42 protein-coding genes and 1 pseudogene (1 of these 43 running past the window's edge) are annotated in these 57,671 nt (G+C 59.2%); 22 read left to right on the forward strand and 21 right to left on the reverse strand.

All coding sequences use genetic code 11. The features are described 5' to 3' along the window. A partial coding sequence (locus ACMX25_RS32080) for a transposase domain-containing protein (RefSeq protein ID WP_414953931.1) occupies positions 1 to 195 on the reverse strand: 195 nt, incomplete at its 3' end. A gap of 625 nt (positions 196 to 820) precedes the next feature. Between ACMX25_RS32080 and ACMX25_RS32085 the strand changes: the two genes are divergently transcribed. The 5 genes from ACMX25_RS32085 to ACMX25_RS32105 are packed head-to-tail and all read left to right on the forward strand — an operon-like array spanning position 821 to position 5,168. Further along, a complete protein-coding gene (locus tag ACMX25_RS32085; RefSeq protein WP_414953969.1) occupies positions 821 to 1,693 on the forward strand; it encodes an STAS domain-containing protein in 873 nt (290 codons plus the stop codon). Positions 1,694 to 1,695: 2 nt separating this feature from the next. Further along, entirely contained in the window at positions 1,696 to 2,082 is a 387-nt protein-coding gene (locus tag ACMX25_RS32090) for an STAS domain-containing protein (protein ID WP_414953932.1), read from the forward strand. A 26-nt stretch (positions 2,083 to 2,108) separates the two neighbouring features. After that, the gene (locus ACMX25_RS32095) at positions 2,109 to 2,489 is read left to right on the forward strand and encodes an anti-sigma regulatory factor (protein ID WP_414953970.1); all 381 of its coding nucleotides are present in this window, start codon (positions 2,109 to 2,111) and stop codon (positions 2,487 to 2,489) included. Continuing rightward, entirely contained in the window at positions 2,474 to 3,472 is a 999-nt protein-coding gene (locus ACMX25_RS32100; RefSeq protein WP_414953933.1) for a SpoIIE family protein phosphatase, read from the forward strand. Before ACMX25_RS32095 ends, ACMX25_RS32100 begins: the two co-directional genes overlap by 16 nt. 1 nt (position 3,473) lies before the next feature. Continuing rightward, positions 3,474 to 5,168 (forward strand): ATP-binding response regulator, encoded by a 1,695-nt coding sequence (locus ACMX25_RS32105; protein ID WP_414953934.1) that lies wholly within the window; start codon positions 3,474 to 3,476, stop codon positions 5,166 to 5,168. Positions 5,169 to 5,555: 387 nt separating this feature from the next. Here ACMX25_RS32105 and ACMX25_RS32110 read toward each other — a convergent pair whose 3' ends face one another. Further along, a complete protein-coding gene (locus tag ACMX25_RS32110; RefSeq protein WP_414953935.1) occupies positions 5,556 to 6,929 on the reverse strand; it encodes a hypothetical protein in 1,374 nt (457 codons plus the stop codon). A gap of 1,745 nt (positions 6,930 to 8,674) precedes the next feature. Beyond that, complete coding sequence (locus ACMX25_RS32115; RefSeq protein ID WP_414953936.1) at positions 8,675 to 10,015, reverse strand: alpha/beta hydrolase; 1,341 nt, start codon at positions 10,013 to 10,015, stop codon at positions 8,675 to 8,677. A 500-nt stretch (positions 10,016 to 10,515) separates the two neighbouring features. On the opposite strand from ACMX25_RS32115, the gene ACMX25_RS32120 reads away from it, so the two are divergent. The 7 genes from ACMX25_RS32120 to ACMX25_RS32150 all read left to right on the forward strand — a co-directional run bounded on the left by ACMX25_RS32120 (position 10,516) and on the right by ACMX25_RS32150 (position 18,360). Beyond that, entirely contained in the window at positions 10,516 to 10,755 is a 240-nt protein-coding gene (locus tag ACMX25_RS32120; RefSeq protein ID WP_414953937.1) for an acyl carrier protein, read from the forward strand. Positions 10,756 to 10,838: 83 nt separating this feature from the next. Beyond that, a complete protein-coding gene (locus ACMX25_RS32125) occupies positions 10,839 to 12,809 on the forward strand; it encodes an HAD-IIIC family phosphatase (RefSeq protein WP_414953938.1) in 1,971 nt (656 codons plus the stop codon). A gap of 9 nt (positions 12,810 to 12,818) precedes the next feature. After that, on the forward strand, positions 12,819 to 13,985 hold the full coding sequence (locus ACMX25_RS32130; protein WP_414953939.1) for an alginate O-acetyltransferase AlgX-related protein: 1,167 nt from the start codon (positions 12,819 to 12,821) through the stop codon (positions 13,983 to 13,985). Next, positions 13,982 to 15,418, forward strand: coding sequence for an MBOAT family O-acyltransferase (locus ACMX25_RS32135; RefSeq protein WP_414953940.1), 1,437 nt, complete (start codon positions 13,982 to 13,984; stop codon positions 15,416 to 15,418). Before ACMX25_RS32130 ends, ACMX25_RS32135 begins: the two co-directional genes overlap by 4 nt. Positions 15,419 to 15,867: 449 nt before the next feature. Continuing rightward, positions 15,868 to 16,380 (forward strand): DUF6622 family protein, encoded by a 513-nt coding sequence (locus tag ACMX25_RS32140; protein WP_414953941.1) that lies wholly within the window; start codon positions 15,868 to 15,870, stop codon positions 16,378 to 16,380. A gap of 3 nt (positions 16,381 to 16,383) precedes the next feature. Then, a complete protein-coding gene (locus tag ACMX25_RS32145; protein ID WP_414953942.1) occupies positions 16,384 to 17,502 on the forward strand; it encodes a sensor histidine kinase in 1,119 nt (372 codons plus the stop codon). Positions 17,503 to 17,532: 30 nt separating this feature from the next. After that, positions 17,533 to 18,360 carry a LytR/AlgR family response regulator transcription factor gene (locus ACMX25_RS32150; RefSeq protein WP_414953943.1) on the forward strand — a complete coding sequence of 276 codons (828 nt, stop codon included), beginning with the start codon at positions 17,533 to 17,535 and terminating at the stop codon, positions 18,358 to 18,360. Here the strand turns inward: ACMX25_RS32150 and serC are convergent. From serC to ACMX25_RS32165, 3 genes are all read right to left on the reverse strand, one after another. Continuing rightward, a complete protein-coding gene (serC, locus tag ACMX25_RS32155) occupies positions 18,357 to 19,451 on the reverse strand; it encodes a 3-phosphoserine/phosphohydroxythreonine transaminase (protein ID WP_414953971.1) in 1,095 nt (364 codons plus the stop codon). The two genes, ACMX25_RS32150 and serC, sit on opposite strands and share 4 nt — an antisense overlap. Further along, the gene (locus ACMX25_RS32160; protein WP_414953944.1) at positions 19,448 to 20,824 is read right to left on the reverse strand and encodes an ATP-grasp domain-containing protein; all 1,377 of its coding nucleotides are present in this window, start codon (positions 20,822 to 20,824) and stop codon (positions 19,448 to 19,450) included. Before ACMX25_RS32160 ends, serC begins: the two co-directional genes overlap by 4 nt. A gap of 132 nt (positions 20,825 to 20,956) precedes the next feature. Continuing rightward, positions 20,957 to 22,777 carry a DUF3857 domain-containing transglutaminase family protein gene (locus ACMX25_RS32165; protein ID WP_414953945.1) on the reverse strand — a complete coding sequence of 607 codons (1,821 nt, stop codon included), beginning with the start codon at positions 22,775 to 22,777 and terminating at the stop codon, positions 20,957 to 20,959. Positions 22,778 to 23,118: 341 nt separating this feature from the next. On the opposite strand from ACMX25_RS32165, the gene ACMX25_RS32170 reads away from it, so the two are divergent. Together ACMX25_RS32170 and ACMX25_RS32175 are read left to right on the forward strand one after the other, a co-directional pair. Next, positions 23,119 to 24,627 carry an ATPase domain-containing protein gene (locus ACMX25_RS32170; protein ID WP_414953946.1) on the forward strand — a complete coding sequence of 503 codons (1,509 nt, stop codon included), beginning with the start codon at positions 23,119 to 23,121 and terminating at the stop codon, positions 24,625 to 24,627. A gap of 3 nt (positions 24,628 to 24,630) precedes the next feature. Next, positions 24,631 to 26,688: an ATP-binding protein gene (locus ACMX25_RS32175; RefSeq protein ID WP_414953947.1), complete on the forward strand. Its 2,058-nt coding sequence runs from the start codon at positions 24,631 to 24,633 to the stop codon at positions 26,686 to 26,688. Positions 26,689 to 26,713: 25 nt separating this feature from the next. Here ACMX25_RS32175 and ACMX25_RS32180 read toward each other — a convergent pair whose 3' ends face one another. Together ACMX25_RS32180 and mdtD are read right to left on the reverse strand one after the other, a co-directional pair. After that, entirely contained in the window at positions 26,714 to 27,988 is a 1,275-nt protein-coding gene (locus ACMX25_RS32180) for an EAL domain-containing protein (protein ID WP_414953948.1), read from the reverse strand. 287 nt (positions 27,989 to 28,275) lie between these two features. Beyond that, complete coding sequence (gene mdtD, locus ACMX25_RS32185; RefSeq protein ID WP_414953949.1) at positions 28,276 to 29,724, reverse strand: multidrug transporter subunit MdtD; 1,449 nt, start codon at positions 29,722 to 29,724, stop codon at positions 28,276 to 28,278. A 193-nt stretch (positions 29,725 to 29,917) separates the two neighbouring features. Here mdtD and ACMX25_RS32190 point away from each other — a divergent pair, with 193 nt between their 5' ends. Then, positions 29,918 to 31,300: a CoA transferase gene (locus ACMX25_RS32190; protein WP_414953950.1), complete on the forward strand. Its 1,383-nt coding sequence runs from the start codon at positions 29,918 to 29,920 to the stop codon at positions 31,298 to 31,300. 10 nt (positions 31,301 to 31,310) lie between these two features. Here ACMX25_RS32190 and ACMX25_RS32195 read toward each other — a convergent pair whose 3' ends face one another. The 6 genes from ACMX25_RS32195 to ACMX25_RS32220 form a co-directional block, all read right to left on the reverse strand. Then, positions 31,311 to 32,057 (reverse strand): GntR family transcriptional regulator, encoded by a 747-nt coding sequence (locus ACMX25_RS32195; RefSeq protein ID WP_089166381.1) that lies wholly within the window; start codon positions 32,055 to 32,057, stop codon positions 31,311 to 31,313. A gap of 105 nt (positions 32,058 to 32,162) precedes the next feature. Next, positions 32,163 to 32,744, reverse strand: a complete 582-nt coding sequence (locus tag ACMX25_RS32200; RefSeq protein WP_414953951.1) for a DinB family protein — start codon at positions 32,742 to 32,744, stop codon at positions 32,163 to 32,165. A gap of 185 nt (positions 32,745 to 32,929) precedes the next feature. After that, positions 32,930 to 34,144 (reverse strand): MFS transporter, encoded by a 1,215-nt coding sequence (locus tag ACMX25_RS32205; RefSeq protein ID WP_414953952.1) that lies wholly within the window; start codon positions 34,142 to 34,144, stop codon positions 32,930 to 32,932. A gap of 205 nt (positions 34,145 to 34,349) precedes the next feature. Beyond that, positions 34,350 to 35,336, reverse strand: coding sequence for a LysR family transcriptional regulator (locus ACMX25_RS32210; RefSeq protein WP_414953953.1), 987 nt, complete (start codon positions 35,334 to 35,336; stop codon positions 34,350 to 34,352). Positions 35,337 to 35,602: 266 nt separating this feature from the next. Continuing rightward, entirely contained in the window at positions 35,603 to 36,253 is a 651-nt protein-coding gene (locus ACMX25_RS32215; RefSeq protein ID WP_414953954.1) for a 2-hydroxychromene-2-carboxylate isomerase, read from the reverse strand. A gap of 71 nt (positions 36,254 to 36,324) precedes the next feature. Then, on the reverse strand, positions 36,325 to 37,758 hold the full coding sequence (locus tag ACMX25_RS32220) for a TAXI family TRAP transporter solute-binding subunit (protein WP_414953955.1): 1,434 nt from the start codon (positions 37,756 to 37,758) through the stop codon (positions 36,325 to 36,327). A gap of 744 nt (positions 37,759 to 38,502) precedes the next feature. Here ACMX25_RS32220 and ACMX25_RS32225 point away from each other — a divergent pair. Both ACMX25_RS32225 and ACMX25_RS32230 read left to right on the forward strand, forming a co-directional pair. Further along, positions 38,503 to 38,862 (forward strand): BON domain-containing protein, encoded by a 360-nt coding sequence (locus tag ACMX25_RS32225; protein ID WP_414953956.1) that lies wholly within the window; start codon positions 38,503 to 38,505, stop codon positions 38,860 to 38,862. 277 nt (positions 38,863 to 39,139) lie between these two features. After that, positions 39,140 to 41,209, forward strand: coding sequence for a D-(-)-3-hydroxybutyrate oligomer hydrolase (locus ACMX25_RS32230; RefSeq protein WP_414953972.1), 2,070 nt, complete (start codon positions 39,140 to 39,142; stop codon positions 41,207 to 41,209). Positions 41,210 to 41,253: 44 nt separating this feature from the next. Here the strand turns inward: ACMX25_RS32230 and ACMX25_RS32235 are convergent, their stop codons facing one another. The 3 genes from ACMX25_RS32235 to ACMX25_RS32245 form a co-directional block, all read right to left on the reverse strand. Continuing rightward, on the reverse strand, positions 41,254 to 42,066 hold the full coding sequence (locus tag ACMX25_RS32235) for a DUF2242 domain-containing protein (protein ID WP_414953957.1): 813 nt from the start codon (positions 42,064 to 42,066) through the stop codon (positions 41,254 to 41,256). Between the two features lie 889 nt (positions 42,067 to 42,955). Continuing rightward, positions 42,956 to 43,318, reverse strand: a complete 363-nt coding sequence (locus ACMX25_RS32240; RefSeq protein ID WP_414953958.1) for a hypothetical protein — start codon at positions 43,316 to 43,318, stop codon at positions 42,956 to 42,958. A gap of 452 nt (positions 43,319 to 43,770) precedes the next feature. Continuing rightward, a complete protein-coding gene (locus ACMX25_RS32245; RefSeq protein WP_414953959.1) occupies positions 43,771 to 44,643 on the reverse strand; it encodes a hypothetical protein in 873 nt (290 codons plus the stop codon). On the opposite strand from ACMX25_RS32245, the gene ACMX25_RS32250 reads away from it, so the two are divergent. Continuing rightward, complete coding sequence (locus ACMX25_RS32250; protein ID WP_414953960.1) at positions 44,606 to 46,396, forward strand: hypothetical protein; 1,791 nt, start codon at positions 44,606 to 44,608, stop codon at positions 46,394 to 46,396. The genes ACMX25_RS32245 and ACMX25_RS32250 overlap by 38 nt on opposite strands. A gap of 2,018 nt (positions 46,397 to 48,414) precedes the next feature. Here ACMX25_RS32250 and ACMX25_RS32255 read toward each other — a convergent pair. Next, positions 48,415 to 49,098: pseudogene (locus tag ACMX25_RS32255) on the reverse strand (sugar transferase); the annotation flags it as partial. 1,166 nt (positions 49,099 to 50,264) lie between these two features. Between ACMX25_RS32255 and ACMX25_RS32260 the strand changes: the two are divergent. Beyond that, on the forward strand, positions 50,265 to 51,392 hold the full coding sequence (locus ACMX25_RS32260) for a glycosyltransferase family 2 protein (protein WP_414953962.1): 1,128 nt from the start codon (positions 50,265 to 50,267) through the stop codon (positions 51,390 to 51,392). A 95-nt stretch (positions 51,393 to 51,487) separates the two neighbouring features. On the opposite strand, the gene ACMX25_RS32265 is transcribed toward ACMX25_RS32260, so the two are convergent. Both ACMX25_RS32265 and ACMX25_RS32270 read right to left on the reverse strand, forming a co-directional pair. After that, a complete protein-coding gene (locus ACMX25_RS32265) occupies positions 51,488 to 52,579 on the reverse strand; it encodes a glycosyltransferase (protein WP_414953963.1) in 1,092 nt (363 codons plus the stop codon). Between the two features lie 971 nt (positions 52,580 to 53,550). Beyond that, complete coding sequence (locus ACMX25_RS32270) at positions 53,551 to 53,808, reverse strand: DDE-type integrase/transposase/recombinase (protein WP_414953964.1); 258 nt, start codon at positions 53,806 to 53,808, stop codon at positions 53,551 to 53,553. A 421-nt stretch (positions 53,809 to 54,229) separates the two neighbouring features. Here ACMX25_RS32270 and ACMX25_RS32275 point away from each other — a divergent pair, with 421 nt between their 5' ends. The 3 genes from ACMX25_RS32275 to ACMX25_RS32285 all read left to right on the forward strand — a co-directional run bounded on the left by ACMX25_RS32275 (position 54,230) and on the right by ACMX25_RS32285 (position 56,858). Continuing rightward, positions 54,230 to 54,481, forward strand: a complete 252-nt coding sequence (locus tag ACMX25_RS32275; protein ID WP_414953965.1) for a hypothetical protein — start codon at positions 54,230 to 54,232, stop codon at positions 54,479 to 54,481. Beyond that, positions 54,474 to 55,481, forward strand: a complete 1,008-nt coding sequence (locus ACMX25_RS32280) for a hypothetical protein (RefSeq protein WP_414953966.1) — start codon at positions 54,474 to 54,476, stop codon at positions 55,479 to 55,481. The genes ACMX25_RS32275 and ACMX25_RS32280 overlap by 8 nt, the downstream gene beginning before the upstream one ends. 81 nt (positions 55,482 to 55,562) lie before the next feature. Next, on the forward strand, positions 55,563 to 56,858 hold the full coding sequence (locus ACMX25_RS32285; protein ID WP_414953967.1) for a lipopolysaccharide biosynthesis protein: 1,296 nt from the start codon (positions 55,563 to 55,565) through the stop codon (positions 56,856 to 56,858). A gap of 669 nt (positions 56,859 to 57,527) precedes the next feature. Here ACMX25_RS32285 and ACMX25_RS32290 read toward each other — a convergent pair. Continuing rightward, positions 57,528 to 57,671, reverse strand: the final stretch of a protein-coding gene (locus tag ACMX25_RS32290) for a glycosyl hydrolase (protein WP_414953968.1). The gene runs 1,089 nt beyond the window's last position; only the last 144 of its 1,233 coding nucleotides appear in the window; its start codon lies beyond the right edge, outside the window; its stop codon occupies positions 57,528 to 57,530.

Below are 57,671 nucleotides of genomic sequence, written 5' to 3' on the forward strand. Positions count from 1 at the left end.
GTGCCGGTACATCGCCAGCGCGATTACCAGCCACACCACTTGTTTCGCGGGCAGGCGGCGGCGCCGGATGCTCACTGTGCCCGTTGCCTGGACCGCCCGTTCGATCCATTCATAAGGCAGATGCTCAGCCAGCCGGCTCAGCTCGGCTAGCGGCTCTTGCGCTTCGATCAGATAGGTAAGGTGGGCTGAGAGCATCGCGCTGAAAAGTTAACATCTCGACGCGTTGTTTACAACCTCTTCCTGCTTCAAAAATGAAAATGCCGCTCAGCTCTTAACTGAACGGCATTACTCCCCGTGAGGGCTTTTTTTTCGGTCCATTACCCGCGCCGAAGGCGCTTGTCGGGCCATGGAGAGATTCGACAGCGCGGCTCACGTCGGCACCATCTCGAGCGTGACGCCATGCCTTTCATGGTCGACGTGATTGCGTCGGGCACACGCATCTCATCTCGTTGCAAACTTCATCGCAGGCCTGTCGAGTTATCGAACCTGCGAGTTACATACTTTGATCACGTCATCCGCTCACCGCTCAACGGATGCAGGCTTTCATATTTAAGGATTAGGTAACAACGTTTTCGGTACAGGCCAAAACGTCATTGCAGGTGCAAAGACTCGACGAGTTTGCTCGCTGGATCCATGAGCTATGTCGAGTGGCGGCGTGCTAGTTGCACACGAAAGCACCCTGAAAGCCCTACGCCTTTGCGAGGACCTTAAGACGCTTCTCCCTGCCGCTCGAAGTCAGGATACTGTTCCAAGACGATACGTACCCCCTTGAATGTCACCTATAATCGTCCCTGCGAAAATCCTGATTAGAGACTTGGAGATTGAATTGAGCAAACGCGCTGGCTTGGCCGACATTTTAGTAAAAGACGAAGCGGAAATTCTTGCAAGCTGGATCAGCGAGCAGCTTTCAGAGGGGACAAAACAGAGCGGATTGTCCGATTCCGAAATCAAGGAATCTTCGCGTGCCTTCCTGTCGGTGTTTGCGACGGCCGTTAAGAATGACTACACCGAGCAAATCGCTGGTGCTGAGTGGGATGAGGTCCGCGCGCACCTCGCGAAACTTTCGCGCGAACGCGTAGTTCAAGGGTTTTCTTCAGAAGACACTGCAACCTTTGTTTTCTCGCTGAAAAAGCCCTTATTTGACAGTTTGCGCAAATCCGCCGAAGACACTGATCGTCTACACGAGGAATTTTGGAAGCTGACGCAAATACTGGACAAGCTTGGACTCGTCACGGTCTCCGAGTATCAAAAAAGCCGGCAGCAGATTATCGAGCGGCAACAGCAGGAGTTGCTGGATCTGACAACGCCGGTAGTCAAATTGTGGGATTCGATCGTTGCACTGCCGCTGATCGGCACCCTCGACAGCGAACGAACCCAGGTCGTGATGGAAAGCCTGCTCGACTCGATCGTGGAAAACGAAGCAGCCATCGCGATCATCGATATTACGGGTGTACCCACCGTCGATACGCTGGTTGCCCAGCACTTGCTCAAGACTGTGGCGGCCGCACGCTTGATGGGCGCCGAGTGCATCATCAGCGGCATTCGCCCGCAAATTGCGCAAACCATCGTTCATTTGGGCGTGGATCTGGGCGATGTCGTGACCAAGGCCACGCTAGCGGAGGCGCTGAAGATCGCGCTGCGCCGTGTTGGTTTGACAGTAGGCAAGCTGGGTAGCGTGAAAGCAGGCGACTAGGCATGGAACAAATTCCGGTTCTCAAGCTGGGTGACTTTCTGTTGGTCTCTATCCAAGTCGAGCTTCACGATGAGTTGGTATTGAATCTCCAGGACGACCTGACATCGCGTATCGAGAAGACTCATGCACGGGGTGTGCTGATCGACATTTCCGCGCTGGAAATCGTCGACTCGTTCATTGGGCGCACGCTAGGGCACATTGCCGCCATGGCGCGAGTGCTCGATGCCACCACGGTGCTTGTCGGGATGCGCCCCGCTGTGGCGATTACACTGGTCGAACTCGGGATGTCGCTGAAAGGGATACGCACGGCGCTTGACATCGACAAAGGCATGGCTTTGTTGCGTCAATCGCGTGATGACGCCGCGGACGAAACCGGAGAATCCTCATAGTCACTCTGAGCCCCGCCGTCCTGGAAATACGCACGTCTGATCAGGTCAACGGCGCGCGTAAAGCTATACAGGAACTCGCGACAAGAATGGCTTTCGGGACGCTCGAACGGACCAAGTTCGTCACGGCCGCGAGCGAACTCGCGCGTAATACGCTTGTACACGGCAAGGGGGGTACGGTCACGATCATCGAGGTCGAGCATAACGGACGTGTCGGCATCAAACTCGTATTCGCGGACCAGGGCCCGGGCATTCCGGACATCGAGCGAGCGCTGCAAGACGGTTACAGCACCGCCAAAAGTATGGGACTGGGACTGGGCGGCGCACGTCGTCTTGTGAGCGAATTCGACATTACATCAACGGTCAATGTCGGGACTACAGTGAGCATTACCCAATGGAAGCGGCGCTAAGCCTGACGGACCAAAGCGGCATAGCCGAAGCGCGGCGAGCGACAATAAAGCTCGCACAAAGTCTTGGTTTTTCCGAGCGATACCAGGCCGACGCCGCGTTGGTCGCGAGTGAAGCCGCCACCAATATCATCAAGTACGCAGGGCGCGGGGAAATCCTGCTCCGCCAATACACGAGCGGAGAGGTTCCCGGGATTGAATTGCTCGCGCTCGACCGCGGGCCGGGAATCGCCGATCTCGAGGCCGCCCAACGCGATGGTTTTTCAACGGGCGGAAGTCTGGGCGCGGGGTTGGGCACCATGTCGCGCCAGTCGCATCTGTTCGACATCTACTCTGTTCCGGGCGCGGGCACGGCGCTGCTTGCACGCATCCAGAACGCGAGGTCGCATGTGGCCGACGTGTCGCGCTACGCCGTGGGGGCGCGCTCGACGCCCAAGGCGAACCAGGAAGTGTGCGGCGACGGCTGGGGAATCGAGGAACGCAACGGCCAGATGCGTACCGTTCTGCTCGATGGCCTGGGCCACGGCCCGCTCGCGTCCGACGCGTCGCGGCGCGCGGTGGAGATTTTCCTCAAGTCCAATTCCTCCGATACGCCCGCCAGCATTCTCCGACGCGCGCACGAAGGGCTCAAGGGTACCCGAGGCGCCGTGATGGCGGTCGCGCAAATCGATACCGAAGCCGGTTCGATGACGTTCGCCGGGGTGGGCAATATCGTCGGGATCGTGGTGTCGGGCGAAGCGAGCCAGCATCTCCTTTCCACCGACGGCACGGTCGGCTACAACATGCGCCTGATCCGCGAAGTCTCGGCTGAATGGAATGCCCGCAGCGCGATGGTGCTCACCACCGACGGTTTGTCGACGCGTTGGAACCTCAATCGGCATCCGGGCCTGATGCAACATCATCCGAGCTTGATCGCTGCTGTGTTGCACCGCGACTTTGCGCGCGATTCTGACGATGCAACCGTTGTTGTCGTCAAGGCGGCTTGACATGCTTCATCGAATTCTCTCCACGCCGATCAGCAGCAATCTGAGTCTTGTCGCAATCCGCGACCGGTCGCGCCAGGTGGGTGAATTATTTGGACTCGACAATCTGCAGCGCACGCGTTTCATCACGGCTATTTCGGAAATCGCCCGCAATGCCGTGCAATTTGCCGGCGGAGGCACGCTGACTTTCCTCGTCGGCGACGCGAGCGAAGCGATCGACATGCAATGTGTGGTCGCGCAGATCACGGACAAAGGCCCGGGCATTGATGACCTCGACACGCTGCTCGCGGACGCGGCCCACGGTGAAAAGTCTTCGAGCATCGGTATCCCCGGTAGCAGGCGAATGGCCGACGGTTTCTTCATCAGTTCTCAGCGCGGCCAGGGGACGACGGTATCGCTTGAAATGTTTCTTCCACGCGATACGCCGCGCTTGACTACGGCTCAGTTGAACGGACTGGTCGAGCAGTTGACGCGAAGGAAGGCGCAAACACCCGTTGAGGAGTTGGAGCGCCAGAATCGCGACATGCTCCTTGCACTCGAAGAACTGCGCCGCAATAAGGCCGAGCTCGAGGACGCCGACGCCCGCAAGAACGAGTTTCTCGCGATGCTTGCGCACGAGCTGCGTAATCCGCTTTCGGCTATCTCCCTGTCCCTTGAAGTCGTGCAACGCAGCGAAGAGCCGATAAGCGACAAGTACGCAAGGACCTTTTCGGTGATCGGTCGACAGACGCAACATCTTTCGCACATGGTCAATGATCTACTCGATGTCTCCAGGCTCACGCGCGGCAAGGTCGAGTTAAAGACAGAGATCGTTCGTATCGATACGCTGATCGATGGCGCCGTAGAGATGACGGTAGCCGAAGTAGCGCGTTATGGACATCGGGTATTGGTCGACTATCCGCCCGATCCCGTGATGGTCCGGGTTGATCCGGGCCGCTTGAAACAGGTGTTCAGCAACATCATTCACAACGCCGCGCGATACACGTCTCAAGCCGACGAAATCCGCATAGGCGTGACATTCGACGAAAGCCGCGTACAGGTGAAGATAAGCGATCGCGGCATTGGCATTGATGCAAGCATGTTGCCACGGGTCTTCGATTTGTTCGCGCAGGCGTCGATGGGTCTCGGACGGCAGGAATCCGGGCTAGGCATCGGCTTGACTGTCGTGCAACGGCTCGTGCGCGATCACGGCGGATCGGTGACAGTGGAAAGCGCCGGTATCGGGCAAGGCAGCACCTTCGTTGTCGAATTGCCGCGTGTTCACGATCTCGTGTCGGAGGCATGCGAGCCATGGATGGACGGGCGCAACGGTTTTCCGCAACGGATCCTGCTCGTGGATGACAACGAGGACTCTGTGCGAGCGTTAGAGGCGTTGTTGGTCATGGACAGCCATGAATGTCGAATCGCGCTCGACGGAAAAGCGGCGTTATCTTCAGATATAGCGTTCAGCCCGACTGTTGCGGTCATTGATATCGGATTACCTGACATGTCTGGCTTCGACGTTGCAGTCAGCTTGCGCGAACGATTTAGTTCGGACCCTCTGACGTTAATCGCGCTCAGTGGCTACGCGACAGCAGAGTTTCACAAGCAAGCGATCGAGGCGGGCTTTGACTATTATTTTGCAAAGCCCATGCCGATCGACAAATTGTTCGACTTGCTCGAGTCATTACCCGAGTCAAAACAGGGCGCTTCCGAGTAATTGAATCCTCAAATCGTGGGTGGGTTAAGTGCCATCCCGCGCGGTTCTTCAGTCCGAACCATAGATATCACACGGTTATGGCTGCTCGCGCCGATGAGCGGTTTGAATGACCGCTATCAGAAATAAGGAAAGACTCCTTCGGGTGTACGCCGTGAAAAGGTGGCGCTTTCCTATACATTGTCGTTGCGCACGAGGTCGTCAATGTCGGTAATGACCGCACACAATTGAGGTCAATGGCGAAATTGGCGCGAGCAGCAATTGGCGAAGATGGGCTGCCTGCAAAAACACGTTACACCGTTCGACACCTCAACAAGGACCTTAACTCAACGGCATTACCATGTTGCGGTCCTTTTGATCAAAAAAGGCCGCCCGAAGGCGGAAAGAAGATCAGGCCTTGGGATTCGCTGCGATGAACGAAGCCAGCGTCGACTGCCAGCCATAAGCTACGCTGTTGTTGTTATAGAGGCCGTAGCCATCCGTGAAGTCGTACATCTCGTAAAAGTTAAAACCGACCACTTGCGGCTGCGCCACCATCTGCGCCATTGCCTGCTTGATATATGCCACTCCGGTACTTGCCGAAATCGAATTTGACGGCTGGCCGATTCCGCACTCGGAAAAGTACAAAGGCTTCGTGCTGATCTTCGCAATGGACGTGAAGACGTTGTACGTGCCGCTCTTTCCATACACCGATTCCATGTTGCCGCCGGTGTAGTAGTAATGCCAGGCGATCATGTCGAAGTTTGCTGCCGCCGTGGGCATCGCCGAACCATTCGGTTGGATGTTGCTCACGATCATTTGCAGGAAACCGAAATGGATATAAGCGATGCCGCCCAGCATCACCTTGGTCTTGCCGGTGGTGTCGACACTGCGGAAACCATTGCAAAGGCCGGCCTGGAAGGCGACGTACAGCGGAGCGGTGGAATTGTAGTGCGATGGAAGATTGCCATCGACGTTATTGTTCACGCAGATTTCATCGAGCTCATTGCCCATTTCGATCACAGGCACCAGACCGGCAAGCGTGTTCGCCGCTGCAATGCCCAACTGGTAGCCTTGGGTATAGGCGCTGGTGACCGAGGAACCCGTTGGCGTGGCGGCGAGACACGGCAGCACAGTGACGCCCTTCATGCCTGGAATCACCGTATTTGCCAGTACGTTCATGGACGACTGATCCCAGCAGTCCTGCCGGCACGTCTTCATCCCGTTTGCCGTCATCAGTGCAACCTGCTGAGCAAGCGGAATTGATTGAAACAGGCCACCCTGGTTGTAATGCGCACCGATACCGTAGTACGGCAAGACGCCCACAGCGGGAGTTGCCGGCGCTGCCGCGCCGACTGCCACTTTCAGGGAGGCTGACGTGGAAGTGCCGCCTGCTTTCCCAGCCGCGACGCTGAAGGCCATCACGGTCAGCGTCTGGGCGCCCGTAAGCGTGCCCATCTTGACACTCGCGCTCCACTTCCCGCCTGAGGGCGTCACGTCGGAGCTGAGCTTGGTACTGCCGCTATAGACCGCGACGTTGACCCATTGCGTGCCGGCGGTGCCGCTCACGGTGAACGTGGACGTTGCACTGGCATTCTGCGCGGGCGATGTGACTGCGAAGGCAGTCGTACTGCCCGTTGCAGCCTTCTGAGCATTGGCTTCGGCGCCGTCGACAGCAGCGCCGCTGCTATCCGTACCACCGCCGCCACATGCGCTGACGAGCGGCGCAATGCAGCCAGCAACAAGACAACCGAGAACCTTGCGGCGCGCATTAAAATCGTTCATTTGGAATCCTTAGAATTTAACAAAGAGACGAGACACCTCGACGGCCAGGTCGTTATCCGTTCTGGCTGGTTTTGTGCGCCTGCAATGAAGTAGCGAGCTTCGTGCTCGCCCGGAAGGTCAGGCGGCCGGGATCTTCATCGTTTTCTCGACAGCAAAGCGTGGAAGCGGTTCTAAATTTTCGTTGTACTAACATCGCAAGTTTCTCCATCGCCGAGGGACCTCGACGAAAATGTTGGTAAACAAGCATTCGGATCGACTACTTAGCGGTCGGACCAACACGAGTCCTTCCATCCCTCAGCCATGGGCCTTGTTCACAGCCGACGTGATACGGCCTTCAAACCAATCTAATTAGGGCTACTATCAAATTTCCACGTAGCGGAAATCATTTCAGTTTGCCCGGCGACCGCGGTTTGCATCACACACTTGGTACGGCGTACACAAATCCGATTGTCAACAGTCCGTGGGTGCCGTGACCGGGCTGACGTTGCGCGCGCCGAAGGCAAACAACGCGACCACTGCTACATATCGATCACTTCGCCTTGCTGATCTGCCGGCGATAATTCGCTAAGACGAACAAAGCTCGTCGTGCGCGAACCGAAGCGCTCGTCCTTGGATTTACCAGACAATTTAATAGGTACTTTTTACTTGAAACAAAGGTTTTTACGTTCGTATTTACAACCTTGATGCTAAACCGAATGTTACATTAAAGAAACGTTTTTAATCATTAATGATACGAGGGATCTTGTAACTTTCTGTGATAAAGGGAAGTATTTACCTTTAATCCTATCTTATAAGCAAATTTTGCCGCAATTACGCAATTACGCAGATGCAATGTCGCGTTTTAGCATTAAATCTATAAAATTTACTTAGTCCATATTCGTATGATGTTTCAAATTTGAATCAAAATAGATCGTTGTTTTTTTGACGCAATAACGGTCAGTACTCGATCTAAATACGGTCGAATTGACCGGATTTATCGTTGCCACGATGACGTTGACGATCGGCCCGGTCACGATGCCAGCACGAATTGGAAAAACAACGACCGTCACCTCCGGTTAGTCAGCGTGCGGAACGCAATCCGCAGATCCCGTTTTGGAAATCCCAGCCGCCGCGCATGGACCGAGTCGGGATACCAACGAGCCCAGACGAGGTGTGGATGGCTGATATCAGTTAAATCGGCTTTGCTTATCCTGCCGCGACTCTCGACGCGTGCAATCGCAGGATCGTCGGCGACGCTGTCAGCCGTTATATCGACAGCGAATTAGCGCTGGCCGCACTCGATGATGCACTCCAGAAACGGCGTCCTGAGCCCTATCGTTGAATCCACCACGCGCTGGTGGCTGTTGCTACGCGAGCGTGGCCCATCGAAAAGCCCTGGGCCGATACGGTCTGATCGCATCAATGAGCGCAGCTAGAAAGTCATCCGATAATGACATGCAGTGAGTTTCATGAAAACACCGGCGGTCGAAGGCATCTATCTCGCAACGTATAAGACCTTCGCGAACGTGACGTCGCAATTTCCTGTGTTTTTGGAGGTTGTCTACACCGCACGACGAATGCACTCGTTCGCTGGGCTATCCGTCGCCGAGGCAATTTGAGGATCGTCTCGCCCGGTCGCGGCTTAGGTTCTGGCCAAACCCTGGTCCTGCTTCAGAGGTTTACCGAGATGGCACATTGCTGCGCGAAACGCGTCTGACGCGGCGGGAGTCGCAGCCTTCAAGCCATCGAAAATGCAATCAGCCGTTTCAACGCACCGGTGCTGGGTAGTCTTTCCACAGCCATTCGAGTGCTTCGGCCATGGTTTGTGCTTCGGTGGCATCGTCGACATGACCGGCGTTGCGGGAGAACAAGAATTGGTAGTGGTAGCCCTTGGCGGCGAGAACGCGCGCCATATTCTCGTTGGCCAAAGTCCAGTCATGCATGCCATCCGCCATCGCACCGACCAGATAAAAAAAATCCCGGTCCCCTGCTTCGAACCAGAACCGGATCGGCTTGCGCGGCGAATTCGGAATCAACGGTGCGCTATTGGACCCGCCTGCCGATGTCACAGTATTTCCCGGCGCGGTGAGCGCTTGCTTGTTCGGGCCCAGCCCTGCCCACGCAGAGTGGTACTGCCATGCTCCACCTGGAAGTGCTTTGTCATGAGGCCATTGTTGGTTCACCATCGTTGGCGAGTAGCCAAGCACGCGGTGATAGAGATCGGGACGGAACCAAGCCATGCTAAAAGCGGCAGCAGCACTCGAGCTGAAGCCCATGGTCGCGCGGCGATCCGGATCCTTCGTCAATACCACATTCGCATTCTGCTCGACACGCGGTAAAACCTCCCGCTCGACCCATTCGGCGTAGACGCCGGACACGGTGTCATATTCGCGGCCTCGCTCGCTGCCCTGCACATCTTGTCCGCCGGCGCCTATGCCGATGGCCACCATCGGCGGCAGCTTGTGCGCGTGGATGAGATTGTCCAGCACGTTGAACAGCATCTGCTGCTTGAAGAAGCTGTGCGGGCCGGCATCGCCGTACACGATGAAGGGCGCTGCCGTGCCCGGTACGTAATCGGCAGGGACATAGACATCGACTTCACGACTCCAACTGCCGGCATGGCTCTCGGGCACCAGAAGGTCGGATTTGTCGCCAGGAGCGGTCGATGCAGCATTCACCGCCGAATTCCAGCAGTCGGGAATATCATCACGAACCAAACCGGTCCGGTAGATGACGCTGTCTGCCGAGTGCATAACGAAGGTATGGACCGTGCCGTGCGGCACATCAGCCCGAGCTATGGTCTCTGGGGACGGCCGATGCGTCGGACCGATGATGAAGTTGCCATCGCTATTGATCGACGGAACCTGCCCATCCGGCAGTTCCGTCGCTTTTGGATAGTTCGGATTGTGAGGATTGCGAGTGGGTGGAGTCGTATTCAGATCCAGCCCCGCCGTATCGATGAAGAACGGCGCCTTCGGATCGGTCGTGTTGGCACCGGCCGGAACCGAGGCATTGGCCGGTACGCACGTGCCAACAGCAGCGATGGCCGGCACGGCTACAGTCGTGAGCAACAGGGCTACCACGAGAACGGCGTGGGCTTTGGTCATTTGTGATCTCCTCCCTCTGGGCACGCCGGCCGGTTGCGACTAATGCCCGAACAGCGGCTCGTACAGTAGTCGAGAGGGCGAGACAACGTCAAGTCAGGTATGAGGCAGCGCGTACGCATCGTGCGATGACACGCGGTCTTTCGCGAGTCGCCGTCTCTGAACCCAACGACACGTGTGTAGATGGCGCACGGTCCCGAATAGGGTAACCGGGTCAGTTGTTTAGCCTGACTGCATAAACGTTATTGCAGCCCAAAGCTCAGAATACGAGAGACGCAGCGGTAGATTTCTCTCTTATAAAAACTCCCGCAATCGTCTTGGATTTTTGAATCACGCACTTAATGTGTGCTCCCGCACCGTGACTGTTGATCCTCGTGAAGTACCTTGTTAGTACTCGTCGGGGTATCGAAGCCTGGTGTCCCGGCATGAATAAAAGAAGGGATATCGGCGCAATACATTAAAGCCGTCGCCCAACAACTATATAGCGCAATCCGGGGTGTTCTGTGACTGAAGCTCAAATCTATCAAAAATTGACCGACGTGTTCCGCGATGTTTTCGATGACGAAGACATCGTGCCGACCGCCGACACCACTGCTGCGGACGTTGATGGCTGGGACAGCCTCGCGCATATCCGTTTGATCCTGACAGTCGAGAAGGCATTCGGGATCAAGTTCGCAGCGTCTGATGTTGCCGGCATGAAAAACGTCGGTGAATTCGTTCACTTGATCGAAACGCGCGGTTAGGACTACCTAACTGCCGTTCCTTGCCGCGCGATCCCTTGCTGGTCCAATGAGACTGCTCCCCTCAGTTAGAGAGACTGTGCCTTATGGCTGACTACTTATATGCTTCGCTGGGCTGGTTGCCCGGCGCGCCCGCGGATTTTTCCGCACAATGCCGCGCGCTTGTTAATGCGGGTCCCGATACTGAGGGCGCCGATATCGGCAAGCAGATTCGCCGGCTGGCCACGCAGGCACTTGACGAGAATCAGCTGATTCGGCTCGGCAAGTCAATTGCCGCCGCCCGCGGTAACGGCCGCTCTCTGGCACCGCTGACATCGCTACGGCTTGGTGTGATCGGCAATGGAACGCTGGACCATCTCGCGCTGCCTTTGGTTGCATCGGCTGCGCGGCATGGCGTCGCGCTCGACTATATGCTGGGCCATTACGACCAGGTGCTACAGGAAGCGTTGGCGCCGGAGTCCGAGATCAACGCCGCGCAGCTCGATGCCGTGCTGATTGCCGTCGATTATCGGGGGCTGCCGCTGGTCGCGACGCCTGGGGATCAGACAAAGGCACAGGCGACTGTCGACGCCGCGTTGCAACTCCTGGACGCCGTTGCGCGCGGAATTCGCCAACACGGTAATGCGCTGCCCATCTTGCAGACGCTGGCGCCGCCGCCCGAAGCATTGTTCGGTAGCAGGGACGCAGCGATTCCGGGTACTTTGCGTAACCTGATCGACCAGATCAACCATGGTTTGGTACGCCGCGCCGCTGCATCGGAAGACCTGCTGTTCGATGTCAACGCGCTCGCGCAAACCGTGGGTCTCGCGAACTGGCATTCGCCGTCGCAATACAACCTCGCTAAATATCCGTTCGCCGACGCATACCTGCCGTTGTATGCCGACCATGTGGGCAGGCTGCTCGGTGCGGCACGTGGCAAGAGCCGCCGCGCGCTCATCCTCGATCTCGACAATACGCTGTGGGGCGGCGTGATCGGTGACGATCTGCTCGAGGGAATCAAGGTGGCGCAGGGGGACGCGGTCGGCGAAGCGCATCTAAGCGTGCAAAAGTTCGCGCTCGAGTTGCGCGAACGTGGCGTGGTTCTCGCGGTATCGTCGAAAAACGACGACAAGACCGCGCGGCTGCCGTTCCAAAAACACCCGGAAATGTTGCTGCGTGAAAACCACTTCGCCGTATTTCAGGCGAACTGGAACGACAAGGCAACCAACATCCAGGCCATTGCAAAAGAATTGTCGCTGGGCCTCGAATCGTTCGTATTCCTCGACGACAATCCGGTCGAGCGCAACCTGGTGCGCGAGATGCTGCCCGAAGTCGCTGTGCCAGAACTTCCGGACGACCCGTCGCTGTACGCGCGTACGCTGAACGCAGCGGGTTATTTCGAGGCACTCGCATTCCTTGCCGAAGACCGGGAGCGTGCCGGGTATTACCAGGACAATGCGCGCAGGGTGGCCCTGCAAAGTCAGGCCGGCGACCTCGACGGGTACCTGAAGTCGCTCGACATGCAGATCACGTTTGCGCCGTTCGACGAGGTGGGGCGCAGCCGTATCGTGCAACTGATCAACAAATCCAACCAGTTCAACCTGACCACGCGCCGGTACACCGTGGCTGACGTTGTTGAGCTTGAAAGCGAACCCGAAAACTTCAGCCTGCAGGTTCGGCTAACCGATACCTTCGGCGACAACGGCATGATTGCGGTGGTGATCTGCCGCCCGCTGCGCGACGTTGCACGCGGCGATGGATCCGGCAGCACGGGCGACACGTGGGACATCGACACCTGGTTGATGAGCTGTCGTGTGCTCGGCCGCAAGGTCGAAGAAATGGTGTTGAGCGAGGTTCTCATGCATGCGGCCCGGAGCGGCGTCACGCGCCTGGTCGGCCGCTATGTGCCCACCGATCGCAACGCGCTCGTGAAGGACCACTACGCGAAGCTCGGCTTCACGCAAATCGACGAGCTGGGCGACGGCACCACGGTGTGGGAAATAGCTACCGACGTTTGCAGCCCGGTTCCGCATTTCGCCGTGCATCGAATCGGCTTCGATGTCGAGATGCTCACGTAAGGACATGCCATGACTAATTTTGATAATCAGCCGGCGCGCAAGCTGGCGCAGCGGGATTACTTCCTGCTGCCCGCGATTGCTGTGCTTAGCGTGCTGGTGATGTTCTTCGTATCTGAAGTCGGTACCCGGCTTGTCTGGTCGGCGGCGCAAACTGGCCAGGAATGCCACGCCCCCGACCCGACCCTCGGAATCGTCAACCTGCCGAACTGCACGATGCACGTCAAGGTTCCTGAAACCGGCTGGATCAGCTATCACTACAACGATTGCGGATTTCGCAGCACGGAGGCGTGCGGGCCAAAGCCTCGCGGCACGCGCCGGGTCGTGGTCCTTGGAAGTTCGTTTGCCGAGGGCACCAGCGTCCCGTACGACAAATCCTTCAGTGCGCTGAGTGAGGCCCAGTTATCCCGGGAATGTCATGGCCCGGTTGAATTCCAGAATATGGGAGTCTACGAATTGTCGCTGCGCAAAGTGGCGTTGCGCGTCAACCCGGCGCTACGGCTGCAGCCCGACGCCGCCGTCCTGGTGCTCGCGCCTTTCGACCTGGAGAAGCTGAACCTGCCGGACGAAAGCGATGAACCTGCGGGCCTCAAGCGGGTGTCGACCAACTCGTTGTCTCCTGCGGCGCCACACGTCGATATGCTCACCCGCGCTAAGGAAGTGGTCAAGGACAGCCGGGCGCTGACTGTCGCCGAGCACTTCATGTTCGAGAATCCGGACATTGAGATTCCGATGTACTTGCGATACGGCGACAAAGCGGACTTCCTGCGCCCGCCGTTCTCACCCGAATGGCAACACCGGCTTGCTACCGCCGACGCCATCATTGGTGAAACGGCTGCGCGTTTCCGCGCGGCCGGCGTGCCGCTGATGGTGATGTTGATTCCGCAGCGCACCCAGGCTGAGTTGTTGTCGATGAAGAAACGTCCGTCGGGGATTGACCCGTTCGCGCTGCAACGCGCGCTTGCAGCAATCGTGCAGAAACATGGGGCGACGCCGATCGACTTGTTTTCTTCATTCGCGAGTGACGCTCATCCCGGCAACTTCTACTACCCGGTCGATAACCACCTGAATGAAGACGGGTCGCGCGCAGTCGCACGCAGTATCGTCAATAGCTTGTCCGGCAGCGGCATTGCCGCGTTCGACGGATGCGCTCACCAGCCACAAGGAGGCGCATTGTGATCGTCCCGTCATTCCAGTTTCTTGCCTTCGCAGCGATCGCGGCGCTGATCTTCAACCTGTCGCGCTCGCTCGTGTGGCAGAACGTCGTGCTGCTGCTGGTCAACCTCGTTTTTCTCTCGACCTTTTCGCACAGTCCTGCTGCCTTCGCGCCGTTCGCGGGGTTTCTGCTGATCGGATACATCGGCGCCCGGCTCATGCAGTCGCAGCCCAAACTGCCGTTGTTCGTGCCCCTGCTGGTGCTGATCATCGCGATGTTCTTCTGGCTGAAGCGCTATACGTTCGTGCCGTCGGAGCTTGTGCTGCACTATCCGTATGTGACGCTCGGCGTGTCGTATGTGTTCTTCCGTGTGTTGCACCTGATCATCGATGCACGTAGTCCCGGCTTGCCGCACCGGATCTCGCCAGTGGTCTATCTGAACTATGTGCTGAACTTCACTGCTCTGGTGTCCGGTCCTATCCAGCGCTATCAGGATTACTACGTTACGCAGACCGAGCAGCGCCTGCGGCCGAACGTGATTGACTACGGCGTTGCGTTGGAGCGGATCGTGTTCGGCTTCTTCAAGGTCGCGATCGTGTCGATGGTGTTATCGAACGTGCAGCATCAGGCGCTCGATTCCCTGTCGCCGGCGCAACCCTTCGGCGATCGCCTGTGGACGGGTGTCGTGATTGCCGCGGTCTATCCGATCTATCTGTATTTCAACTTTTCCGGATATGTGGATGTCGTGATCGGGGTCGCCCGTTTCTTTGGTATCGCCCTCCCGGAGAACTTCGACCGACCGTTCTCGTCGACTAACTTCATCAATTTCTGGAGCCGCTGGCACATCACGTTATCGAGCTGGTTGAAAACCTACGTCTATAACCCGCTGCTGATGTCGCTGATGAAGCGCTTCCCCGCGCGCAAGATTGAACCGTACCTCGGCGTGTTCGCTTTCTTTGTGACCTTCTTCCTGGTCGGCGCATGGCACGGGCAGACGTCCATGTTCCTGTTCTTCGGGCTGCTTCAAGGCGGAGGCGTCAGCGTGAACAAGCTCTATCAGATCGCGATGACCAAGCGCCTCGGCAAAAAACGCTTTATCGCGATGGGCAACAACCCGTTCTATGCCGCGTGCATGCGTGGACTGACCTTCACGTTCTTCGCGTTCAGCCTGTTCTGGTTCTGGTCGACGTGGACGGAAATGGATTCGATCGTCGTCGCACTTGGCTGGAGCACGGTTGCGCTAGTCTGGTTGCTCGTATTCGCCGCCGCGACGATCGCGCTCACGCTGCTGCAATGGGCGCGCACCGGCGTGATGGCGGTGGGGTTTGCAGAACGTCCGCTGGTGCTGTCCCGATACACACGCACTGCATGGGGCACGGCGCTCGCGGTTATTACCGTTCTAACCCTCGTGATCTCCAACTCGCCAGCGCCGGATATCGTCTACAAAACCTTTTAGCCCGAGCTCGCGCGCATCCCGGCCGAGCGATTGCTTGGGACGTACCGTTTCCGCTATAGCGATACGCAAGTGACCCTGAATCGCTGAATGGTCGGTCTCGTTAACTTTGATGCGAACTGTTCCGAACTTTATTGTCACGGGACAAGGATTTAGGCACATGTCCGGCAGGGCGATACAGCGTTAAGCGCTTGAGGTTTGTTGGCGCCATCGCCCGGGTTTGCTGGATTTGCGTTGAACCATGTTTCACCAGTTCTAAAGACGGCCCGTCAGGCTTATGCTTGGTGGGCCGTTGTCATTTGCAGTTGCGTTTATTGCTGCTGCAACTCGCGCCGCGCCAGACACATTTCGCGCCGCAATGTGTCATCCCGTCGCAAACCGATGGCGACGCGCGAGGCAATCGCCGACCATGGGCATCATCGAAATCTCCTCTACGGGTAAGGACGATCACCATGCTCATCGACATTCTTCAACGCACACCGCACTGGGTCTGGTGGCTGCTCGCCGCCATGGTCTCCCTCGGCATCGCGCAGTCAAAGCCACAGCACCGGACGCTGCGTGCCGCGACCGTGCTTCCAGTCGCAATGGCTGCGCTTTCGTTCTATGGCGTTGTATCGGCGTTCGCCGCGCAGGTCACCGCGCTGGTCGCTTGGGCAGCGGCGATGCTCGCAGCCTTTGTGATATGCCACGCTGCCGGGATAGGCAGCAAGGTCCGCTGGCTGGCTGCCGAGCAGCGTCTGCTCGTGCCTGGAAGCTGGACTCCGCTCATGCTGTTCCTCGGTCTGTTCATCATAAAATTCGGTGCGAACGTCATGCTGGCGATGCATCCCGATCTGAGCTTCGACGGGGTGTTTGCGGTATCGGCGGGTTTTGCGTACGGCGTATTCAGCGGCATCTTTCTCGCACGCGGTCTGGCCATGTGGCGCATCGCCCGGGAAACCGCGCCGTCCGGCATGGCTTATTGATTCATGCGCCAACCCCTCCTGACCCTGCTACGGCGTGAACTGCGGATTTTTATCCCGGTATCGGTGGCGAGCACCTTGTTCTACTACGCGGTGTCTCGCGATTCGTTCGCGAGCAACCTGATCTATTCCCTTTGCAGCACGCTGTTCATCCAGGGATTGATCGAGACAGGCCGCTATGGCCTGGCGTACCGGATTCGCCAGCGCTCGCCCGATAACCTCGACGCGCAGCGCAACTGGCCCGGCTGGAGCCTGATGATTCCATGGATCGTGGTGTCGGGCGTCGGGGGTTATGCCGCAGGACACATGCTAGGCGATTGGCTGACCGGCGTGCAGCACGCACCGGCCACGCTTGTTGGCAACCTCGGCAACCTGCGGGCCATGGTGCTGAGCATGACCGGGGTGTTTGTGCTGTCGCTGGGCATTACGTATTTCTTTTATGCCCGAAGCCGCATGGCCGAGATGCAAACCCGCACCGAAGCCGCGCTGCGAAGTGCCGCGGAAAGCCAGCTCAAGCTGCTGGAGTCGCAACTCGAACCGCATATGCTGTTCAACACGCTCGCCAATTTGCGGGTGCTGATCGCGCAAGATCCGCCGCGCGCCCAAGCCATGCTCGACCGGCTGATCGGGTTCCTGCGCGCGACGCTCGACGCCTCGCGCTCGGGATCGGGATCACATTCGTTGTCGGCGGAGTTTGGGCGTATCGATGATTATCTCGAGTTGATGCAGACCCGCATGGGAACGCGTTTGAGCAGGCGGCTCGATTTGCCGGACGAGCTTGGGCGGTTGTCGGTGCCACCGCTTCTGCTGCAACCGCTGGTCGAGAATGCCATCAAGCATGGTCTTGAACCGAAGGTCGCAGGCGGCTGGATTCGCGTGAGCGCGCAGCGTGAAGGCAGTACGCTTGTGCTTAGCGTTCGCGATACAGGCGCGGGTGTCGGAGGTATCGAAGGTATCGACGATGCAAGCCTTGACGGTGCGCCGCCCGATCGCAGCCGCTTCGGGATCCAGCAGGTTCGTGAACGGCTTGCAGCGTTGTATGGTAAGACTGCGTCGCTGGAACTCGTGGCCGCGAGCGATGATGAGGGCGGTACTCTTGCTATCGTGCGGCTTCCGATCAGTTGATTTTCCGCCCTTCACCCATTCGTGCCGATCATGAAAGCCACCGTACTGATTGCCGAAGACGAAGCTTTGCTGGCCGCGGACCTGCTGGCCCAGTTGACCGGGTTGTGGCCGAACCTGCACTGCGTCGCGAGCGTGGCCGATGGTAAGGCCGCCGTCGAGCAAGCTCTGGCGCTGCAACCCGACATCCTTTTTCTCGATATCCGCATGCCCGGCATGACGGGACTCGAGGTCGCGCAAGCGCTTGCCGAAGACTGGCCGGACCGCGCCAAACCGTTCCCCTTGCTGGTGTTCGTGACCGCTTACGATCAATACGCGCTGCACGCATTCGAACACGCGGCGGTCGACTATGTGCTGAAACCCGTGCAGCATGATCGCCTGGAAAAAACCTGCGCGCGTCTGCAGACCGCGCTGCGGCAGAGGCAGTTATCCCAGGCCGCAGAGCCATCGCTATATGCTGCCATTCATACATTGCGTGAGCTCCTGCACGCGAATGCCGATGCCGCGAGCCCGCAAGGCAAATCTGCGCCCGCAAGCCCGCTGCGGCTGATCCAGGCGAGCGCCGGCAACACCATCACGATGGTGCCAATCGCCGACGTGCTCTATTTCGAAGCCGCCGATAAATACGTTCGTGTGGTCACGGCCGAACGCGAACACCTGATCAGGATCTCGCTGCGCGAACTGCAATTGCAACTCGATGCGGACACTTTCTGGCAGATTCATCGCAGCACGCTTGTGCGTTGCGATGCCATCGCCAGCGCGTTACGCGATGACAGCGGCAAACTCACGCTGACGTTGCGCGGCCACCCGGGCAAGCTGAGCGTGAGCCGCCTTTACGCTGATCGGTTTAAAGGCCTTTAACCTCGCAGCCGGCGAAACTCCCCCAGCCACTCCGACAGCACCGCAACCGCTTCGGGCGTCACCGCGTTATAGAGCGAAGCCCGCAGGCCGCCGATCGACCGATGCCCTTCCAGTCCATGCAAACCTGCGCGGCGAGCGTCATCGATAAACCGCGCTTCCATAGCGGCATCGGGTAGACGGAAGGCGACGTTCATCGTCGACCGGCAAGCACGCTCACCATGCACGCGATAGAACTCCGGCTCGGCATCGATCGCGCGATACAGCCGCTCCGATTTCGCGCGGTTGATTACCGCCATGTTGTTGACGCCGCCTATCTCGTCGCGCAGCCAGCGCGTCACCAGCATCAATACATAGATGGCGAACACCGGCGGCGTGTTGTACACAGAACGTGCCTGAATATGCGTCCGATAATCAAGGAAGGTCGGCAGCGCATGCGTTGCCCGTTGAGCGAATTCATCGCGCAGGATCACCACGGTGACGCCGGCCGGCCCGAGATTCTTTTGCGCGTGCGCGTAGATCATCGCGTAACGGCTGATGTCGATTGGCGCGGCCAGCAGATTGGACGACATGTCGCAGACCAGCGGCACGTCGGGCAGCCCCGGGATGCCCGTAAACTCCAGCCCCTCGACCGTTTCGTTGGACACGTAATGCAGGTAGGCGGCATCCGGCGCGAGTTGCAATTCATCCGTCTCAGGCAGACGTCGATAGCCCTCCGCGCTGCCGTCCCACACCACACGCGTTGTTCCTTCGTGCAGCGCTTCAACCGGCGCCTTCGCGCTCCAGTAACCCGACACGATGTACTCGGCATGCTTGCCGCTGTGACGCAGGAAGTTCATCGGCAGCATGGAGAACTGCAGGCTGCTGCCGCCCTGCATGAACAGCACATGGTAGGTGTCGGGGATGCCGAGCAGGACGCGCAGGTTGCGCTCGGCTTCATCGAGTACGCTGCGGAACCAGTCGGATCGATGGCTCATTCCCAGCACCGACAAACCGGTCTCCGGCAATGCGTCGATAGCAACGCTCGTTTCGCGCAGCACCGACGCCGGTAACGCGCCCGGTCCGCCGGAAAAGTTCATGGTCTTGTTCATCAGCCCGCCGTCCGGTGCGCCAGCATGCGCTCGAACGCATCGACGATATGTTGCACATGCGGGTTCTTGTGAGCGAGCACGCCGCTATCACGCTCGTAGTGCGCGAGCATGGTCGCGTTGGCTTCGAACACGAAGACCCGGCCGTCAGGCAAAAGCGTGAAATCGATACCGCCGTAGTCGAGATCGAGCCGCTGCCCGATGGCTTCGATGGCGTTCATCGCGCGCTCACCGAGTGCGGCATGCGGGTCTTGCAGGAAGCGACGCTCCTCGTCGAGCTTCCAGGCGTGGCTTTCCATATTGGCGGAAAAGTAATGCGCGATCCAGTGCGGCGAGATCACAAGGTGATAGGGGAGCGGCCGGCGATCGACGTAGATCACGCGGTACTTGCGATAGAAGCCATCGGCTGATTGGCAATCGCGAAAGGCCGTCAGGTACTGGGCGCCTGCTTGAGCTTGCGTCGATAACCGGGCTTCAAGTGTTTCGATTGTGTCGCAGAGAATCAGGCCGTCGCCGCCGTGCGCGGCAACGGGCCGGGCGAGGAGGGGAAACGTGACGGCGTGATCGGCGAGTAGCGAAGCGAGTGCATTGATGTCTTGCGCTTTGTTCTCCGCTTCGTAGCGCACGCACGGCGCTGTCTGTACGTCACCGAGACCGTCGAGCAGCGCGGGCAGCTTGTGCCGTGAAGTCCGGGAGATGGCTGAACTCGGGTTGAGTAACGAACGCGAACACTGCGCCGCGAAACGCGCGAGCCTGTCATTCAGAGGCGCTGCAATATCCGGATCGCCGATGGCGTTGAACACGAGATCGAAGGCGGGGAGATGAGCGTCTTCGTCGTCGGTGGCGTAATCGATTGCGTACTTTATACGACGGTTTTTCGCGCCCGGAAGCAACGCTTCGAACGGAACATTACCTGTACTTTTTCCTGCGCAAAGGATCAAGACGGAGCGAGTCCAGCCCGCTGTCTCTTCAACGAAAACCCGCTGGATTCCATAAGCGCGTTCGCGATAAACCTCGGCAAGCGCCATGTTTCCTTCGCCTGTGTAGATGGCCGCAAGGTTCTGGCACGCCACGGCGATGTTCGGGTCGAGTGCCAGCACGAGCTCATACCAGCGCGCGGCGACTGCGTGATCGCCCTTCATGAAATAGCCCGTGGCGACATCGCACAAGCCGTTCGTGCGGGCGGCCGGTGAGTTGGTTGCATACGCGTCGAGGGTGTGGGCCGCGATCAGGTGCGCCAGCGCGCCAAGTTCATCGCCGGCGAGGCGGCATGCATCGGCGAGCGCGCGGTGAACCGATGCATCGAGCGACGTGATCGCGCTCAAACGATCAATCGGCGCAGACGGATGTTCGGGGGTGTTCGCGGGTTCTTGGGTCATCGTGGCCTGGCCGTGTGCATCGGGACGTTCCGTCGATGCTGGTTTTGCAGCATAGCGGCGTCGCCCGACATTCCGGTTACAGGCACGCATGCCGCGATTACGAAAACTTACGCGCGGGTCGGACGGGCTCGGTCACGGCTGCATCGCCTTGACGATGATCTGCGCATCTGCGTCCCGCTCGATGCGCTTCAACACCGGCTGCATGTTGGCGAAGTCCTCGGGCGTGCATACCTGCTTGCCGAAGTTTGTCTTCAAATGACGCTCTGCCTGAAACAGGTTTGTCGCGGGATCGAAGACATAACGCGATGAATAATCGATGAACGCGTTGGTGAAATTCGCATCGGTGGGGACGTCGGTGACGCGGACGGTTTTTGGCAAGGTGACTTGCGCGACTTCATCGAACGTGCCGCCGGAGCACATGAACGGCTGGGTCCGCACGCGCTCGGCGAGCAGGTTCTCAACCTGTGTCGCGATCCCGCCGGACAGGCTTGTCAGCGCGGGCAGGGCGGTCGTGCCGGTGGTCCACACGACGTTGTCGAGCGTCCCGACGATGGTGGTCGTCAGCGGGCCGTTGCTTGCGTTCAGGTCGCTGGCGGTGAGCGTGGTGACTCCACGCAGGCCGGTGGCCCGAAGGCGGGTATCGGCGATTTGCTTGCGGCGCTCGGCCGTTGCGTGCAGCAAGTTCGAGCGCTCCGGCCCGGTGCTCCATCCGGCGTCCTCCACCTGATCGGCGAACGCGGCGGAGCCATCGGGCGCTACATCGATTTGCAAGCGCGCCGTACGTGACAGCGGTTCGGTAGCGGGCGTGCGGGACAGCGTGCCACTGTTGACCAGCAGCGTGGGACGGTCCATGTCAGCGAGCGGGAGGTTGCCGAACTCGATGCTCAGCGCCGTTGAGTCCGCATACTGTCCCAGCTCGGGCATCCATGTGATGACGTGATTGATCGCGCTGCCGCCGTAGCCTGGAACGGACGGCAGTGTGTAGACCGAGCCGAGGCCGATTAGGGCCGGCTCGTTCTCGATACCCACCGCGGACAGCAACGCGCCGTAGAGCGCGACGTAGTCTTTGCAGTCGCCGTATCGGTTGGCGAGGATATCGGCGGCTCGATGGGGAATGGCGGGACTTTGTCCGAGGAACAGCGACACGTAACGGATGTTGTGGCGCACCCAGTCGTAGAGCGTGGCCGCTTTCGCTCGCGGGTCGGACTCGTTGCGCGTGAGCGACTGCGCGAGGGTGCGCACGGCTGGATCGTTCGCGCTCGGATCGACGGTGCCGTCCCGATAGCTCGCGGCAAAGCTCCGGTAGTCCGGGAATGTGGACACCATCAGCCGGTCGCCGTATTGCGCGTAACCGACCGAGCCCGCTTCCACTCGATCGTAGTGGGCGCGGCTGTAGTCGAATTCGTAGCGCGTGCGGCCGCCCTGGGTGACCGGCGGCACGGCGACGTAGCCGCGTGCATCGGCATAGAGCGGTTTATCGGCAGGCAGGTCGAAGATCAGTCGTTGCTCTTCCACTGGGGTACGTCCAGGCTCGACGAAATAATCGAATTGCCCCGCGATGACTGGCTTCGACTGGGTCTTGTGGAACCGCAGATGCACGATGGATCCTGTGCCTACGCCGGGGAATACGACGGCTTTCAGGCGCGAGTCTTCGAACGTGGGTGCGCCTGCGGAACGCGGTTCTTGGACCTCGCGGATCTGATCGGGGGCGACGATGTGTTTGATGCCGTCACGGCCCAGGGAGTAGGCGTCGGTTATGTCGATGGTTGACGTCGATTTGTCGAACCAGATGTAGCGTTGGGCGATTTCACCGACGCCTGCGGGTGTGTTTGCGCGCAGGGTGGTTTCATCGTCTTCGGTCTGGGAGCCGTCTTCGGCTACAACAAAGGTGTGGATGTCGCTGACTAGCGCGGATGGTTGCGCGGTTTCGATGGTTTCCGTGGCGAATGCCAAGGGCGATGCTATCCATGCTAGCGAAGCTGCTAGCAGTACGTGGTGTTTGATAGTCATCGGTCTTGAGGTCATAGGGGCGGTTTTAGCGAGCGGATTGGTGTCAGGTTTGGAGGATAGCGGGCGGGATTTGTGCCAGGTTGCTAGGTTCTGAGGTTAGCGGTCGGGTTAATTGTCCCGACCGCTAACCCTGCCTCACCCCAAAACCCGTCCACCGGCGCGAGCAATCCCTCGGGCCTGATCTTTGCTTTTACCTGACATATGCAACTGCCAATCGGGCGCGAAACCGCCCCTGGCCCTGTTCCCTTGCGAGACCGCTGCGCCTATTGAATCCCATCCTTACTATGAGCACACAACGTCAGCCGTCCCTTCCCGCACCACGCATGTCGACGGGCATCACCGGGCTAGACAACATCCTGGGCGGCGGATTGACGCCGAACCGCGTGTACTTGGTCGAAGGGTCTCCGGGGGCTGGAAAAACCACTCTCGCCCTGCAATTTTTACTGAAGGGCGCCGAACTGGGCGAGGCCGGCTTGTACATCACCCTGTCCGAAACGCGCGATGAATTACTTGCCGTAGCCGATGCCCATGGCTGGAACGTCGACCCGTTATCTATCATCGAACTGCTTTCCAATGAAGGCCTGGACCCCGAGTACGAGCAATCCATCCTCCACCCGGCCGAAGTAGAACTGGGCGAGACGGTTGAAAACGTCATGCGCCAGGTTGAAACCCTCAAGCCCGTACGGATCGTGCTAGACAGCTTGTCGGAACTGCGGCTCCTGTCGCAGAACCCGTTGCGTTACCGCCGCCAGATCCTCGCGCTCAAGCGCTATTTCGCGACGCGCGAATGCACCGTCTACCTCCTCGACGACAACACCTCAGACCCCAACGACCTCCAGCTTCACAGCATCGCGCACGGCGTGATCAGCCTCGACCAGCTAGTCCACGATTACGGCGGCGCGCGTCGCCGTGTGCGTGTGGCAAAAATGCGCGGCATCAAGTTTCGCGAAGGCTTCCACGACTTCACGCTGGAGACGGGCGGTATCGATATCTATCCGCGTCTGGTGGCCGCCGAGCATCACGCTGAATTCGCAAACGCACCGGTATCGACAGGGTCTAAGGGTCTCGACGCCATGCTCGGCGGCGGCCTGATCCCTGGCACGAATGCGCTGCTGACCGGACCATCAGGCGTGGGCAAGACCACGACCGTGGTGTGTTGCCTCGTGGCGGCACTCAAGCGCGGCGAGCGTTGCATCTACTATCTCTTCGATGAAACGCTCGGCACGCTGTTGATGCGTTCGAAGTCGCTCGGCATGGATCTGTCGACGTATCTCGACAACGGTTTGCTGACGTTGCGCCAGGTCGATCCCGCCGAGATGTCGCCCGGCCAGTTCACCAGCGACGTACGCGAGGCTGTCGAGGGCGACGGCGTGACCTACGTCGCCATCGACAGCCTGAACGCGTATCTGCAAGCGATGCCCGGTGAGCGCTACCTGCTGCTGCAGATGCACGAGTTGCTCGGCTACCTCAACCAGCGCGGCATCGTGACCTTGCTCGTGCTCGGCCAGCATGGAATTGTTGGCGAGGTGCAGACGGACATCGACATCAGCTACCTCAGCGACGTCATGGTCCTGTTTCGATACTTTGAACATCAGGGCGAAGTGCTGACGGCGCTCGCCGCTGTCAAAAGCCGCGGCAACGCACATGAACGCACGATCCGCCAGTTCAGGCTGACGCACGGCGGCCTTGAGTTGAGTGAAGCATTGCGCGACTTCGATGGCGTGCTCGCCGGCCTGCCGACGTACCGCGGCGAGTCAACCATGTTGGGCAGCCCCCACGCGAGGGGTCGTTAAGCCGTGGAAAACCGTGTCCTGATCCTCGCCCCACGCGGCCGCGACGCGGACGTAGTCGGCGAAGTGCTGAGCAAGGATAGCCGCAACTGCGTCGCTTGTGCGAACGCCGCGATGCTTCACACCGAGCTGCGCAGCAATGCGGGTACGGCGCTGATCGCGGAAGAAGCACTCTCCGATAACGACATGCCGCAGGTCTTCCAGTGGCTCAACCAGCAGCCAACGTGGTCCGATTTTCCACTCATTTTGCTTGCCACCAAACGCACCGAACGACGCACAAAACACGCGCTCGACCGGCTCGAACTGCTGGGTAACGTCGTCGTGCTGGAGCGTCCGCTCAATGCCGAAACGTTGCGGCGCGCGGTATCGTCGGCGCTGCGTGCACGCTTGCGGCAATACGAAGCGCGGCGCCAGCTCGCCGAGCGCGTGGAAGCGCAGGAACGGCTGCATCTGGCGCTGGCGGCGGGGCAGTTGGGATCGTGGGAACTCGATGTCGAGACCGGCGCGCTGCGATCCACCGAAGCGTTTCGCAAGATCTACGGGCACAAGGGACCCACGGTGGACTACGCGCAGATCATTCAGATCGTGCATCCCGATGACCGCGAGATGCGTCAGCGTGCACTGGATAGTTGCATCGATAACAACACGAACCTCACGGTTGAATATCGCGTGATCTGGCCGGACAACACTGTTCACTGGGTCCAGTCCCGCGGCCACCCGATGCGTGCGCCGGGCAGCGTCCCGGGGACGACTACGACGCGGATTATCGGCGTGTCGCTGGATGTCACCGACCGACACGAAGTCAACGAGAAGATCCTCGCGAGCCAGTTGGTGGTCGAGCGTTTGAACGATACCCTGGAGAGCCGTATCGCGGAACGGACGCAGGAACTGGCGTCGGCGAACGATCGCCTAATGAAAGAGATCCACGAGCGCGCGAAGGTCCAGGCGGTGCTCGTGCAGTCGCAAAAAATGGAAGCGCTCGGGCAACTGACCGGCGGCATCGCGCATGACTTTAACAACCTGCTGAACGTGATCATGGGCAACGCGGAACTCATCACGCGCGTGAGCCGCGATGAGCGCGTGCAGACCATGGCGCAGACGGTCAAGCGCGCGACCGAACGCGGCGCGAAGCTGACTGGGCAACTGCTCACGTTTTCACGCAGCAGCAATCTGGACCTGAAAGCCATCGACGTCATTTCGATGCTGCATGGCATGCGCGACATGCTGACGTTATCGCTCGGAACGGGCATTCATTTCGGAACGCGCTTCGACGTCAAGGAGGCCTGGACCGACGCCGATGCCAACCAGCTCGAACTCGCCGTTCTCAACTTGGCAATCAATGCACGGGACGCGATGCCCGATGGCGGTTTGCTCACCATTCGCGTCAGCCAGCGCGCAGCGCCGGACGAAACTGTACCGCCGGGGCAATACGTGGTGATCGGCGTAAGCGATACGGGCACGGGCATTCCGCCGGAGTTGCTCACGCGCGTCTTCGATCCATTTTTCACGACCAAGCCGGTTGGCAAGGGCACGGGTCTCGGCTTGAGTCAGGTCTATGGCATTGCTAGTCAGGCCGGTGGGGCGGCGCGCATTCACAGCGAACCGGGCGATGGCACGACGGTCGAGTTATGGCTGCCCTTGCGTGAGCGTGTAGTGGTCGAAGCGAAGGTTGCAGAGCCGGGCGAGGAGATCACGGGCGCGCACGAACGGATTCTCGTGATTGAAGATGACGTCGACGTACGGACCTTTCTCGTCGATTGCCTGAAAATGCTCGGCTATGCGGTTACCGAGGCCGCGCATGGTCGCGCCGGATTGGAACGGCTGTCGGCGGACAATCCGGACTTGCTGATCGTCGACTTCGCGATGCCCGGCATGAACGGCCTTGAAGTGATTGCCGAAGCGAAGCGTGCACGTCCACAACTGCCTGTGATCCTGGCGACGGGCTACGCCGATGTGGATGTATCGAAGGACCGCGTGGAAGGGTACGCGGTGCTCAGAAAGCCGTTTCAGATCGGTGATCTTGCGCGCACCGTGAAAGCTGCGCTGACGCGCTCGCATGTATGACCGCGGCACGCACGACGCTTAAGGCTCAACGCCGTTGCGATGTCACATCCCAGTTGATATCGACGCACAGGACCTGCAAGCCTCGCGGCGTATGCGCGGCGATGGACGCCGTCACGCACAGGTGCGCCTCGTTGATCGACAGATAAGGTGCGGTCAGATGAACCCGGTCCGGCGTGCGCAATGCTTCGATGAAATATGGGCGCCGTTCCCAACTCGCGCCTTCCGAATGCAGCAAGGGCCGGAAACGCTTGGCCCGTTGCGATGCCCGCGCGGCAGGCAAGACGTTGTCACCGATCTGCCGCCCTGATGAGTCGAGCAGGAAACAACGCGCCGTTTCGTGAAGCTGCAAGAGCGTGCGGGTTGCATCGGCGAGCGTTTCGCCTTCGATCAGACGCGCCGCCGCCGTTTCCAGCGCGCTCACATACGGCGCCAACCGCGCTGACTGCGTGCGTTCACGCGCGGTTACGCGTTCACGGGATGCGGCCGACAGCGCATCCAGCACGCCTTGTGCGGCTTGTGGCTTCACGGCTTCCACGCTGGGCCCAGCGAAATACGCGCCTTGCACGAAATCCACGTTGCATTCGAGCGCAATCAGCGCGTCGCGTTCGGTGCTCAAGCCGCCCATCAACACCAGTTGGCCTGATTCATGCAGCAGGGAAACCAGCCCCGGCAATACACGCTCGATATGCGAATGTTCGCTCGCTTGCTGCAGGATGCAGCGATCGAGCGTGACGATATCAGGCCGCAGATGCCACACGCGGTCGATATTCGAATGCTTCACGCCGAAGCCGTCCAGCGCGATCAGGAAGCCGGACTTGCGCAATGAATCGATGATCTCAGCAAAGCGCGTGGTCTCGCCGCCCGCTTGCTCGGGCACTTCCAGCACCACGCGTTGCGGCGGCAACCCAATGTTTTTCAACGATGCCAGCAGCGCATCGCCGTAGCTCGTGTCCATCAACGCGGCCGGATGAAGGCTGAGGAACAGCCATTCGTCGTCGCTATCGAAGGAAAAGAAGTTGCCTAGGTGCAGCGATTCAGCCAACCGGCCGAGTTCGAGCAGATCGCCGCGCCGCGCGGCCTGCGTGAAGACCTCGTGCGATGGGACTTGCCGGCCGGAATCGTCCCGGGCTCTGAGCGATGCGTGATAACCGATTGCGCGTCGATGCGACACGGAGAACACGGGCTGGAAAACGCTGAAAACCGTGTACTCGCCGTACAGGACAGTGCGCCGCGTGCCGTCATCGTCCGCGACGGGACGAGGGGGCTGAAAGCGGGGAGGGTCGAGATCAACCATGCTCATGGTGGTTTTGGCAGGCGTTCGAACGCGGCTCGGGTGGGAGTAAACATCGGGGAAGGACAGTTTACAGGATAGGGCCGCTCCCTGAAGAGCAAGAAATATGCGCATTTGCCCGACAATTGAGATATTCCCGCCGAAACCAGCCGCTGCTGGGGCTGGGGAGTGGTGGCGGTTTTTATCGTGGTGATGCAGGTGAAGGCCCGTGCACTTTCATAGTGCAGCGCGCACGCCGCGATGATTCGCGAAGGCACGTTGTTGGCAATCGTCAATACGGTCACAAGTCCTGAGCTCTAGTGCGCTTCCGACGGATCCGTTTTCGTCGTCTTCACCGCGCGAATCTCCGGCCCGAGTTGAGCGAAGATCCACGCTGACGCAGCCGTAATGATGCCGACGCACAGAAACGTCGCGTGAAAGGCGGGCAGCGAATTCGTCGCGGTGACCTTCGGCAAGATCCCCGTAAAAGTCGCGAGCACTGCGCCGGCGATGGTGACGCCAAGACTCATCGAGAGCATTTGCACGAGCGAGAATAAACTGTTGCCGCTGCTGGCGCCGCCGGTCCCAAGGTCTTTCAACGTGAGCGTGTTCATCGCGGTGAACTGGATGGAGTTGACGCCGCCGAAGAACGCCAGTTGCACGAGCCGCAGCCAAAGAGGCTGATCGGCGCTCGTGAGGGAGAAACTTGCCATCGTGAGGCCAACGAGCACCGTGTTGACCATCAGTACCTTTCGATACCCCCGCTTCATGATCAGACTCGTCACAATGCGCTTTGACAGCATCCCGGCAGCGGCCACCGGCAGCATCATGAGGCCGGCTTCAAACGCCGAATAACCTAGACTGATCTGCAGCAGCAACGGCAGCAGATACGGCATCGCGCCGCTACCGATGCGCGCGAACAGGTTGCCGAGCAAGCCGACGCTGAACGTATGGATCTTGAAGAGATCGAGCGAGAAGATCGGTTGCGGAACGCGCACGGCGTGCAGTCCGTAAGCGACAAAACACGCCAGGCTCAGCACGAGCAACACGAGCACGATGGCGTGTTGAAGGCCGAGATCGGCGAGGCCATCGAGTGAAATGGTCAGCGCGACCATGCCGACCGCGAGCATCAGATAACCGGCGAGATCGAAGGGCGCCGTGGCCGGGTTGCGGCTATCGGTCATGAAGAGCCGGGTAGCGATACAACCGATCACGCCCACTGGCACGTTGATCAAAAAGATCCAGTGCCACGAGGCAATCTGCACGATCCAGCCGCCGAGCGTCGGTCCTATGAGCGGCCCGATCAACCCTGGAATGGCGACGAACGACATCGCGCTGAGATATCTTTCGGCAGGGACTACGCGTAGCAACGAAAGGCGTCCGACGGGCAGCAGCATCGCGCCACCCACCCCTTGCACCACGCGATAAACCACGAGTTGCATGAGCGAGTGAGCGTTCGCGCAAAGCAACGAACCAATGGTGAAGATCAGGATCGCGCTGAAGAACACGTGACGCGTGCCGAGCTTGTCGGCCAGCCAACCGGAAAACGGAATGACCGTCGCCATGGTCAACGAGTACGCAATGACCACGCCTTGCATGCGCAGCGGCGCTTCGCCGAGGCTTTTCGCCATGGCCGGCAGGGCCGTATTGACGATGGTCGAATCGAGCGTTTGCATGAAAAAACCCGTGGCGACCAGCCACAACATGACAGTGAGCGATTGGGGTGAGGGTGGGGGCGTAACGTTCGAGCGGATTGTGTCGGGCATGGAGGAAGCCGGCGGAGGGAGTGTCGTGATTTTACGTGGATGTGGGCGTGCTTAACGTGCGGATCTTCATAGCAATCGACGGGCCGATTCGGCTACGCTTGAAACCGATCGGAGTGCGGGCGGTCCATATCAAGTGAGGATAAATGCGCAAGTCTCGAAGGCCAGGCATACAGCATTGAAAGGGAGCATGGCGATGAAATCTGTTGACGAACTCTGGCGTCTGGCGCAAGGAGGCCCTGAGGCGCTTGAACACCTCACGGTCAGCGGCGACGAACGGCAACTGCCGTCGGTGTATCGCGTGAGCGCGTTGGCGGCGACGAGCGTGGGCGCATCGGCGTTAGCGGCGGCTGAATGCTTCAGGCATCGCACGGGGCGGCAGCAGGAGGTGCATGTCTACACGCGGCGCGCGGCCATTGCGTTTCGAAGCGAGCGCTATCTGCGCATTGGCGCTGACAATCCGCCGGAGTTGCGCGATCCGCTGATGGGCTTCTACGAGACCCGTGACGGCCGCTGGATCCAGCTTCACACGAACTTCAAGCATCATCGGGAAGGTGTGGTGAAGCTGCTCGGGTGCGCGAACGATCTCGCTGGCGTTACGCAAGCCATCCGTCACTGGGACGGCGCCAACCTGGACGAGGCACTCGCCGATGCCGGCCTGTGCGCCGCGCTGATCCGCTTGCCGGACGAGTGGGCAAGCTTGCCGCAGGCTCAAGCAATCGCAGAAATGCCGTTGTTGGAAATCGTCAAACTCGATGATGCGCTGCTGGAAGCAATAGGCCGCGACGAATCACATCGGCCTTTGTCAGGCGTCCGTGTGCTGGATTTGAGCCGCATCATCGCGGGGCCGGTGGCGGGGCGCACGCTCGCCGAGCATGGCGCCGATGTCCTGCTCATCAACGGTCCGCATCTGCCGAACATTGCGCCATTAGTGATCGACAACGGCCGCGGCAAGCGCTCGGCGACGCTCGATCTTCGCGAAGAAAGCGGCCGCGAGTCGCTGCGTATGCTATTGAAAGATGCCGATGTGTTCCTGCAAGGTTATCGACCCGGCGCGATGGCAGCACTCGGATTCGGACCCGAAGAAGCCGCGCGGCTGCGTCCGGGCATTGTGTACGTGACGATATCGGCGTATGGGCACAAAGGTCCCTGGTCGCAACGGCGCGGCTTCGACAGCCTCGTGCAATCGGCGAGCGGCATCGCATGGACGGAAGCGCAAGCAGCGGGTCAGACGCAGCCTCGACACTTGCCTTGCCAGGCGCTGGATCACGCCACAGGTTATCTCGCGGCATTAGGCGCGACGATCGCGTTGCATCGGCGCGCCACGCAAGGCGGAAGCTGGCACGTGCGTGTATCGCTGGCGAGTACCGGGCGCTGGTTGCAATCGATGGGACTCGTCGAAGACGGCCAGAACGTGCCCGATCCCCAACTTGACGATGTCCGCGACATGCTGCAAACCATTGCTTCGCCGTTTGGAACGCTCACGTGCACGCAGCCGCCTGAACGTATGTCGCTGACGCCGCCATATTGGGGCTCGCCGCCGGTGCCTATCGGGACTGACCAGCCGCGCTGGTGGTAATTGCTTGCGACTACTTGCGCAGCTCCGCGACGAAATCGTAGTAGTCGTTGCGGCAATACGTATCGGTGAGTTCGATCGGGCGCTGGTCCGCCGTATAACCGACGCGTGTGATCAGCAGCAGCGCGTCATGCGGCGCAATGCCCATTTGCTCGGCGATTTCGTCGCTGGCGTTGACCGCGCGAAAATGCTGCAGGGCTCGCACGATCGACAAGTTGCGCTGTTCCAGGAAGCTATAAAGCGAATCACCGACGGCCTGCGGGTCTGGAATCAACGCCGCTGGAAAGGTGGAGTTCTCGACCGCCATCACGATGCCATCGGCCGTGCGCAAGCGCCGCAAGCGTGTCACGGCCGCCGCCGGCGATAACCCCAGCTGGATCACTTCATCGCGATTCGCGGGTTCGATCACGCGGGAAAGCCACTTCGAACCGGGGGTAAAACCGCGTCGACGCAGCATTTCGCTGAAGCTCGACAGCCGCGACAGCGGATCTTCATAGCGCGGCGTGATGAACGAACCGGCGCCTTGCGTGCGTCGGATCAGCCCTTGTTCGACCAGCAACGCGATCGCTTTACGCGACGTGATCCGCGATACCCCGAGCGCCTCCGACAGCACGCGTTCCGAGGGCAGCGCTTCGCCCGCATTCCAGCGATTGTCGTGAATGGCGTTGCCGAGCTTGCGGGCGAGCTGGAGATACAGCGGGGTGTCACTGTCCGGGTCCGGGCGCAAGTCGCGCCAGCGGTCCTCCGATGTCGTGTTCATAGTGCGCAGAAGTTGGGACCAAGGGCCGATTCTAAGACAAGCAGCGCCGCGACGGGGTTTGAATGAAAAGCTGAATGGATCGGGGGAAAGTGCTGATTGCTTTGCTTATCGCCAGACGGCCGCTTCGCTGAGGCCCATTTCGGCGAGATCGGCAGCGCGCAGGGAGGCATCGATATCGCAGAAAAATTCGTCCAGCTGCGGCGGTTCGACCGATGTTCCCGCAAGCATCGCATGCACTTGCCCACGATGGTGGATCTGATGCTGGAACACATGGCCGAGCAGCCGGGCACGCGTTTCTTGCTGTTTTGCGCGCGGACGCAGCAGGGTGACTTGGCGCTCGAGGGTGTTATCGGTGAGATTGGCGCAGTAGTCGATCAGCCTGCGGTCCGCCAGCCGTTGTTCGCGCTGCAGGTCGGCGCAGGTGTCGTAAGGTTCTTCCGGCTCGAAGAACGACATGATCTGCGGATGGGGCGGCTGGTTGTTTTGCTCGCGTTCGAGCGCATCGAAGTAAAACCAGTCGACGGTCAGATTGTGGTTGAGCGTTGCGTTGATCGACGGAAAGAAGCTGGTTCGATGCGCGGTGAAATCTGCCTGGCTCAGCTGAGCGCAAGCCTTCAACAAGCGATGATTCGACCACGCGTTGTTATAGGCCATGCTGAGGAAGTGAAGAGAAAGCAGGTTTGACATGATCAACGGCTCGTGAAGCAGGACGATTGCTATCGAAGGAAAGCGGCCAGAAATTATGGCATGGGGCAAGTTGAGCGCTGTCTTAGGGTCCGCCCTCACCCGTTCTCATCCGTTCGAACTCACCAAACAAAACGTCCGCCGAAGCGGACGTTTGTCATCGTGTCATCGGTTGGGCGATCCGGTCTTTAGGCCGTAGCCGCCCCACCAACCCCGCGCCCTGTGCGCATATACATCGCGACAGTCAGCGCCACGCCCGCCGCCGACGCAACCGCAGCGAACAGATACACCGAGCTAAATCCGAACTCGCCCGCGATATACCCCGCAAGTGGCCCCGTCACGCCCAGCGACAAATCTAAAAACACCGAATACGCTGACAACGCCGCGCCGCGGCTGGCCGGCGGCACAAGCCCAACCGCTTCCACGCCGAGCGCAGGGAATATCAGCGCAAAACCAAACCCGGTTAGCGCCGCGCCGGCAAGCGCGAAGGCGGGATCGGCGGCAAGCCAGAGCATCAACAAGCCGGCGCATTCGAACGCAAACGACACAATAGCCACGCGAAAGCCGCCGAAGATCTTGATGGTGTTGGCAAACAAAAGCCGCGAACCGACGAACATCGTGCCGAACACGGTCAGTGAGAGCGCTGCGTCAGGCCAGTTGTGCGCGGCATAAAAGAGCGTGATGAACGTGGCGATCGATCCAAAACCCGCAGACCCCAGCGCCAGACCCATACCATGCGGCAACACGCGAAAGAACACGCTGCGATACGACATGCGCTCGCCATGCACGACCGGAACCGCGTCCATCCGCGTGGCGAGCCAATATCCAAGGCCTCCGAGCGCGATCACCAACGCGCCCAGCGATGCAAAGCCGATCGAGCGTTCCATCGCCACACCAAGCGGAGCGCCAATTGCGAGCGCGCCATACGTGGCAATGCCGTTCCACGAGATCACCCGTCCGCTGCTGCCGGTTCCAACCCGCCCAATTCCCCAGGTGATCGCACCGGTTCCGACCCAGCTCTCGCCGAAACCAAGCACCAGACGGCCGATAATCAGCAGCCCCAGGCTCACTGCGTGCCATTGCGATGCGAGCGCTGCGCTGAGCAGCAACACGCCGCTGATCGCGCAGGCGCTCAGTCCGTACAGCACGGTCTGCTTCGGCCCGATAGTGTCTGCCGTGCGCCCGGCGAGCGGGCGCGAAGCAAGCGTCGCGAAGTACTGGACGCTGATTGCCACGCCCGCCATGACCGACCCATAGGCTAGATCCGTATGCACGAAACCCGGCAGCACCGCGAGCGGTATGCCGATGGTCAGGTAACAAATGAACGTGAATGTGACGACCGAGATGATCCGCCCGGTAATGGCTATATCGGCGCGGCGGGAGAGCGGGGCTTCGGAGGGCATTGGGGTAAGTGCGGGGTTGATATTGCAGAAGAAGCGTGATTGTCCCATAGGTTGGGCGCGAACGTGACTCGGCAGGCACGTGTTCAGGACCCGCAGAATAGCGGAAAGGCTTGTCGGAGAAGGGTTTGCAGAATTTTGCGTTGCGGCACAGAATTTTGAGTCTGGCCCGCAACCAGCCAGCATCAAGCGACGAAACGAGAAACTCTTACCGGTTATCCGCAGCCGCGGGCTGCCCGGTCAATTCCAGGGAGACATCGGCCATCAGTGCCTGCAACCAGGCGAGATCGGTGGGGCGGCTGACTTCGGGCAGGGACATCAGATAACTTTCGATAGGCGGAAACTCGATCGGCGATTCCATGACCACCAGCGGCAATAGCGCCGCGTAATGCAGCGCGAAGCGTCGCGTGGCCGTGAAGATCAAGTCCGATTGCAGCAGCACTTGCGGCACGAGCCCGAAGTACGGAATGGTCGTGACAATGCGTCGCTGGATGCCCGCGCCCGCCAGACCTATATCGATAGGATGACGCTTCGCACCGCTATACGTGGTGGGCGCGAGATGCGCGGCGAGCGCATAGCGTGCGGGCGTCAGCGGTTCGCGTGCGAGTGGATGGCCGCGGCGCATGAGGCACACGAAGCTGTCGGTGAAAAGGTCGCAGCGCGCAAAACGCGGCTCAGGATTTTCCCAATTGCCGATAACCACATCGAGCTCGCCTTCATCGAGCGCGCGTTCGTGATCGAGCGTCGGCGTCAGCGATTCGATTTCCAGCCGCGCGCTGGGCGCCGCCACGCGGAACGCGCGGATCAGCGTCGGCATGAAAAAGTCGTTCAGGTAATCCGGCGCGGCAACCCGGAACGTGCGCCGTGACGTGGCGGGATCGAACGCGCCATGCGGCGTAGCGACAAACTCGACCTCGCGCAACGTGCGCTGCACCGCCGGCAGCAGCGACGCGCCGTACTCGGTCGGCACCATGCCTTGCTTGCCACGCACGAGAATGGGGTCGCGCAGGAGTTCGCGCAGCCGCCGCAGCGCCGTGCTAATGGCGGGTTGCGTCTGCCCCAGCCGCAGCGCGGCCTGCGTCACGCTGCGTTCGGTCAGCAGCGTTTGCAGCACGCGGATCAGCCAGATGTCGAGGGAATCCGGGGCGGAGCTGGCGTAGTCGGCGGGATCAGTTGGATCGGTGGATTTGGTCATTGAGAGAGCGCGGTCTTCGGGTGGACCCTTGGCTAAATGTTGCGTAGCAATGCGTGGCGGGGCGATCAGGCGTTGTGCACGCCGGTCGAGAAGGCGCTATGGAATGCGCCACCGAATGTGCCACCGAATGTGCCACCGAATGTGCCACCGAATGTGCCACATTAAGCCCGGCCGGGCCCTCACGCCATAGCGTGCATGCTATGCGTGGGATACGGCCCTTCGGTCGAGCCGCGCGGGCGATCTGGTCAAACGTCATTGCACGCCGCCTACACGGCCGGCGCGGTCCGCGGCAGATTGCTGATTCGCTGCACTTCCGCAGCTTCCAGCCAGTTTGGCGAACGGGCAACGTAGAGCACCATGGGAAGCGTGTCTTCGCCCCAGAACAATTGCTCGTTCACGACGAAAGTCGGCACGCCGAACACGCCGAGTTCGATCGCTCGTTCCACATTTGCCATCAAGCTCGCCTTCACGTCCTCGAGTTCGATCATTTTCCCGCCATCGGGCAGGCCCACGTGGCGGCACAGATCATCGAAACCCTGCTCCGTCGACGGATCGCGGCCGTCCTTCCAGATGAACCGGAAAATCTCGCGGATACAGCCGATCTCGCCGCCTGATGCCACGGCCAAACGCAACGCCTTGCTGGAATCGAAGGGATGCGATGGCGGCATTTTGAACGGAATACCAAGCTGTTCGGCGCGAAAGAGCGCGTATCGATACATGAACACGCGCTTCGACGGAATCAGGCCCGGCATCGGCTGGCCCCAATGCTTGAGGAGCTTCAGATAGTCGATTGGCAGGATTTCGAACGGTATGTTCGGCCACTTTTCATGCTGTTCGAGCAGCAGATACGAAAAGGGAGAGTTGAAATCGAAAAAAAAGTACGGCTGGCGCGGATCGATGGAAGGCGAGGCGCTCATATGAATCTCCCTGTTGCATTGCTCGTCGCGTTAGCCGTCACACCCGGCTACCGTTGTTTCTTCTTTCGATATTACGTGGTGTGCTGAACGCTGTCTCCCTGCGCGTCGAGCGCGGCAGCCTGCGCGATGGTCAGCCGCTGCCGCACGAAGCCAATATGCTCGCGCAGCACGTAGAACTGGTCGGCGTAGGCGAGCGGCATCTTCATCTGGTTGACCGCATTTTCGATGCCATCCACCCGCTCGATCAGCGCCTCCCGCTGCGCCGGTTCGGGGTCGCTCATGGCCTCGCGTTCAATGCCGATCAGCGCGCCGTAGATCTTGTAGATCCGCGATTTCACGCGCCATCTGTACAGACTCGGCACGAGCCGCAACCCCGGAATCAGCACTACGATGATCGGCACCAGCAGCACGATCACGCGATCCGCCAAGCTCGCAATCCAGAACGGCAGCGTCCGGTACAGGAAACTTTTACCCGACTTGTAGTAACGCTCGGCGTCGTCGCTGATGTGAAATTCGTGCTGAAGCGGCGCGGGGAATTCGTTGGCCGTCTGCAACAGGTTCGCGCGCCCATGCACCTCTTTCGCGGCTTCGATCAGCAGGTCGGACAGCGCCGGATGAAGTCCGTCACGGGCGATCAATTCGGCCGTCGGCGCGATCAGGTGGATGGGATGCGGCGGCACGTTTTTCGCCAGATCGAGCGAACCCATTGGCAGGACAATCACCTTCAGGTACGGAAAGCGCCGGGCATAGGCGTCGGCCTGGGTGAAATCGAAGAAATGAATGCCGGGGGAGCGAAACAGCTTGCCCATGGTCGGCGGCTGCGCGGAATCGCCGGTGAGAAACGCCGCGTCAATGCTCCCGTCCGTGAGCGCGCTGGCTGCCTCGTTGCCGCTCAACGGCAGCAATTCGGTGTCGCCGCCCGGCTCAATGCCATTCGCCTTCAGCACCGCCAGCGCGAGCGCGCGCGTGCCGCTGCCTTCGGTGCTGATGGCGAGCCGCTTACCCTTCAATTCTGAAAGCCGCGTCAGCATCGGTCCATGATAAAACACCGCCAGCGGCACATACGCCACGCTGCCGAGCGATACCAGATTCTCGTGCTTGTCCGGCGCGCCGGGGGCCGACATGCCGCCCTGCACGAAACCGACATCGACGTTCTGTTTCGGGTCTTCGAGCTTTTGCAGGTTATCGAGCGAACCTTGCGACTCCAGCACGTTCAGCGTGACGCCGTTGCGCGCGAGAATCCGTTTGTACTGCTGCGCGTCGTTCCAGAACGAGCTGCCCTTGGTTCCCGCCGACATCGTCAGTGTGTTGGGCGGCGCGGGCTGGATCAGGCGCACGGCGAAATAGATCGCGGCGGCGCTGATCAGCAGGATGGGCCCGAACGACACGGCCAGGTCGCGCCAAGAGATGGCGACGAAGCGCGCCATGGTCGGCGGCATGCGCCGCGCACGGGATTTTTTCGGGGTGTCCTGAAGGGGAGGTTCCTGGCCGGGAGTTTGGGTCATTGTCGGGTTCGATGGAGCGGGGACCTGCGTTGACGCAAAACCGCAAAACCTTGAAAGCAGCGGATTTTATAAACGACAGCGGAAAAGAGAAAGGGGAAAGGGAAAACCCTCGCATTCAGTCATTCATCAATCAATTAGATGGTTAAAACCCTCCCGTTCTACGCGATAAGCATTTATTCCGTCGCGGCAATGAAATATGCTTGTGCTAATACACCGATACGTATGCCGTTAGTTCATTGCCAGCGTCCTGTTGCAATTTTCGCCGATGGTACATGATCACCGGTGCCGTTGGATCACGGGCAGGCCCTAACTTGGTATGACAATAACGACAAGTACGGTCGAGTCGGCGCTTCATCGTGTTAAATGCTTTGCGCTTCTCGCGAGGCTGGATTAAATTGACGTTCGCCGCCGTAGAACCAGCATCCGCGCCGCCAAACCGGCATTCGGAAAAAATACTCCGAGCAGAACCGGCCGCGTCGCATGATGTGCAGCATCTTATGTCCTTGTGCCAGCGGTAATGACTTCCGTATAAGAATGGCCGGACATTCGTTTTTTTTCGCCAGTCTCTCGCAACACCGTGTCGCCAGCATCGCCGGTTTGTTTGTGTCGTAGGGTCGTCGATCGTCGGATCGCCGGTGATACTCAGACCGCAAGATGTCGTAGCAAGCCGCTGGGTTGATGCGGTCCAAAGAAGCACAAGAGCAACACTTTGCGAAGTCCAAAGCGAAACAAAAAGGAGAAGTCATGAAAGTAGTCGATATGTTGAAGGCGCTGAGCGTCGTGGTGTGCGTCGCAGTGGCGTCGAGCGCTTATGCTCAATCAAGTGATGCCGCGGCCACGACTGACGCAGCGCCGTCGGCCAAGACCACCAAGAAGGTCAACCGCAAGCTCGGCCTCGATGTGCGCCGTGCCTTGAGCAAGGCACAGGGCATCGACGTGTCGAACATCTTCGTGCGCGCACGCGGCGGTGCAGTCGTGCTGACGGGCACGGTGCCGGACGGCGCGCAGATCCCGAAGGCCGAAGAAGTGGCCAAGGGCGTGAGCGGCGTGACCTCCGTGTCGAACAAGCTGACCCTGGGTCAGCCGAATGGTGGTGGAGGCTAATGTCTTCCTGAGCCATGGACTGCGGCGCGTCATTGCAGCGGTTTTGCGGCGCGCGACGCGGTTTCGTCCAGTGGTTTAAATAACGGGTTCCGGTGCATCGCACCGGAACCCGTTATGCGTTATGGGCTCGGGCTTCCTGGTTGAGAGCAGGCGCCAGGTTCGCGACGTGCATCGAAGAAGCATGCCGGATAAAAACGACAGGGTGGAGGCGACGATGAAAAATTTCCCGCGAGTCACGGCAGCCAGGGCGGCCACGGCGCTTGCCCTGACATTGGCGATGTTCGGGTTGGCGGCCTGTCATGGCGACGATGACGATCATGGCAACGGCAACGGCAACGGCTCCAAGAACAACGCTCTGCCGCACTTCATCTCCGGCAGCGTGCGTACGCAAATCTACGACGGCACGACCGACGACCTGCTGACGGCGGGACTGGGCAAGGACGGGTTGGCATCGGCTACGCCACCGGGCATCTCTAATCCAGCCGCACCGAGCGCCGCTGAGTTGCGCCGTCTCGCGATTTACTCGAACTATCGCGCGCTCGTCGATATGTCCATCAATGGCGGCTACGGGCGCTTCTGGGGGCCGAACGTCGACTTGAACGGTAACGACACGCTCGGCCAAGGGATGATCGGCGGCAAGGAATATCTGGCTTTCGCCGACGACGGCAGCGGCACGCTCAACGTGAGTTTGCTCGTGCAGATTCCCGCGAGCTTCAACCCCGATCAGCCGTGCATTGTCACCGCCACATCGTCCGGCTCGCGCGGCGTGTACGGGGCGATATCGGCGGCGGGAGAATGGGGTTTGAAACGCGGCTGCGCAGTCGCTTACACCGATAAAGGCAGCGGCAACGGCGCGCACGAACTGGCGACGAACACGATTACGCTGATCGACGGCACGTTGACCAATGCGGCCGCTGCCGGCAAGACCAGCGTATTCACGGCGAACCTCGGAAGCACAAGTCTCGCCACGTTCAACGCGCAATTCCCGAATCGCTACGCGTTCAAGCACGCCCACTCGCAGCAGAATCCCGAGAAAAACTGGGGCACGAATACGCTGCAGGCGATCCAGTTCGCGTACTGGGCGCTCAACGATACCTACGGTTCCCTCAACGGCAGCACGCGCCAAATCCGCTATAACCGCGGCGATGTGACGACCATCGCGGCGTCGGTGAGCAATGGCGGCGGCGCGTCGCTCGCGGCAGCCGAGCAGGACACGCAGGGATGGATCACGGCGGTGGTTGTGGGTGAGCCGCAAATCAACCTGAACGTGCCATCGCAGGTGTCGGTGAGGCAGGGCGGCGTGGCGGTGGCATCGTTTGGCCGGCCGCTCGCCGACTACATGTCGCTCGCGAACCTGCTGCAGCCGTGCGCGGCATTGGCGCCGGCCGCGGCTGGCGCGCCGTATCTCACGACCTTACCTTTGGCTACGACCGCGTCGATCCGGGCGGCGCGCTGCGCGTCGCTGGCCGTGAACGGCGTGATTACCGGCGGTGACGTAACCAGTCAGGCCAATAGCGCGCTCGCCCTGTTGCATCAGGCGGGTTATCAGACGGATTCCGACTTCCTGCAGGCGCCGATGTGGGATTCGCAAGCCGTGCCCGCGGTTGCCGTGACATACGCGAATGCGTACACGCAGTCGAGCGTCGCCGATAACCTCTGCAATTTCAGCTTCGGCACGACCAATGCCGTGACGGGGGCGGCGGGCGTCAGCCCGGCTGTATCGCCGATGCCGACGGTGTTCGGTAACGGCAATGGCGTGCCGCCGACCAACGGCATCAACCTGGTCTACAACCTGGGGAATGCGGGCGCGGCGGACCATCGATTCGCTACCGCCGACGCCAGTTTCGCCGGCGCGTTTTGTCTTCGCGGTTTGTGGACGAACGGCGATGCGCGGATGACAGCAAGCGTCAACGCAATCCGCGTAAATGCGAATCTGCGCGGCAAGCCGGCGATCATCGTGCAGGGACGCTCGGATACACTTGTGCCGATCAACCATGCGTCGCGCCCGTATGCCGCGATGAACAAGCTGGCCGAAGGTAACTCAAGCAATCTGTCGTTTTACGAGATTACGAACGGCCAGCATTTCGATGCATTCCTGAGCGTCGCAGGCTTCGATACGCGCTTCGTGCCGCTGCACTACTACAACCTGCAGGCGCTGAACCTGATGTGGGCGCATTTGAAGAACGGAGCACCGTTGCCGCCGTCGCAGGTCGTGCATACGGTGCCGCGGGGCGGTACGGCCGGGTCTGCGCCAGTTTTGACGGTGAGCAATTTGCCGGCGATTTCGGCGTCGCCGGGGGCGAATGCGATCACGTTTAGCGGTGGCAGCGTGAACGTGCCGAATTGAAGGAGATTTGATCTCGCCGATCATCTCCCGCACTTTTGCAACGCTTAAGGCGTAGTCGCCGATGCCGCCGCCGGCGCGGACGCGGGAGCAGCAGCTGTTACTGTCGTTGCCGCCGGGGCGCTGGCGGCTGAAACGGTACTTGCCGCTGGTGCCGGATTAGCGGCACCGGCCTTTAACTCCGCGCGAGCGGCCGAACTGGCGGCCGGCGTCTGCACGACGATAGGCGTTGGCGTGAGCTCCGGCGAATTCAGGATCAGCGATGGCGCAAGCGCCTGGCTGCTGACGTTCTCGCCAGGAACGGGCGAACTGCGCGGCACCGTCTTCAGATAGTGGCCGACCAGACTAAAAAAGCGGTCGTAGAACTTGCCTGCCGGCACGGTTTCGCTGGAGATTTTCACCATCGAGTCGCTGTTCGATCGGATCGGCAGTGAGAGTGAGCCGAGCACGCTCAATCCCACGCTGGCCGACGTATCGCTTTTCTTCAGCGTATAACCGTCCTGCACCGCGTTCACATACGCAATGCTTGTGTTGCTCGCGTTCTCGCCCGCCGTGCAGACCACATGAAACGACACCACCACGTGCGTATCCGCTGCCGGCTGGAAGTTCTTGGTGGCATCGACGGTATCGGGCTGCGCCATGGTCGTCATGTAACCCTGGCTCAGCAGCGCGCGGCGCGAGGCTTCGCAGGTCTCCTGACTGGTGGCGTCGTAGTCGTGCGCGAAGGGACTCGCGCCCGTCGAGAACATTTCGGCCTGGTAGCTAGGCGTGGGCGCGGCCTTCCCGCCACAAGCGGCGAGGGCGAGCAGGGGTAAGGCGAGTGAAAGGCGGGCAAGCGGGTGGGCAAACAGGGTGTGCATGACAATCGGCAGGATGAAACGAAGGACATCGACGGGCTAGATTGTAGTGTGCCGGGCGAGTGAACGTAAAAAGCAGGAAGTTAACGGCCCAGGCTCTAATTGTCCGAAGTATCTGAAGTCACGCGCTCTTGGCGCGAGAAAAAGGATTTGGGGTTCGGTCGGGCAAACGACCTTGATCTTTTGAATCTCTCCGACTTCGAACTTTGCGGGGCAGTTTCAAGGGGCCCGTTATATTGGTTCGTGTCGTCGTCGGGTTTACCGTTGATTTAATGCGTGAAACATAAAAGTTCAGCTAACTCGGCCGCGTAGTTAAACGCGAGCCTAAGCGGTCGAACCGGATATCGGCCATGTGAAGCACAGCCCGCGCAGGCTCAAGGAGTAAACGTGGTGGTGTGCGCGCACGGTTTTCAACCTTGGGTGCCTTGGGTGACGGACCGGGATCGCGCTGGCTGCTGGCTGCCGCGTGCGATCGCTCGCCTGACGTTGGTTGCAGCATTTTTTCTGCATCGATGTTTGCATGGCGCGCCTGGATGCGAGCCGCCCGCTTCACTATCGCTTTCTAATCTTTCGAGCATGCCCTCTCTTTGTTCCCTTCTGCGACGATAGCTTCGTCCTGGATCGCGTGCTGAATTTTGCGGCGCTGACTTACCTGTCGTCGCCCGGCGTTCTGGCTCGCGCAACGCATAAAGCGCACACGAAAACGCCTGTGAGCACGCCGGCAAAATAGCAGGCGGCGTGCGTGAAAAAGCTGAACATCTAGTCCTCTCCTTATCGTGTGATATCGAAAAATGGCGACAGCGCAGACCGGGATAAGTGCATTCGATCGACGCAGCTTATTGCCCGGTTCCCTGACACACTCTGATACTCCGGCGCGCCACGGCGACATAGCTTACCTCACAAGCCTTGCCAGAAAGTCTTCGGAATAAATCCGCTGTTGTCTTTTTCTTGGCCGTTGCTGCTTATGCATCGCGATAAGTCGCCCGATGCCGTTGAATCGCTGCGTTCTTGTATTCCGGCTTTGGTTCTTGTTCTTATTTTTGTTCAGAATGAATGCTAAGAGCAACGGGTCCAGACTGGCCCGAATTCTACGTCTTGCTCGGGCTTCGTATCGCTTGATCTTGTCGGGCGATTGTTGCACCGCATCGAGAAAGGAGATTCGCTCGGCATCGAGTGCGGTCAGCTTCTGGATTGGATTCCGATGAACAAATGCGATGCCGGCGCGTTCGTCAATATACGAGGAACTTGAGAGCATGGCTATTGATAAGCCATGTATGCCGTCGTCGCGTATTGCCGCCTAGATATACAGCCAGTAAGAGAATTGACATCTGCCATCGCCGTCATGGCTAACTACATTTTAGTTAGGGTAACGATGGAAGAGAGTTTTGGCGAACCGCAGCAATGGATCGCTGCGGCTAAGCACGCAAGTAGCGAAGCTGCACGAGGATTTGGCAATCTACGCTGCGTTTTTTCTTTAAGAACGCGTCGATTGAGGTGCGGTCTTACGCTGTCATTGCGGCTAAGAATTGCCGGTACAGATATGAATTTCTCAGCCAAGGGCAGACATGACAAGCCTAATCGAATGGTGTCAGGTAAAAGGCAGGCTCGGTAGCGAAGTTCTGTCGGCCGGATTGAGCATGGTGCAAAACAGGTTCGCGCGCGAGAAGCGTTAGAGGCTGGTACGTGGCTGGTACGTGGCCGCATGTGTCAATTGATTCCCGGACACGCTGCACAACGCAATCTAAACAGCAGATCGATCGTCCTGATTGATGCGCATACATCTGGAGCGCGCGTAGCGAGACTTAAATCTCTAGCGCCAACGTCTGAAGTAAATCGGTGCACGTGCCAAGCAGCGACGTGCGCCGAGGTGATTATTTTCCGCCGACAAGCACCAGCGAAATAACGCATTCGCGATGCTGATCGACTGGCCGCAGCGAAGCAGCGAGATGGGGTCCGGGGGGACACAGCGGAAGTTGTCGCCGTGTTCCCTCGTTCACACAAAGCGCTGCCTGCTTCAATGACCGCCGCCGTTTCCGCCGCCACCACCACCACCGCCACCGCCACCGCCGCCGCCACCATTGCCGCCGCCATGACCGCCGCCGTGACCGCCGCCACTGCCGCCGCCGTTTCCACCGCCGTTTCCGCCGCCGTTTCCACCGCCGTTTCCACCGCCGTTGCCGCCGCCGTTGCCGCCGCCGCTTCCGCCGCCGTTGCCGCCACCGCTTCCGCCGCCGTGACCGCCGCCGTGACCGCTGCCGTTGCCGCCACCGCTACCGCTACCGCTACCGCCGCCGTTTCCACCGCCGTTGCCGCCGCCGCTTCCGCCGCCGTTGCCGCCGCCGTGACCGCCACCGCTTCCGCCGCCGTGACCGCTGCCGCCACCGCTACCGCCGCCGTTTCCGCTGCCGTTTCCACCGCCGTTTCCACCGCCGTTTCCACCGCCGTTGCCGCCGCCGTTTCCACCGCCGTTGCCGCCGCCGTTGCCGCCGCCGTGACCGCCGCCATGGCCTGACGATCCGCCACCGGGTCCGCCATTGTTGCCATGGCCGTTGCCATCGCCGCGGCCGTTACCGTCGCCATGACCAGTTCCGTTGCCGTGGCCGTTGCCATCGCCATGACCGGTGCCATCACCGTGACCGGTGCCGCGACCATCGCCGTGGCCGTTACCGTCGCCATGACCGGTTCCGTTGCCGTGGCCGTTGCTATCACCGTGGCCGTTGCCATCGCCGTGGCCGTTGCCATCGCCGTGGCCGTTGCTATCGCCGTGGCCGTTGCCATCGCCATGGCCGTTGCCATCACCGTGGCCGTTGCCATCGCCATGACCATTGCCATCGCCATGGCCGGTTCCATCGCCATGGCCGGTTCCATCGCCATGGCCGGTTCCATCGCCGTGGCCGTTGCCATCACCATGACCGTTGCCATCGCCATGACCGTTGCCATCGCCATGACCGTTGCTATCGCCGTGACCGGTGCCGTGACCATCGCCGCGGCCGTTACCGTCGCCATGACCGGTTCCGTTGCCGTGGCCGTTGCCATCACCGTTGCCATCGCCGTGGCCGTTGCCATCGCCATGACCGTTGCTATCGCCATGGCCGGTTCCATCGCCGTGGCCGTTGCCATCACCATGACCGTTGCCATCACCATGACCGTTGCCATCGCCATGACCGTTGCCATCGCCGTGGCCGTTGCCATCGCCGTGACCGGTGCCGTGACCGGTGCCGTGACCATCGCCGCGGCCGTTACCGTCGCCATGACCGGTTCCGTTGCCGTGGCCGTTGCCATCGCCATGACCGTTGCCATCACCGTGGCCGTTGCCATCGCCGTGGCCGTTGCCATCGCCATGACCGTTGCTATCGCCATGGCCGGTTCCATCGCCGTGGCCGTTGCCATCACCGTGGCCGTTGCCATCGCCGTGACCGGTTCCATCGCCGTGACCGGTTCCACCGCCATGACCGTTGCCATCGCCATGACCGTTGCCATCGCCGTGACCGGTTCCATCGCCGTGACCGGTTCCACCGCCATGACCGTTGCCATCGCCATGACCGTTGCCATCGCCGTGGCCGTTGCCATCGCCGTGGCCGTTGCCATCGCCATGACCGTTGCCATCGCCGTGGCCGTTGCCATCGCCGTGGCCGTTGCCATCGCCATCGCCATGACCGTTGCTATCGCCATGACCGTTGCCATCGCCGTGGCCGTGGCCGTGGCCGTTGCCATCGCCATGACCGTCGCCATGACCGTCGCCATGGCCATCGCCGTGGCCGTTGCCATCGCCATGACCGTCGCCATGGCCATCGCCGTGGCCGTTGCCATCGCCATGACCGTCGCCATGACCGTCGCCATGGCCATCGCCGTGGCCGTTGCCATCGCCATGGCCATCGCCGTGACCGTGGCCATCGCCATGACCCGTGCCGTGACCGTCGCCATGACCGTCGCCGTGACCCGTGCCGTTGCCATCGCCATGGCCATCGCCGTGACCGTGGCCACCGCCATGACCATGCCCGTGACCGGAGTTTCCACCCGTATCGCCGCCTGTGTTACCACCCGTGCTGCCGCCTGTGTTACCACCCGTGCTGCCGCCTGTGTTGCCACCCGTGCTGCCGCCGGTGTTACCACCCGTGCTGCCGCCTGTGTTACCACCCGTGCTGCCGCCGGTGTTACCACCCGTGCTGCCGCCGGTGTTACCACCCGTGCTGCCGCCGGGGTTACCACCCGTGCTGCCGCCGGGGTTACCACCCGTGCTGCCGCCGGGGTTACCACCCGTGCTGCCGCCGGGGTTACCACCCGTGCTGCCACCCGTGCTACCACCCGTGCTACCACCCGTGCTACCGCCTGAGTTGCCGTTTCCGCTGCTACCGCCCGACCCTACGCCGCCACCGTTTGAGTTGCCGCCTCCGCCGCCGGTGCCCGTGCTTCCTCCGGCTGCGCCGGTGGCGCCGCCACTCGAACTGCCACCTGTAGAGCCAGGGCTGCTTCCTGCACCTTTGCCCGCGCCACTACCACTCGACGTGCTGCCAGAAGACCCACCTCCATTTGCGGAAATGAGCAAACGCGGACCGGCGCTCGAGGTCCCGCTCGAATCGTAGCCGTAGTTTTCGTTGGCGCTGGTATTGTTCAACGCAGCAACTTTTGCGACGGGAGAGGGTGCTTTCGGCGTGCGGGCAACACCAACGGGTCCGCAATCGCCCGGTATCGTCGTGTAGCAGGGTGAAATGGGCGCTCCCGCAAGAGGAATAGCTCCGGCCTGCGCATTCACCAATCCTGGTATAGCGCTCGCAAGAACAATACAGCTCACCTTAAGAGCGGTTCTCAGATTTGATTTATAAGTAGTACTCATATTATCTCCAGTATGAAACGCGTATCTGTATCGCGCTCCCACGTTGGAAGGACGATGTGCGCTAAGAATGACAGGATGAGAAAGGCGTTCTGTGCGCTGTGCCACGCGACTGGAGGGTGTTGTGCCAGGATGGTGCGCGAGGCCTCATAAAACGATTGAGATGCCTCGCGCAGCGCTCTGGCCGAGTAATGCTATTTGGCCCGGAGGCCTGTTTCTGTCAGCTTTGTAAGTCGACGGCGTCTCGGCGGCGCCCCGTTAACCAATCGATCTGAAGCAAGCGAACTCGCTCAAATTCGAAGGGATGGCTAACAACGATTCGCTGTCGGTATCGACCACTACAAGCAGTGAACCGCAGTGCAGGACAAGCGCATCCAAGCACAGTGTGTTGCGGCTTTAGAGCGCTAGTGACTGCATTGGACAGGGCATGACGGGATCTTTCGCAATCTGACCAGCGACGGCGTCCCGATAACTTGCAAAAGGCTTGTATCTGGAAGGTGCCGATATCATCAAAAGATGATTGCGCGACACCTTTGGATTTGACGTTCGCAGAAATTTTAATACTCGCTTTTGCGACCTCCACCGCCGCTTCGTTTAGGACTACACGATCCGCGAGTAGCGCGACCAACAGGCATCGGGCGATATGCGCAATGCGAAGAGTGTCACCACGGAGATGCCTAAGGCCGTCATGTGGCCAACTGGCTCGAGCACGATGGACGACCACCTGGTCCGCGTTTCCCGAAACTGCTATCGACGATGAAGCATTGGTGATCGTTCGTCACTGCAATTGGCAGTAGCAGTGTCCGCAATTCTGCTCGGACGCAACGCCATTTTGTAGCGGGGTTAGATCGCTAGTCAGCCACCTTAAAATCTGCATCAGATAACTATCGTGGATGGTTGCGCTCTCAATCGATATTAAGTTTTTCGATCCATTCGGTACGGCACGAATAGTTCGCCGAAATCCCGTGCCACGTATAAGCAGCGCGCGATAATAGACGTACGGCATTGCCTAACGAGGGTAATTCACGAGAGTTTAATTCCCGGGTCAGAAGCGGGATTCTCGACAAGGCTTCGATACCACCCAATCTCGGCTCTAGCTTGAGAAAAGGTCATTGCGTCAGATCTACGGAGCTTGCACTGCAGGATTTGTTGCGTCGTAGCGATCAACACCGTGAACTTGGAAACACAGTTTTCGTATTTTCAAGCCCGATGGTTAGGGAGCGCATCAACGAGCGCTCAAGCATCTTCCCAAGTGGTTCGGAAAGTGTGCGCCGAGGAGGAGGCGGAGCCAAGACCATCTGCTTCGTGGCTGCTTAACCGCTGCAGGGCCACCGCGATCTCTGCTGACTTGCTCCCTTTCATCAGGCGAGCGCAAGACGAATATTCCGACCCAGGCGTGAGTTCGGGGCGCACCTGGATCGTCATCGTACTCGATATCAAACGAGATCTTTCGACGTGGCATCCTGCTTGTTAAATCAAGCGGCCTGCCACGTGCAACAACGTACAAGACCCGTCCATACTCAATACGCGCCGTCGCGCTTGAAGATGACTTTGAACGTCTTCAGCAGAATTAGTATGTCGAGCGCAAGCGAACACTTCTTCGCGTAAGAAACGTCCAGCGAAACCCGCGTCGCATAGTCGACATCGTTTCTTCCACTGACTTGCCATAAGCCTGTCATGCCCGGTTTGGTCGCCAGATAATAGTGCACGTCGGTGCCATATCTCTTCAGCTCCTCATCAACGATGGGTCGCGGACCAACAAGGCTCATCTCGCCGCGAAGTACGTTCCAGAGTTGAGGAAGTTCGTCGAGACTTGTGCGGCGTAGCAACCGGCCGATTGGTGTAATCCGGATATCGTTCTTGAGCTTGAAATCCCGTTCCCATTCCTCGCGCGCCTTCGGATCGGTTGCCAAAAGCTGCTTGAGGACCACGTCCGCGCCGGTGACCATGGAGCGGAATTTCAGGCACCGGAATTTCCGGCCGTTGCGGCCTATCCGAACATGGCCGAATACAGGGCGGCCTCCGTCGCTCATCACAATGGCGCCCATGATGAGAAGGATCGGCGACATTGCGATCAGCAGGGAAGACGCGCCGACAATATCGATGGTCCGCTTGACGACGTTCCTTGTTGTAAGCGACAAATCCATGCCGCCAGCGATTTCTTCAGGTTGAGCCCCTTGGCTAGGTGACACATCGAGAGAAGCGTCCGGCGAGGCGACGTCCAGGCAGGATGTTGAGTCGGGCGAGCTATCTCCGCGAGACACGGATAATTCACGACTGTGGGCCGCCGGAATACTGGCCGGCATAAGTTGTCTCGACATGGCGCGTTTCTCCATCAGCACTTTCATTTGCGTCTCTCATTGGTGAGTCCATGGCTATGTTTATACCTTCGGGAGAAAACCAAGAACGTGCGTTGCCACACGGAAATGCGAGAGCGCCGATCATTCCTTGCGCCTGATGACCAAGAAGACTGCTTCATGGCAACTTGTTTAACGCGAGGACCAGATTCAAGGGTGGTTAAAAGGCCTGTCTAAACTGCACGGACTCAAAATGTGAATATCGTCTAATGAATCTGGTTGTGCGACCCACTATGGCGAGATTTGACTGAACGCTGTCGCGCGGCTGACGCTAAACTGTTCTAGTGACCGCGAGACACTCCTGGATCGTTGCGGGAGTTTCAATCGTGCTAGCAGCGGTCCACTCATTGCTATCGGGCAGTTGAGTTGGATCGTTAAATTTTTCGCAGGGACGCGCCGATCAGATCGCAGTGTGGTCGAGCGCGCGGAGTGTTTGATTCCCGCATGGGAAGATAGTGATGTTGCTACATCGGAATATGTCTCGTCGTTAGCTTCAGTCGTAAGCTGCCCCGTCATAGAGCAAAGGGCACTGGAGTTGGGCGCAATGCGCCGCCGCAGAGCCAAAGTTCTATAGGAAACCAACAGGCTAGGTGCGTCTCGCAAGCGGCCAAAAAATTAAAGACGTAAGACCGTATCCGTCGTCGATGCTCCGGTCGCTTTTCGAAGGGACGCGACTCGCGAATTGAAACGGAACGCGTCTGCACGCTGGGTGTCTACATAGGCATGCCGTCTTTTTACACACATGTCGCCTGAAGCGCTGAACGCCAATCTCGCTTATAGCGAATGCCTACTGAATCCATGCGCATGACTGTCGGATCTCTTGCAGCGCTTAGGTGCATCCGCTCGCCGAAAGGCGTGAAAGAAAAGTGCCAATCCACAAGCATAAGGATAACTAATCAATTTCAGCGACGGAGAAATAACGGAGAGAGTTTGTAATAAGGTCGCCATTGAAGAGTAATTTTTAAGGTATCGTCTGGCACTTTGGATGTGCCACGCAGGAGAGGGCACAAGCGTTGCTGAAGAATGCCGCTCGCTTTGGCGTCGCAGCCACCGCTGCTCTACTCATTTACTGGATCGCCATGACACCCGCACAAAATCGAATACGTACTCCACTTCTCACCGTTGTAATTCCGGCATACAACGTGGACGGATACATTGAAGAGGCGCTTGATTCGGTGCTTTCACAGCCTTACATCGACGACATCGAAATTGTCGTGATCGACGATGGGTCGAGCGACTCTACGTTTGATGTCGTCAAAAGGGTGATGGACCGGGATCCCGCGGGCCATATCCGTTTGATCCGCCAGAGTAATCGCGGACTTAGCGGCGCGCGCAACGCGGGCATCGCGGTAGTGCGGACGCCCTATGTAGGATTTCTGGATGGCGACGATATCTTCTTGCCGGATTTTTCGGCCAGCATTGTGCCGTTGTTAACGGAAGGCACATGGGACATGCTCGAATACAACGTGTCCATTATCGACAACCACAGCCAGAACCTCGACACGATCGAAGTGGTCCCGCAAGCTGTCGTCGGCGGCAGTCCAGTCGATCACACTACGCGGATGCATTTCGCCGAGGGCTTCCACACATTCGTGTGGGCTCGAGTCTATCGAAGCAGTTTGTTCGGGCCGGCACCATTTCCGCTCGGCCGGCACTATGAGGATATCGCGGTGGTGCCATCGGTTTATCTGAGCGCCGATTCCGTGTTCAAGATTGCTCGCCCGTTAATCGGTTACCGTCGCCGGTTCGGTAGCATTACGCAGGGATCGCCGGTGCAGGACGTGCGCGACTTGCAGGTAACCGGTCGGGAAGTACTTAAAAAGATCACGGACGGTGAGCAAAAAGAATTCTGGCTGACCATTTTCCGCAACCTGTTTAGACGGGCGTGTCACATCTGTGCTCGCGTCGACCGGGCTTCATTCAGTGATGGATTAGTGACGATCAAACAAATGGCCGCCGATTACGAAAAGATCCAGGCAGCCTCTGCTGATCGACATACATCGGGCACCGAGTCGCTCGGCCGGTTCGCACTGAATGTTCGTACCGACCGCTCTTTGCACTTCGCGAAAAGCTTTGCGAAAAAGGTTTTGCGTCGTGACCTCGGCCGCCATCATCGCGAGCGGCCCACGATTCCTGCCTGAAACGAGGCGTGTGACTCCATACTCGCACCGGGCAACGCGGGGGCGTCGGCGGGCGTTTTTGTAATCTGCGCGCCAGGACACGCTTCTGGGCGACCTTACACGCTGCCCAGCAGACGCTCCCATTCCGGCAGGATGCAATCAATCGAGAAATCTTTGGCGCGTGCGCGGCGCGTCGCTTTCGCGCCGTCAGCATCGGCCGTCGTCAGCTCTCGCGTCATCGCATCGGCCAATTCGTTGACGGCGCCGTTGGCGATGAGTGTGCCGTGACGACCACCATCGAGTACCTCCCGTGGACCGGACGGACAATCGGTTGAGATGATGCGCGCGCCTTGATAGAGTGCCTCAATCAACACCAGCGACAAACCTTCGAAGCGCGAGGACGTAACAAAGAGTGAAGCGTGTGCCATCGCGTGATGCGGGCTGATGAAGCCGGGCAGATGCACCCGGCCCGCAATGCCGAGTGAGCCCGCTAGCCGCGCAAGTGCATCACGCTCCTCACCTTGACCCAGGATGACGAGATCCACATCCGGAACACGCTCCGAGACAACCGCGAATGCCTGGATCAGCAGGTCGAAGCCTTTCTGGCTTGTAAGGCGCCCTACAGAGAGCACGAAGGGCTTTTTCATCCACGGCGCCACGGCGAGTGCGTCGGCCATGCGACTGTCGATGCCCGCAATGTCAATCGGGTTGTAGATGCAGGCGATTCGGGAGGCGTGTCGCGGGAACATCGCCCGCAGGCTCTGCGTTACGCCTTCGCTAACGCCGATGGTTTGGTGAGCGAAATACAAGTTCAAACTGAAGAGCGCTTTGTAGATGACTCGCTGCACGGTGCCCTTGTTCGCAAGAAACACCTTCAGATCCTTGTGCAGCCAGAGCACGACGGGCTTGCGAAAGACCGCGCCGAACATCGCCGCAGCCAGATGCGTCTTGATCTCGAGCGACCCAACAATTACGCCTGCCTCGCACAGGGCGCCCCAGAGCGATGCGGCCCGGCCGCCGCGTGCGGCGAAGACTGACTTTCCGGCGCGCACAAGATTCTCGGGCAGCGCGTGGTCGGCACGCTTCTCGCTGAAGGTATGGATCCGAGCTTTGCCCCCCCGCGCAACGATACCGCTCACCACGCTCAGAGTTACGAGTTCCGCGCCGCCACCCCGGATGTCCTGCATCAGAAACAGTGCATTTTTCATGTTTTCTGCCAAGGATTTATCTCACCCGTGACCATGTTTTGCCCTGGTGATTACCCCCCGATCTCGATCCAGGGGGCGAGGGGCCTGGTAGGAGCATCACGGCAATTGCCCTTGAGATCGTTCAGTTCGGATGGTGCGTAGCGCGTTCTTTCCTTTGTTGTCTCTTTTCTCAAAAATTGGACGCCGGTGAAAAAAGATGCCGTCGGCCGTCAACAAGACTGACATTTCTTTATTGCTGATTCCGTGGGCAAGCGCACAAATCGTTCAAATTCCGGAATATTTTTTTGCAAGGGCAACCAATCGGCCTGCCTACCTGCAGGACGAAGAAAGTGATGACTGTCTAGAACTACCGTGTCGTATATCCCAGAGGAGCTGAAACAATACGGACCTCGGTGAGGAAAGGCGCGCCATACAGGCACCAATGCCCCAGCGCGGAGTGACGAGAGAATCAGACACGAGGTGCTGCGCGCTGGGAAGCCGCATGGGGCATAGATTGCGGATAAGGCAAGTGTGTCGCTGATTGCGGCGGTTTTTACTACCCACTTGAATGATGCGTTGAGCGACAAGAAATCTGTGAGACACAATGCACGGCAATGGCGCTGCCTCGTTACGATGTTTCGCGACGCAATGGCGTCGAGGGCGCAAATGTTGTCCAAAGCGGACGGCTTTTAGGTCAGCTCGGTGAAACAATGTCAAGCGACCAACGTTTTCCGAGTTGTTTGTGGAAGAGCGACGCACGCAATAGAAGTCGCTTCAGTGCGAAGTGCTGTCGGATCGGTCTGGAGCTCGACAAGAACGCTTGTGTGCGCTCAGATCGCGGAAAAGAACGCCTGTGACGGCCGCGTTCATGCGCGGGTTGATGGTTATTTTGGCGTGATTTTCCGTCGCACGCTGGCTGTGACGAAGACGTGTTTCGCGTTTTCCAGTTCAGGGATCGTGGCTTGCAGCCCGATAGCCGTACAGGTAATCAGTCACTTACTTGCATGAGCTTCGGGACAATCGGCAAGCGCGCGCTTGAAAAAACGCTTGGCCGCCCAGACACGACGCTTATGTAGCAGGATATCGAGTTCGACGCTGTGCTGATCAACTGGACCCCACAGCAGATAAGACTCGCTGCACAGCGTAACAAACTCTTCGTCGATGGTAAGTGCAACCCGGGCGCAACGCGCAGCCTTGACGTAATGCGCGAAGCCCGCGCCGACTAGTGCAGTAGCACCAGATTGTTTCATAGCGAATGCTGCCGCGAAAATTCAAGTAATCAACATTCCTGCCCGCTCCAATGCCTCACGCTGTGTTAGTTGCGCCCTCCCGGTTCGAACCACTGCGCCTCTGTCGCTCCTGCTGTGCTTGGAGCTCGCGGTGCAGGCGCCGGTCGCGTTATAGCTAGAAATGTGATGTGCGGTAGCGCACAGAAATAAGGGCGGTCAAAACATACTGTGTGCTACTGCTCGTACTTTGCTTTCTGTTTTTCCCAGCAACCTAACGCACAACGCAGGGAGTCCGCCTGCTTGCGTCCAATTTCGAGCTGACGTAAGCCGTGCCAGCACGGATAGTCCGCCTTCCAGGTTGTAACCGAGGGTTGTGCGCGCGATCTCGGGTGCGCACCAAAACGAAGTTCCGACTCGCTTCATACTCCCGCCAAAGGTTTCGATGAGTCAGAAATCTCCGCTTGCGAATGCTACTGTTCTCCGAAATGATGATGTAAGTCTTTCAGGCTATTTCGCCTTGCCCACTGCAAACCGTTGGCCGGTCTGCGGAATCGCCGGCATCATCGTCGCCGTGCGTTTTGCTCACGTGTTTATTTCGCTGCCGACATGTCAGGCTAGCGTCCTCGTTCAGGGTGAAGATAGTTTTCCAAGCACTGATTTGAAGCGTCCTTTGCGCAACGTCCTGTATGTTTGACGTCAAATTAGAGGCAGCGGCCGCGATAAAAATTCTCCAGTCGAGAATGGTGATTGGGGAAGCTGTCGACGAGATAAACCTGGACACCAGAGCTAAGCCAACGCGTCTCCCGTTCCTCAGAATTTGGCTGGCCTGGTATGGTAAGGTTTTTTCCGATCCAACTATCCTTAACTCTAGCGGTCACGCGTGGGGCGACGAGTGGCTCGACCCGGTCGAAGGGGTCGAAGGACACGTTGGTGCAACGGTCGTTTTGAAACAACTCGATAGCCCGATCAAGTTACGCGTGAATTCGACGGACACGAAGCCAGGCACTCAATTTGTGCTGACAAAATTGTCTCTCGGAAAAATAGTGGAATATCCTCAAATGCGGCGCAACTTTCCGAAGAGCGGTCGAAGGGACATTGGGGATATCAGCGCTTCCTTGTTGGGTTTGAACCGGCAGTTGACTTGCCTCGCGCGGGTCGGGATCGGCAATACTTGCGCCGATGAGAACCCGGAAGGCCAGCCAACGGAAGTTGTGATGTTGCTCGCATCTTTGAACGATCTGCTTCCGCAACTCAAGGACGACATTGAGCATACTCAAGGCCGCTGCTACGACATGCGCAATCACATAGCCGTGTTCAATGTCAGGGAGAAATGTAAGCCTTATCTGTGGCAAGCCGCTGGTGCGCAACGCAGTCTCCTCGAACTGAAGGATAAGCGCGCGGCACTTTACTCGACCTACGCGCCGGGTCGCCCCGGGAATCAACTGCTCGGCCGGCAGGATGGCATGCTAAGCGCGATTGGATCAATGGAGCAGCGACAGGCGTTGCCGGGCCTCGAACAGAATGCGGTGAGCTCGACCGGTGACGCATGCATTGACAACGAACTTTACGTGACTCGCTTCGAGGCAACTCAGGTGGCCGAGGTTGTGGAGACAGCCATGCACTTCGAGCAGGAGAATGCCTGCGTAAAGGGTGTGATCTGCAACGGACTCGAGGCGGACGTCGATCGCCGCTAGCCGGTGCGCGCTGGTCTTTATCGCAATGGGTCCTATCTCGAAGCCGTATGCACTGGCGTAGAGTTGCAGAAGAGCTGGATCTTGCAGAGCACGATCGGAGTAGCGAACAAAACTCACCGGCTTTCGACGGGGATAAATGTGAATATAAAACACTCGTTCGTAAGTGTCGCTGGAGTCGTACTCAGTCAGGCGCTCAATTTCGTTTCGATCTTATTGATCGGAAAGTATTGTGGTCCGACGGAACTTGGGTATTTCAGTCAACTCATGGCCGCCGGACTTTTTACCGGCACAATAATCGGCCTGCGCTTGGAGGTCGCGTGCCTAGCGGCAAACAAAACGCTCGCCGTTCGGGCAATGACGAGTTCTAGCGTGGTCGCCATCGTAATCGGCCTCGCGCTCGTAGTCACCACCACGGTAGCCGCTCATGCAGAGTACATACCTGTTATCGGCCTCGCGTTTGGCGTGTTCCTGCAACAGGCGTTGTGCGCGGCACTCACCAGCGAAAGAAAATACACAAAGATCGCTACCATCCGGTTTTTCCCGAATGCTGTTTTCTTCATCTGTTTTTTCTGTCTAATGGCGTTTTCGAAAGGTGAGTGCACCGGATTCGGCATATTCAACCTGTATAGCTGGATCTTTCTCGCTTCGAATTTTTGCCTGGCATCAATTTACCTTTACTCCGCGCGCCGGATGATCCCAGTGACCGTAGTGAAGTTCTCCGCGCTGCAAATTCAGTACGCCAAATATGGCGTGCCGACCACTGCGCTGAACTCCTTCGTGATCTATGCATCTGCGATCCTGATCCCCTTGATCTTCGATCATCGTGACGCCGGTATCTTCGCACTCGCGTATCGCGTAGGTTACTTTCCTGCATCTCTTCTATCGCAAAGCCTTGGCGCTATCTTTCGCCGCGATCTGGTCGATTACTTCGACGTTGAAAGACAGGGAGGCGTGAATCCCTCGAAGCAGTTCTTCACCATGCTGACGCTCATTAGTCTCGCTCTCGTGGCAGCCTGCTATGCCGGCCTAAGCCTGCTCATCCATCTGAAGATGGGTGACGAATGGGAACCGTCTATGTCAGTGTATGTGCTCTTTATCCCGTATTTCATCACAATGGCGATGTACAGTTCAATGGCACAGGTATTCATTGTCGTGAATCGGCAAAAGATAGACTTGGTGATTCAGACAGCGAGTGCCGTAACTATATTCATGAGCCTTGCGCTAGCGCATTTTTTCGGACTCAAATTTTTCTACACGCTCCTGTTGATCAGCGTCGGCGGAACGATCGTGGCAAGCGCGGGTACCTGCGCGGCGCTCAAGATCGGTAAGGGATCCGGTGCTTATCGGACCCGCCAACCCGGCTTGGAAACGCAATGACGCTGGTGCTTAATTGTTGGTTTTAGACGCGCTCAGTTCGGGAGAAGATGTTGCTGAAAACGAGCGAATGCGCTAGCTAATAGAATGATTCGTTGAATGTCGGATTTCGACGCGAAACCAAGACGATCGAAAGTAGGGCGGCGTGAGTGAGTTGCCCGATCCGGTAAATTGCTCTGAGGGTGCATTCCGATGCTCGCCGTGCTGACGTTGCAGCCGCTTGGTTGGTCATCATCGTTTCGCGTTGCCGATCCTGTCGATCTTCACGACCAAAACTGCAACTGGTCAATTCGTTGCGGGCACCGAAATGCGTCGCGCGATGGTGTCTGGAGGACGCGTAGTGAACGGTCCTCCATTTGCAAATCGGCACCGACCTGGCGATAAATAGCGCCGGGGGTCTCGTCACCGCGCCGCCGTTCGATAACAGTCACGTCGAATGGTGGCGAAAAGAGCAATTCTTGGTGACCAGCATGTTGCACTGCTTGAGTCGTACTCGCGCCAAGAAGCAGATTGTCCTAACTGGATTCCCGAGCGACCGCGACTTTGCAATGACGCGTTCGCGGCGTTGTTGATGACCAACCATATCCAGGACCACTGACTTATATCCGCACTCAGACTCAGACCAAGGGGATATCCCGATCTGCTTCTCATCAATGATCGTAAAGGGTACCGTCACATGACGGGCGTAAGATAAGCACCCGACAGGAAACGCTGCGACGCAGGAATCGTGGCGCTATAAGCTTTGATTGCCGCGGCCAGGTTTGGTCTGATCAAGTTGCGATTGAAATCATAAATGGAATAGCTATCGCCTTCCCC

It is taken from the genome of Caballeronia eucalypticola (assembly GCF_047608185.1).
In the GTDB taxonomy this organism is placed as follows: Bacteria; Pseudomonadota; Gammaproteobacteria; order Burkholderiales; family Burkholderiaceae; genus Caballeronia.

Bases quoted from the DNA above. Each gene is read 5' to 3' on its own strand.
- ACMX25_RS32090 (WP_414953932.1), top strand. From the start codon at position 1,696: ATGGAACAAATTCCGGTTCTCAAGCTGGGTGACTTTCTGTTGGTCTCT.
- ACMX25_RS32100 (WP_414953933.1), top strand. From the start codon at position 2,474: ATGGAAGCGGCGCTAAGCCTGACGGACCAAAGCGGCATAGCCGAAGCG.
- ACMX25_RS32105 (WP_414953934.1), top strand. From the start codon at position 3,474: ATGCTTCATCGAATTCTCTCCACGCCGATCAGCAGCAATCTGAGTCTT.
- ACMX25_RS32110 (WP_414953935.1), bottom strand. From the start codon at position 6,929: ATGAACGATTTTAATGCGCGCCGCAAGGTTCTCGGTTGTCTTGTTGCT.
- ACMX25_RS32115 (WP_414953936.1), bottom strand. From the start codon at position 10,015: ATGACCAAAGCCCACGCCGTTCTCGTGGTAGCCCTGTTGCTCACGACT.
- ACMX25_RS32125 (WP_414953938.1), top strand. From the start codon at position 10,839: ATGGCTGACTACTTATATGCTTCGCTGGGCTGGTTGCCCGGCGCGCCC.
- ACMX25_RS32130 (WP_414953939.1), top strand. From the start codon at position 12,819: ATGACTAATTTTGATAATCAGCCGGCGCGCAAGCTGGCGCAGCGGGAT.
- ACMX25_RS32140 (WP_414953941.1), top strand. From the start codon at position 15,868: ATGCTCATCGACATTCTTCAACGCACACCGCACTGGGTCTGGTGGCTG.
- ACMX25_RS32145 (WP_414953942.1), top strand. From the start codon at position 16,384: ATGCGCCAACCCCTCCTGACCCTGCTACGGCGTGAACTGCGGATTTTT.
- ACMX25_RS32150 (WP_414953943.1), top strand. From the start codon at position 17,533: ATGAAAGCCACCGTACTGATTGCCGAAGACGAAGCTTTGCTGGCCGCG.
- ACMX25_RS32160 (WP_414953944.1), bottom strand. From the start codon at position 20,824: ATGACCCAAGAACCCGCGAACACCCCCGAACATCCGTCTGCGCCGATT.
- ACMX25_RS32170 (WP_414953946.1), top strand. From the start codon at position 23,119: ATGAGCACACAACGTCAGCCGTCCCTTCCCGCACCACGCATGTCGACG.
- ACMX25_RS32180 (WP_414953948.1), bottom strand. From the start codon at position 27,988: ATGAGCATGGTTGATCTCGACCCTCCCCGCTTTCAGCCCCCTCGTCCC.
- mdtD (WP_414953949.1), bottom strand. From the start codon at position 29,724: ATGCCCGACACAATCCGCTCGAACGTTACGCCCCCACCCTCACCCCAA.
- ACMX25_RS32190 (WP_414953950.1), top strand. From the start codon at position 29,918: ATGAAATCTGTTGACGAACTCTGGCGTCTGGCGCAAGGAGGCCCTGAG.
- ACMX25_RS32195 (WP_089166381.1), bottom strand. From the start codon at position 32,057: ATGAACACGACATCGGAGGACCGCTGGCGCGACTTGCGCCCGGACCCG.
- ACMX25_RS32200 (WP_414953951.1), bottom strand. From the start codon at position 32,744: ATGTCAAACCTGCTTTCTCTTCACTTCCTCAGCATGGCCTATAACAAC.
- ACMX25_RS32205 (WP_414953952.1), bottom strand. From the start codon at position 34,144: ATGCCCTCCGAAGCCCCGCTCTCCCGCCGCGCCGATATAGCCATTACC.
- ACMX25_RS32210 (WP_414953953.1), bottom strand. From the start codon at position 35,336: ATGACCAAATCCACCGATCCAACTGATCCCGCCGACTACGCCAGCTCC.
- ACMX25_RS32215 (WP_414953954.1), bottom strand. From the start codon at position 36,253: ATGAGCGCCTCGCCTTCCATCGATCCGCGCCAGCCGTACTTTTTTTTC.
- ACMX25_RS32220 (WP_414953955.1), bottom strand. From the start codon at position 37,758: ATGACCCAAACTCCCGGCCAGGAACCTCCCCTTCAGGACACCCCGAAA.
- ACMX25_RS32225 (WP_414953956.1), top strand. From the start codon at position 38,503: ATGAAAGTAGTCGATATGTTGAAGGCGCTGAGCGTCGTGGTGTGCGTC.
- ACMX25_RS32230 (WP_414953972.1), top strand. From the start codon at position 39,140: ATGTTCGGGTTGGCGGCCTGTCATGGCGACGATGACGATCATGGCAAC.
- ACMX25_RS32235 (WP_414953957.1), bottom strand. From the start codon at position 42,066: ATGCACACCCTGTTTGCCCACCCGCTTGCCCGCCTTTCACTCGCCTTA.
- ACMX25_RS32240 (WP_414953958.1), bottom strand. From the start codon at position 43,318: ATGCTCTCAAGTTCCTCGTATATTGACGAACGCGCCGGCATCGCATTT.
- ACMX25_RS32250 (WP_414953960.1), top strand. From the start codon at position 44,606: ATGGCCGTTGCCATCGCCGCGGCCGTTACCGTCGCCATGACCAGTTCC.
- ACMX25_RS32245 (WP_414953959.1), bottom strand. From the start codon at position 44,643: ATGGCGACGGTAACGGCCGCGGCGATGGCAACGGCCATGGCAACAATG.
- ACMX25_RS32265 (WP_414953963.1), bottom strand. From the start codon at position 52,579: ATGAAAAATGCACTGTTTCTGATGCAGGACATCCGGGGTGGCGGCGCG.
- ACMX25_RS32270 (WP_414953964.1), bottom strand. From the start codon at position 53,808: ATGAAACAATCTGGTGCTACTGCACTAGTCGGCGCGGGCTTCGCGCAT.
- ACMX25_RS32275 (WP_414953965.1), top strand. From the start codon at position 54,230: ATGAGTCAGAAATCTCCGCTTGCGAATGCTACTGTTCTCCGAAATGAT.
- ACMX25_RS32280 (WP_414953966.1), top strand. From the start codon at position 54,474: ATGTTTGACGTCAAATTAGAGGCAGCGGCCGCGATAAAAATTCTCCAG.